The 47,837-nt window shown below is 70.4% G+C and carries 45 protein-coding genes and 1 pseudogene; 31 read left to right on the top strand and 15 right to left on the bottom strand.

Going from position 1 to position 47,837, the window contains the following annotated elements:
• The first annotated feature begins 122 nt into the window (after positions 1 to 122).
• The 7 genes from PV679_RS31730 (at position 123) to PV679_RS31700 (ending at position 8,196) form a co-directional block, all read left to right on the top strand.
• Entirely contained in the window at positions 123 to 1,871 is a 1,749-nt protein-coding gene (locus tag PV679_RS31730; protein ID WP_319684172.1) for a discoidin domain-containing protein, read from the top strand.
• Between the two features lie 177 nt (positions 1,872 to 2,048).
• Complete coding sequence (locus PV679_RS31725) at positions 2,049 to 2,810, top strand: DeoR/GlpR family DNA-binding transcription regulator (RefSeq protein ID WP_319684171.1); 762 nt, start codon at positions 2,049 to 2,051, stop codon at positions 2,808 to 2,810.
• A 212-nt stretch (positions 2,811 to 3,022) separates the two neighbouring features.
• Positions 3,023 to 4,384 (top strand): sugar ABC transporter substrate-binding protein, encoded by a 1,362-nt coding sequence (locus PV679_RS31720; protein ID WP_319684169.1) that lies wholly within the window; start codon positions 3,023 to 3,025, stop codon positions 4,382 to 4,384.
• A 23-nt stretch (positions 4,385 to 4,407) separates the two neighbouring features.
• Positions 4,408 to 5,364 carry a sugar ABC transporter permease gene (locus tag PV679_RS31715; RefSeq protein WP_319684182.1) on the top strand — a complete coding sequence of 319 codons (957 nt, stop codon included), beginning with the start codon at positions 4,408 to 4,410 and terminating at the stop codon, positions 5,362 to 5,364.
• A complete protein-coding gene (locus PV679_RS31710) occupies positions 5,361 to 6,272 on the top strand; it encodes a carbohydrate ABC transporter permease (protein WP_319684168.1) in 912 nt (303 codons plus the stop codon). The genes PV679_RS31715 and PV679_RS31710 overlap by 4 nt, the downstream gene beginning before the upstream one ends.
• Positions 6,272 to 7,261, top strand: coding sequence for a zinc-dependent alcohol dehydrogenase family protein (locus tag PV679_RS31705; RefSeq protein WP_319684166.1), 990 nt, complete (start codon positions 6,272 to 6,274; stop codon positions 7,259 to 7,261). Before PV679_RS31710 ends, PV679_RS31705 begins: the two co-directional genes overlap by 1 nt.
• A 38-nt stretch (positions 7,262 to 7,299) precedes the next feature.
• Positions 7,300 to 8,196, top strand: a complete 897-nt coding sequence (locus PV679_RS31700; protein ID WP_319684181.1) for a PfkB family carbohydrate kinase — start codon at positions 7,300 to 7,302, stop codon at positions 8,194 to 8,196.
• Positions 8,197 to 8,328: 132 nt separating this feature from the next.
• On the opposite strand, the gene PV679_RS31695 is transcribed toward PV679_RS31700, so the two are convergent.
• Genes PV679_RS31695 through PV679_RS31680 form a run of 4 tightly spaced genes read right to left on the bottom strand, consistent with a single transcriptional unit; the run spans position 8,329 to position 12,880 of the window.
• Positions 8,329 to 9,675, bottom strand: coding sequence for a GH1 family beta-glucosidase (locus tag PV679_RS31695; protein ID WP_319684164.1), 1,347 nt, complete (start codon positions 9,673 to 9,675; stop codon positions 8,329 to 8,331).
• A gap of 20 nt (positions 9,676 to 9,695) precedes the next feature.
• Positions 9,696 to 10,556, bottom strand: a complete 861-nt coding sequence (locus tag PV679_RS31690; protein ID WP_319684162.1) for a carbohydrate ABC transporter permease — start codon at positions 10,554 to 10,556, stop codon at positions 9,696 to 9,698.
• Positions 10,549 to 11,556 (bottom strand): sugar ABC transporter permease, encoded by a 1,008-nt coding sequence (locus PV679_RS31685; RefSeq protein ID WP_319684161.1) that lies wholly within the window; start codon positions 11,554 to 11,556, stop codon positions 10,549 to 10,551. Before PV679_RS31685 ends, PV679_RS31690 begins: the two co-directional genes overlap by 8 nt.
• Before the next feature lie 10 nt (positions 11,557 to 11,566).
• Entirely contained in the window at positions 11,567 to 12,880 is a 1,314-nt protein-coding gene (locus tag PV679_RS31680) for an extracellular solute-binding protein (RefSeq protein WP_319684160.1), read from the bottom strand.
• A 142-nt stretch (positions 12,881 to 13,022) separates the two neighbouring features.
• Between PV679_RS31680 and PV679_RS31675 the strand changes: the two genes are divergently transcribed.
• Complete coding sequence (locus PV679_RS31675) at positions 13,023 to 14,363, top strand: ROK family transcriptional regulator (RefSeq protein ID WP_319684158.1); 1,341 nt, start codon at positions 13,023 to 13,025, stop codon at positions 14,361 to 14,363.
• A gap of 30 nt (positions 14,364 to 14,393) precedes the next feature.
• Here the strand turns inward: PV679_RS31675 and PV679_RS31670 are convergent, their stop codons facing one another.
• Positions 14,394 to 15,542 (bottom strand): LacI family DNA-binding transcriptional regulator, encoded by a 1,149-nt coding sequence (locus PV679_RS31670; RefSeq protein ID WP_319684157.1) that lies wholly within the window; start codon positions 15,540 to 15,542, stop codon positions 14,394 to 14,396.
• Positions 15,543 to 15,925: 383 nt separating this feature from the next.
• Here PV679_RS31670 and PV679_RS31665 point away from each other — a divergent pair, with 383 nt between their 5' ends.
• Complete coding sequence (locus tag PV679_RS31665) at positions 15,926 to 17,200, top strand: transglycosylase family protein (protein ID WP_319684156.1); 1,275 nt, start codon at positions 15,926 to 15,928, stop codon at positions 17,198 to 17,200.
• On the opposite strand, the gene PV679_RS31660 is transcribed toward PV679_RS31665, so the two are convergent.
• On the bottom strand, positions 17,081 to 18,115 hold the full coding sequence (locus PV679_RS31660; RefSeq protein ID WP_319684155.1) for a DMT family transporter: 1,035 nt from the start codon (positions 18,113 to 18,115) through the stop codon (positions 17,081 to 17,083). The two genes, PV679_RS31665 and PV679_RS31660, sit on opposite strands and share 120 nt — an antisense overlap.
• A gap of 340 nt (positions 18,116 to 18,455) precedes the next feature.
• Here PV679_RS31660 and PV679_RS31655 point away from each other — a divergent pair, with 340 nt between their 5' ends.
• The 13 genes from PV679_RS31655 to PV679_RS31595 all read left to right on the top strand — a co-directional run bounded on the left by PV679_RS31655 (position 18,456) and on the right by PV679_RS31595 (position 33,072).
• Positions 18,456 to 19,166, top strand: a complete 711-nt coding sequence (locus PV679_RS31655; protein WP_319684180.1) for a (2Fe-2S)-binding protein — start codon at positions 18,456 to 18,458, stop codon at positions 19,164 to 19,166.
• Between the two features lie 43 nt (positions 19,167 to 19,209).
• Positions 19,210 to 20,388 (top strand): glycogen synthase, encoded by a 1,179-nt coding sequence (gene glgA / locus PV679_RS31650; RefSeq protein ID WP_319684153.1) that lies wholly within the window; start codon positions 19,210 to 19,212, stop codon positions 20,386 to 20,388.
• A gap of 11 nt (positions 20,389 to 20,399) precedes the next feature.
• Complete coding sequence (gene glgC / locus PV679_RS31645) at positions 20,400 to 21,617, top strand: glucose-1-phosphate adenylyltransferase (RefSeq protein WP_319684151.1); 1,218 nt, start codon at positions 20,400 to 20,402, stop codon at positions 21,615 to 21,617.
• Positions 21,618 to 21,744: 127 nt separating this feature from the next.
• Positions 21,745 to 22,665: an NADP-dependent oxidoreductase gene (locus PV679_RS31640; protein ID WP_319684149.1), complete on the top strand. Its 921-nt coding sequence runs from the start codon at positions 21,745 to 21,747 to the stop codon at positions 22,663 to 22,665.
• Complete coding sequence (locus PV679_RS31635) at positions 22,662 to 23,387, top strand: GNAT family N-acetyltransferase (RefSeq protein WP_319684147.1); 726 nt, start codon at positions 22,662 to 22,664, stop codon at positions 23,385 to 23,387. The genes PV679_RS31640 and PV679_RS31635 overlap by 4 nt, the downstream gene beginning before the upstream one ends.
• 259 nt (positions 23,388 to 23,646) lie before the next feature.
• On the top strand, positions 23,647 to 25,143 hold the full coding sequence (locus tag PV679_RS31630; RefSeq protein ID WP_319684146.1) for an SDR family NAD(P)-dependent oxidoreductase: 1,497 nt from the start codon (positions 23,647 to 23,649) through the stop codon (positions 25,141 to 25,143).
• 222 nt (positions 25,144 to 25,365) lie between these two features.
• Entirely contained in the window at positions 25,366 to 25,536 is a 171-nt protein-coding gene (locus tag PV679_RS31625) for a hypothetical protein (protein ID WP_319684145.1), read from the top strand.
• A 429-nt stretch (positions 25,537 to 25,965) separates the two neighbouring features.
• Positions 25,966 to 27,117: a DUF6777 domain-containing protein gene (locus PV679_RS31620; RefSeq protein WP_319684144.1), complete on the top strand. Its 1,152-nt coding sequence runs from the start codon at positions 25,966 to 25,968 to the stop codon at positions 27,115 to 27,117.
• A 63-nt stretch (positions 27,118 to 27,180) separates the two neighbouring features.
• Positions 27,181 to 29,250, top strand: coding sequence for a SpoIIE family protein phosphatase (locus PV679_RS31615; RefSeq protein ID WP_319684143.1), 2,070 nt, complete (start codon positions 27,181 to 27,183; stop codon positions 29,248 to 29,250).
• 102 nt (positions 29,251 to 29,352) lie between these two features.
• A complete protein-coding gene (locus PV679_RS31610; protein WP_319684142.1) occupies positions 29,353 to 30,717 on the top strand; it encodes a wax ester/triacylglycerol synthase family O-acyltransferase in 1,365 nt (454 codons plus the stop codon).
• A 196-nt stretch (positions 30,718 to 30,913) separates the two neighbouring features.
• Positions 30,914 to 31,906: an aldo/keto reductase gene (locus PV679_RS31605; protein WP_319684178.1), complete on the top strand. Its 993-nt coding sequence runs from the start codon at positions 30,914 to 30,916 to the stop codon at positions 31,904 to 31,906.
• Positions 31,903 to 32,214, top strand: coding sequence for an L-rhamnose mutarotase (locus PV679_RS31600; RefSeq protein WP_319684140.1), 312 nt, complete (start codon positions 31,903 to 31,905; stop codon positions 32,212 to 32,214). Before PV679_RS31605 ends, PV679_RS31600 begins: the two co-directional genes overlap by 4 nt.
• Before the next feature lie 6 nt (positions 32,215 to 32,220).
• Complete coding sequence (locus tag PV679_RS31595) at positions 32,221 to 33,072, top strand: amidohydrolase family protein (RefSeq protein WP_319684139.1); 852 nt, start codon at positions 32,221 to 32,223, stop codon at positions 33,070 to 33,072.
• Between the two features lie 12 nt (positions 33,073 to 33,084).
• Here PV679_RS31595 and PV679_RS31590 read toward each other — a convergent pair whose 3' ends face one another.
• Complete coding sequence (locus PV679_RS31590; protein ID WP_416069843.1) at positions 33,085 to 33,798, bottom strand: alpha/beta hydrolase; 714 nt, start codon at positions 33,796 to 33,798, stop codon at positions 33,085 to 33,087.
• 190 nt (positions 33,799 to 33,988) lie between these two features.
• Between PV679_RS31590 and PV679_RS31585 the strand changes: the two genes are divergently transcribed.
• Positions 33,989 to 34,855, top strand: coding sequence for an Fpg/Nei family DNA glycosylase (locus PV679_RS31585; RefSeq protein WP_319684138.1), 867 nt, complete (start codon positions 33,989 to 33,991; stop codon positions 34,853 to 34,855).
• 112 nt (positions 34,856 to 34,967) lie between these two features.
• Here the strand turns inward: PV679_RS31585 and PV679_RS31580 are convergent, their stop codons facing one another.
• Entirely contained in the window at positions 34,968 to 35,612 is a 645-nt protein-coding gene (locus PV679_RS31580) for a zf-HC2 domain-containing protein (RefSeq protein ID WP_319684137.1), read from the bottom strand.
• A 181-nt stretch (positions 35,613 to 35,793) separates the two neighbouring features.
• Here PV679_RS31580 and PV679_RS31575 point away from each other — a divergent pair, with 181 nt between their 5' ends.
• The 4 genes from PV679_RS31575 (at position 35,794) to PV679_RS31560 (ending at position 39,733) form a co-directional block, all read left to right on the top strand.
• Positions 35,794 to 36,540, top strand: coding sequence for a LytTR family DNA-binding domain-containing protein (locus tag PV679_RS31575; protein ID WP_319684136.1), 747 nt, complete (start codon positions 35,794 to 35,796; stop codon positions 36,538 to 36,540).
• A 123-nt stretch (positions 36,541 to 36,663) separates the two neighbouring features.
• Positions 36,664 to 37,041: a hypothetical protein gene (locus PV679_RS31570; RefSeq protein ID WP_319684134.1), complete on the top strand. Its 378-nt coding sequence runs from the start codon at positions 36,664 to 36,666 to the stop codon at positions 37,039 to 37,041.
• Positions 37,038 to 38,546 carry a cation acetate symporter gene (locus tag PV679_RS31565; RefSeq protein WP_319684132.1) on the top strand — a complete coding sequence of 503 codons (1,509 nt, stop codon included), beginning with the start codon at positions 37,038 to 37,040 and terminating at the stop codon, positions 38,544 to 38,546. Before PV679_RS31570 ends, PV679_RS31565 begins: the two co-directional genes overlap by 4 nt.
• Positions 38,543 to 39,733: a sensor histidine kinase gene (locus PV679_RS31560; RefSeq protein ID WP_319684130.1), complete on the top strand. Its 1,191-nt coding sequence runs from the start codon at positions 38,543 to 38,545 to the stop codon at positions 39,731 to 39,733. Before PV679_RS31565 ends, PV679_RS31560 begins: the two co-directional genes overlap by 4 nt.
• A gap of 54 nt (positions 39,734 to 39,787) precedes the next feature.
• Here the strand turns inward: PV679_RS31560 and PV679_RS31555 are convergent, their stop codons facing one another.
• A complete protein-coding gene (locus PV679_RS31555; protein ID WP_319684129.1) occupies positions 39,788 to 40,303 on the bottom strand; it encodes a hypothetical protein in 516 nt (171 codons plus the stop codon).
• A 112-nt stretch (positions 40,304 to 40,415) separates the two neighbouring features.
• On the opposite strand from PV679_RS31555, the gene PV679_RS31550 reads away from it, so the two are divergent.
• Entirely contained in the window at positions 40,416 to 40,640 is a 225-nt protein-coding gene (locus tag PV679_RS31550) for a zf-HC2 domain-containing protein (RefSeq protein WP_416069842.1), read from the top strand.
• Here PV679_RS31550 and PV679_RS31545 read toward each other — a convergent pair.
• The gene (locus tag PV679_RS31545; RefSeq protein ID WP_319684127.1) at positions 40,577 to 41,155 is read right to left on the bottom strand and encodes a sigma-70 family RNA polymerase sigma factor; all 579 of its coding nucleotides are present in this window, start codon (positions 41,153 to 41,155) and stop codon (positions 40,577 to 40,579) included. The two genes, PV679_RS31550 and PV679_RS31545, sit on opposite strands and share 64 nt — an antisense overlap.
• Positions 41,156 to 41,421: 266 nt before the next feature.
• Here PV679_RS31545 and PV679_RS31540 point away from each other — a divergent pair, with 266 nt between their 5' ends.
• Positions 41,422 to 42,600, top strand: coding sequence for a CapA family protein (locus PV679_RS31540; RefSeq protein ID WP_319684125.1), 1,179 nt, complete (start codon positions 41,422 to 41,424; stop codon positions 42,598 to 42,600).
• A gap of 62 nt (positions 42,601 to 42,662) precedes the next feature.
• On the opposite strand, the gene PV679_RS31535 is transcribed toward PV679_RS31540, so the two are convergent.
• Positions 42,663 to 43,121, bottom strand: a complete 459-nt coding sequence (locus PV679_RS31535; RefSeq protein WP_319684123.1) for a universal stress protein — start codon at positions 43,119 to 43,121, stop codon at positions 42,663 to 42,665.
• A gap of 356 nt (positions 43,122 to 43,477) precedes the next feature.
• Here PV679_RS31535 and PV679_RS31530 point away from each other — a divergent pair, with 356 nt between their 5' ends.
• Positions 43,478 to 44,326 (top strand): polysaccharide deacetylase family protein, encoded by an 849-nt coding sequence (locus PV679_RS31530; RefSeq protein ID WP_319684122.1) that lies wholly within the window; start codon positions 43,478 to 43,480, stop codon positions 44,324 to 44,326.
• Positions 44,327 to 44,351: 25 nt separating this feature from the next.
• Here PV679_RS31530 and PV679_RS31525 read toward each other — a convergent pair whose 3' ends face one another.
• Positions 44,352 to 45,011, bottom strand: coding sequence for a class F sortase (locus PV679_RS31525; protein WP_319684120.1), 660 nt, complete (start codon positions 45,009 to 45,011; stop codon positions 44,352 to 44,354).
• Positions 45,012 to 45,323: 312 nt separating this feature from the next.
• Here PV679_RS31525 and PV679_RS31520 point away from each other — a divergent pair, with 312 nt between their 5' ends.
• Entirely contained in the window at positions 45,324 to 45,809 is a 486-nt protein-coding gene (locus PV679_RS31520) for a hypothetical protein (RefSeq protein WP_319684118.1), read from the top strand.
• 151 nt (positions 45,810 to 45,960) lie between these two features.
• Here PV679_RS31520 and PV679_RS31515 read toward each other — a convergent pair whose 3' ends face one another.
• The 3 genes and pseudogenes from PV679_RS31515 to PV679_RS31505 form a co-directional block, all read right to left on the bottom strand.
• Entirely contained in the window at positions 45,961 to 46,569 is a 609-nt protein-coding gene (locus PV679_RS31515; RefSeq protein ID WP_319684117.1) for a hypothetical protein, read from the bottom strand.
• Positions 46,570 to 46,801: 232 nt separating this feature from the next.
• Positions 46,802 to 47,566, bottom strand: a complete 765-nt coding sequence (locus PV679_RS31510) for a hypothetical protein (RefSeq protein WP_319684115.1) — start codon at positions 47,564 to 47,566, stop codon at positions 46,802 to 46,804.
• 14 nt (positions 47,567 to 47,580) lie between these two features.
• Positions 47,581 to 47,837: pseudogene (locus PV679_RS31505) on the bottom strand (hypothetical protein); the annotation flags it as partial.

The following is a 47,837-nucleotide window of genomic DNA, read 5'->3' as shown; positions in this document are numbered from 1 at the left end:
GCGCTCCAGTGCGACGCCCGTGGCTACGACCAGACCCATCCCGAGGCAGGCGCCGCGCTCAACGCGGACTACGAACTGCCCTGACCGGCGCGCTCTCCCATCGTCGGAGGAGACAGCACCTCATGTACCGACCAGCCATCAGAAAGCGGCGCGCGGCGGCCCCGCTCGCCGTCGCCGCTCTGCTCGCGGCGGGCGCCGTGGTCCTGCCGGCCCCGGCCGCCCACGCGGCGGGCAGCGTAGTCAAGGTCACCGGGTCGCAGGGAAACTGGCAGCTCACCGTCGACGGAGCGCCCTATCAGGTCAAGGGCCTGACCTGGGGCCCCGCCGTGGCGGACGCCGCGCGCTATATGCCCGATGTCAAGTCGATGGGCGCCAACACCGTACGGACCTGGGGCACCGACGCCACCACCGCGCCGCTACTGGACGCGGCCGCCGCCAACGGCGTCAAGGTCATCGCGGGCTTCTGGCTCCAGCCGGGCGGCGGGCCCGGCAGCGGTGGCTGTGTCAACTACCTCACGGACACCACGTACAAGAACGACATGCTCGCCGAGTTTCCCAGGTGGGTGGACACCTACAAGGACCACCCCGGTGTACTGATGTGGAACGTCGGCAACGAGTCCGTCCTCGGACTGCAGAACTGCTACAGCGGGACCGCGCTGGAGCAGCAGCGCGACGCGTACACCTCCTTTGTCAACGAGATCACGAAGAAGATCCACGCCGTCGATCCCAACCACCCGGTGACCTCGACCGACGCGTGGACCGGCGCGTGGCCGTACTACAAGCGCAACGCGCCCGATCTCGATCTGTACGCGGTGAACTCCTACGGCGACGTGTGCAACATCAAGCAGACCTGGGAGTCCGGCGGCTACACCAAGCCGTACATCGTCACCGAGGGCGGTCCGGCCGGTGAGTGGGAGGTGCCGAACGACGTCAATGGCGTGCCCGACGAGCCGGCCGACACCGCGAAGGCGGCCGGCTACACCAACGCCTGGGGCTGTATCACCGGACACCGGGGCGTGGCGCTCGGAGCGACGCTCTTCCACTACGGCACCGAGTACGACTTCGGCGGCGTCTGGTTCAATCTGCTGCCCGCCGGTCAGAAGCGGCTCTCGTACTACGCGGTCAAGAGGGCGTACGGCGGTGACACCTCGCACGACAACACACCGCCGGTGATCTCCTCGATGACCGTCGACGGAGCCGCGTCGGTGCCGGCGGGCCGGGAGCTCACCGTCCGCGCCGCCGTCGCGGATCCGGACGGCGACCCGCTCTCCTACCAGGTGCTGTTCGGCAGCAAGTACCTGGACAACTCCGGCCAGTTGACCGACGCGCCCTTCACCGCGCAGGGCGGCGGGACCTTCAAGGTGACCGCACCCGACCGGCTCGGCGTGTGGAAGGTCTATATCAAGGCCATGGACGGAAAGGGCAATGTCGGCATCGAGACCACGTCGTTCAAGGTGGTGCCGCCGCCGGTCGGCGGGACCAATGTCGCCAGAGGCAAGCCGGCCACGGCCTCCACCTCGCAGCCCACCGGTACGGGCTGTCCCTGCACCGCAGGTAACGCGGTGGACGGCTCGCTCGACACCCGGTGGGCCAGCGACTGGAGCGACCCGCAGTGGGTCCAGGTCGACCTCGGCGGTACGACCGCGTTCCGCCATGTCCAGCTCGCCTGGGAGACGGCGTACGCCAAGAACTACACCGTCCAGACCTCCGACAACGGCGTGGACTGGACCACTCTGCGTACCGTCACCGATGGCAACGGCGGGATCGACGACCTCGACCTCGCCGGAAACGCCCGCTATGTAAGGGTCAACGCGACCGTGCGCGGCACTCCCTGGGGTTATTCGCTCTACGAGTTCGGTGTCTATAGCTGAGCGCGTAGGCCGCGCCGTCTCCTCCCCGCCGTCGGCGCGGCACAGCGGTCCGCGAAACGGGCCGGAACGGGCACAGTCGATGCTGCGAAGAGCCTGGTCGAGGCCGGTCCCTTGCTTGTACAAACGACGCATGAGCCCGAACGGGTGCTGAGCCGCAGCAAAGCAGGGAAGTGTGTCGTGGACACCGACGAACGCCGACGAGAAATCCTTGAGATCGCCCGACGGGACGGGGCGGTGGAAGTCACCGCGCTGGCCGGAAGACTCCGCGTGGCCAAGGAGACCGTCCGGCGGGACCTGCACGCCCTGGAGGAGCACGGGCTGGTGCGGCGCACCCACGGCGGCGCCTATCCGGTGGAGAGCGCCGGCTTCGAGACGACCCTCGCGGTACGGACGACCCGGCTCGTACCGCAGAAGTCCCGGATCGCGGCGGCCGCCGCCGATCTTCTCGGTGACGCGGAAACGGTCTTCGTCGACGAGGGCTTCACGCCGCAGCTCGTCGCCGAGGCCCTGCCCAGGGACCGGCCGCTGACCGTGGTCACCGCGTCCCTCGCCGTGGCGACCGCGCTCGCCGACGCGGAGAAGATCGCGGTGCTGCTGCTCGGCGGCCGGGTGCGCGGCTCCACGATGGCCACGGTCGACCACTGGACCACCCGGATGCTCTCCGAGTTCGTCATCGACCTGGCGTATGTCGGAGCGAACGGCATCTCCCGTGAATACGGCCTGACCACCCCTGATCCGGCCGTCAGCGAAGTGAAGGCACAGGCGATGCGCAGCGCCCGCCGCCGGGTCTTCGCGGGAATCCACACGAAGTTCGGCGCGGTCAGTTTCTGCCGCTTCGCCGAGGTCGCGGATTTCGAATCCATCGTCACGGACGCGGGGCTGCCCTCGGCCGAGGCCCAGCGCTACTCGCTCCTCGGACCGCAGGTCATCCGCGTCTGAGTCCGCCCCATGCCCTCCCGTACGCCCATGGGCCCACTCGGGCGCCCGTCGGCCGCCGCCTTACCGGCCGGGAGGCGGGGCAGAGACGTCCCAGAACCTCGCACGCTCCACATGAACCCGTACGAACACCACCAGCCTCATCAACGTCGCAGAACCCGGAAAACCCGGCGAACCTCTCAGTTTTCAGGCAAACGAATGATCAGGAGAATCTCATGCCACTCCAGCAACGACGACGCGGAATCCGTGTACGCCTGGGCGCGACCGCGGGACTGGCGGCCCTTCTCGCCGGCTGCAGCGGCGCGGGCGGCGGCGCCTCCTCAGGAGGAGACGAAACCCTCAATGTGCTCATGGTGAACAACCCGCAGATGATCGAGTTGCAGAAGCTGACCGCGGACAACTTCACGAAGGAGACCGGCATCAAGGTCAACTTCACGGTCCTGCCGGAGAACGACGTCCGCGACAAGATCACGCAGGACTTCTCCAACCAGGCCGGCCAGTACGACGTCGCCACCATCAGCAACTTCGAGGTGCCGTTCTACGCGAAGAACGGCTGGCTGCACCCGCTCGACGAGTACACCGCCAAGGACACGGCCTTCGACCAGGGCGACATCCTCAAGCCGCTGCAGGAGTCCCTCACCGCGGAGGACGGCAAGCTCTACGCCGAACCCTTCTACGGCGAGTCGTCCTTCCTCATGTACCGCAAGGACGTCTTCGACGCCAAGGACCTGAAGATGCCCGCGAAACCCACCTGGCAGCAGGTCGCCGATCTCGCCGCCGAGGCGGACGGCGCGCAGAGCGGGATGAAGGGCATCTGTCTGCGCGGACTGCCCGGCTGGGGCGAGGTCATCGCGCCGCTGACCACCGTCGTCAACACCATGGGCGGCACCTGGTTCACCAAGGACTGGCAGGCGCGGCTCACCTCACCCGAATTCACCAAGGCCACGCAGTTCTATGTCGACCTGGTCCGTAAGCACGGCGAGTCCGGCGCGCCGCAGTCCGGCTACGCCGAGTGCCTCAACAACATGACGCAGGGCAAGACGGCCATGTGGTACGACGCCACCGCAGGCGCCGGATCGCTGGAAGCCGCCGGATCCCCGGTCAAGGGCAAGATCGGCTATGTGCCGGCGCCCGTGGACAAGACGGACAGCTCCGGCTGGCTGTACACCTGGGCCTGGGGCATGCAGAAGGCGTCAGGCAAGACGGAGAGCGCGTGGAAGTTCATCTCCTGGGCGTCCGGCAAGGACTACGAGAACCTCGTCGGCGAGAAGATCGGCTGGGCCAATGTGCCCGCCGGCAAGCGCGCCTCGACCTACGCCAACCCCGACTACCTCAAGGACGCGAGCGCGTTCGCCGAGGTCACCAAGGAAGCCATCGCCAACGCCAATCCGCGCGACCCGGGCACCCAGCCGCGCCCGACCGTCGGCATCCAGTTCGTCGACATCCCGGAGTTCACGGACCTGGGCACCAAGGTCTCCCAGGAGATCAGCGCGGCCATAGCGGGCAAGAAGTCCGTCGCCGAGGCGCTGAAGGTCTCGCAGGCGCTCGCGGAGAAGGTCGCCGAGGAGCAGCGGTGAGCACCTCCGTCCATACCCCCTCGCTGTCCCCGGCCGGCGCGTCGCGCCCCTCCCCGCCGCGGCGGGGAGGCCGGGGGACTCCGGGACGGGCACGCGCCTGGGCCACCAGGGCGCCACTGCTGCCCGCCCTGGTCTTCCTGGTCGCGGTCACCCAGCTTCCCTTCGTGGCGACGCTGGTGATCTCGCTCTTCGACTGGAACTCGCTCGCTCCCGACGAGCGCTCCTTCGCCGGGCTCGGCAACTACGGATCGGTCTTCACCGACGCCTCGCTGCGCGACTCGGTGTTCACCACGGTCCTGCTCACCGCGACCGTCGTCATCGTCAGCGTGGTGCTGGGGCTGCTGCTGGCCCTGCTGCTCGACCGTGAATTCAGAGGTCGCGGATTTGTCCGCACCCTGCTCATCACGCCGTTCCTGCTGGTCCCGGTCTCGGCGGCGCTGCTGTGGAAGCACGCGCTCTACAATCCCGAGTACGGCCTGCTGAACGGAGCGTGGGCCTGGTTCACCGGACTGTTCGGCGACTCCGCCGCCGCCCAGCCCGACTGGATCTCGGACATGCCGCTGATGGCGGTCGAGGCCGCTCTCGTCTGGCAGTGGACACCATTCATGATGCTCATCCTGCTCGCCGGACTCCAGAGCCGGCCCGCCGAGATGATGGAGGCCGCGCGGCTGGACGGCGCGACCGCCTGGCAGATGTTCCGCTATCTGACGCTGCCGCATCTGCGCCGCTATCTGGAGCTCGGCCTCCTGCTCGGCTCGATCTACATCGTGCAGAACTTCGACGCGGTGTTCACCCTCACCTCCGGCGGACTGGGCACCGCGAACCTTCCGTACACCATCTACCAGACCTTCTACCAGGCTCACGAATACGGACTGGCCTCCGCGGCCGGAGTGGTCGTCGTGATCGGCACGATCGTGATCGCGACCTTCGCCCTGCGGGTTGTCTCGTCCCTCTTCAGTGAGGAGGCGGGCCGCGCATGAGCACTCACTCCGTCACGCGAACCCCGGTGACCGCCGCCTCGGCCGCGCGCCGCCGCCTCGATCCGTACGCACCCGCCGCCCGGCGGGCCAGGCGGCGCTCCGCCGGGCTGGGCCTGCTGGCCTGGATCGTCGGCATCGTCTTCTGTCTGCCGGCGCTGTGGATGCTGCTCACGTCCTTCCACTCCGAGGCGGACGCGGCGACCAATCCGCCGTCGCTCGCCGCGGGCCTCACGCTCGACAGCTATCGGGTGTTCTTCGGCGCCGGAGGCGGAGCGAGCCCCTGGCCACCGCTGATCAACTCGCTGACCGCGTCGCTCTTCTCCACGCTGTTCGTGCTCGTACTGGCCCTGCCGGCCGCGTACGCGCTCTCCATCAAACGCGTGGAGAAGTGGACGGACGCGATGTTCTTCTTCCTCTCCACCAAGATGCTGCCCGTCGTCGCCGGACTGCTGCCCGTGTATCTCTTCGCGAAGAACATCGGCATGCTGGACAACATCTGGCTGCTCGTCATCCTCTACACCTCGATGAATCTGCCGATCGCGGTCTGGATGATGCAGTCCTTCCTCGCGGACGTGCCGGTCTCCATCATCGAGGCCGCGCAGGTGGACGGAGCCCGGCTGCCGACCGTCCTGGCCAGAGTGGTGGCCCCGGTGGCCGCGCCGGGAATCGCGGCCACCGCGCTGATCTGCTTCATCTTCAGCTGGAACGAACTGCTCTTCGCCCGGGTGCTCACCGGGGTGACGGCCCAGACCGCTCCAGTCTTCCTGACGGGTTTCGTCACCAGCCAGGGGCTCTTCCTCGCCCAACTGTGCGCCGCGTCCGTCGTCGTGTCCCTGCCGGTGCTCGCCGCCGGCTTCGCAGCCCAGGACAAGCTTGTCCAGGGCCTTTCCCTTGGAGCTGTTAAATAATGAGGGCAGCGATCGTCGAAGCCCCCGGCAAGGTCTCCGTCACAACGGTTCCCGACCCCACTCCGGGCCCCCGGGACGTGGTCGTCTCCGTCGCCGCGTGCGGACTCTGCGGTACCGATCTGCACATTCTGCAGGGCGAGTTCGCGCCCACTCTGCCGATCGTGCCCGGCCATGAGTTCGCCGGCGAGATCGTGGGCATCGGCTCGGAGGTCACCGAACTGTCCGTGGGTGACCGGGTCGCCGTCGATCCCTCACTGCACTGTCACGAATGCCGCTACTGCCGGGCCGGACGGGGAAACCTCTGCGACCGGTGGGCGGCCATCGGTGTGACCGAGCCGGGCGGAGCGGCCGAGTTCGCCGTCGCTCCCGTGGCCAACTGCGTACGCCTGCCCGATCACATCGATGTGAAGGACGCGGCGCTGATCGAGCCACTGTCCTGCGCGGTCCGCGGTTACGACGTCCTCAGCTCCACTCTCGGCGCCGAGGTACTGATCTACGGCTCCGGCACAATGGGCCTGATGATGCTGGAACTCGCCAAGCGCACCGGAGCGGCCGCCGTCGACATCCTGGACATCAATCCGGACCGGCTGGCGACCGCCGCCAAGCTCGGCTGCTCGCGCTCCGCGGCCTCGGCGGAGGAGTTCGACCGGCCCGGCGGCTGGGACGTCGTCATCGACGCCACCGGCAACGCCGGAGCCATCCAGGACGGCCTCGGCCGGGTCGCCAAGGGAGGCACCTTCCTCCAGTTCGGCGTCGCCGACTACGCGACGACCGCGGTCATCGAGCCGTACCGCATCTACAACCAGGAGATCACCATCACCGGCTCCATGGCGGTGCTGCACAGTTACGAGCGGGCCGCCGCGCTGTTCGCCACCGGCGTGCTCGATCCCGCGGTCTTCATCAGCGACCGGCTGCCGCTGGAGCAGTACCCGCAGGCGATCGACCGGTTCAAGGCGGGCCAGGGCCGCAAGATCGTGGTCGAGCCGTGACCGGTGTCTCGCGCGCGGGCCGGCGACCCGTCCTGGTGATGGGAGAGGCGCTGATCGATCTCGTCCCGTCGGCGGACGATCCGGAGACGCACCGCGCCCAGCCCGGCGGCGCTCCCGCCAATGTGGCCGCGGGGCTGGCCCGGCTCGCCACACCGAGCTGGTTCGCCGGGGCGCTCGGCGGCGACGGCTTCGCCCGTACCATCGAGCGGCGGCTGGTCTCCGCCGGCACGGAACTCGGTCTGTGCGCCCGCTCGCCGCTGACCACGGCGCTCGCGGTCGCCGACCCGGGCCCGGACAGCACGGGCTACCACTTCCACCTCCAGGACACGGCGACCTTCAGGATCCCGGACCGCGCCGCGGACGTGGACCGGTTCGGCGCGGTGTACGTGGGCGGGCTCGCGGCGGTCGTCGAGCCGGCCGCCGCGGCCGTCGCGGCCACCGCTCGCGCGGGCGCCGAACGCTCCCTGCTGGTGATGGATCCCAATGTGCGCGAGGACCGCACACTCGATCCGGAACTGAGCACGCGCAGACTGCGCGACCTCTGCTCGCTGGCGCATGTGATCAAGGCCAGCGACGAGGACATGGCCCGGCTCTGGCCGGACAGCGCGCCCGACGAGACCTGCCGGCGGCTGGCGGCGGAGGGCCGGCTCGTGGTGCTCACCCGCGGCGCCCGGGGCAGTACGGCCTACACCCGCGCCGGTGAACCGGTGTCCGTGCCGGCGGTGCCCGTCGACGTGGTCAACACGATCGGTGCGGGTGACGCCTTCATGGCCGGTGTCCTCAACTGGCTGACCACCACCGGCGCGCACCGCGACGGCGGCGCGGACCGGCTGCCGCGCGACCGGGTGGAGGCGATGCTGGGCTTCGCCTCCCAGGTGGCCGCCTCGGTGTGCGCCCAGACAGGTACGGAACCCTCGATGCCGGCCCGGATCTGATCGGGCCGGGACCACAGCGGTCAGGACCGGAGCAGGACGGAGGCGGCCGATACCGCCCCCCACAGGCCGGAGCCACCGCCCTTCCCCGAAAGGGCGGTGGCTCCGGCAGTCCTCCGGCGGACCGGACAGGAATCAGGCACGCCCGCCGGACGCCGCGCGGATGATCTCGGCGTAACGGTGGCCGCTGCTCTTGACGGTGCGGCGCTGCGTCTCGTAGTCCACGTGGACCAGACCGAACCGCTTGTCGTAGCCGTACGCCCACTCGAAGTTGTCCATCAGCGACCAGGCGAAGTACCCGGCCAGCGGAGCGCCCTTCTCCACGGCCCGCGCGCAGGCCGCCAGGTGCTCCTCCAGATACCGGACCCGCTCCGGGTCGTCCACGGTGCCGTCCGCCCGGACGACGTCCGGGAAGGCCGAGCCGTTCTCGGTGATGTAGATGCGCCGCGCGCCGTACTCCTCGGTCAGCCGGAGCAGAAGCTGCTCCAGACCGTCCGCGTGCACCTCCCAGCCCATGTGAGTGTGGCGGCCGCCGGCCACGTCGACCTGCTTGGCGAAGGGCGCGGGTCCTGTCGGGTCGTCCTGGACGATCTGGCGGAAGTAGTAGTTCAGTCCCAGCCAGTCCAGTGGCGCGGCGATGGTCTCCAGGTCGCCGGGGCGTACGGGCAGCTCCACGCCGTACAGGTCGACCATGTCCTGCGGGTAGCCGCGGCCGAGGATCGGGTCCATCCACCAGCGGTTGGTGTGGCCGTCCGCCCGGACGGCGGCGGCGCGGTCCGCGTCGCTGTCGCTGGCCGGCTCGATCGGGCTGAGGTTGTTGACGATGCCGACCCGGGCGTCCGAGGAGGCCGCGCGGATCGCCTGCACGGCCAGACCGTGGCCGAGGTGCAGGTGGTACGAGGTGCGCACGGCGGCCGTGAGGTCGGTCAGACCGGGCGCCATCTTGCCTTCGAGGTGACCGATCCACGACGAGCACAGCGGCTCGTTGAGGGTCGCCCAGTCCTTCACACGGTCGCCGAGACGCTCGGCGACGACGGAGGCGTACGCGGCGAAGTGCTCCGCGGTGTCACGGGACGGCCAGCCGCCCCGGTCCTGGAGCGCCTGCGGCAGATCCCAGTGGTAGAGCGTCGCGAAGGGCGTGATGCCGGCCTCCAGCAGACCGTCCACCAGCCGGTCGTAGAAGGCGAGTCCGGCCTTGTTCACCGGTCCGTCGCCGCCGGGCACGATCCGGGGCCAGGCCAGCGAGAAGCGATAGGCGTCGACGCCCAGCTTCTTCATCAGACCGATGTCCTCGGGGACACGGTGGTAGTGGTCGCAGGCCACATCGCCGTTGTCGTTGTTGTCGATGGTGCCGGGCGTGTGGGAGAACGTGTCCCAGATGGAGGGAGCGCGGCCGTCCTCGGCCACGGCTCCCTCGATCTGGTACGCGGCCGTGGCGACGCCCCAGGTGAAATCAGGTGGGAGGGCGCTCAGGTCGTTCACGGACTGCCTTTCTGGTGTGGTCACTTGACGGCGCCCGCGGTCAGGCCGGCGACAAGGTAGCGCTGGAGGAAGAGGAACCCGATGACGACGGGCACGCTGACGACCAGCGACGCGGCCATGATCTGGTTCCAGTAGACGTCGTTCTGTGTGGCGTAGCCCTGCAGACCGACGGCGAGGGTGCGGGTGTCGTCGTTCGTCATGACGGAGGCGAAGAGGACTTCGCCCCAGGCCGTCATGAACGCGTAGACGGCGACGGCGACGATGCCGGGAACCGCGGCCGGCACCACCACTCTGAAGAGCGCGCCGAGCGGTCCGTTGCCGTCCACCAGAGCGGCTTCGTCCAGTTCCTTCGGGATGGAGTCGAAGTAGCCGATCAGCATCCAGATGGAGAAGGGCAGCGAGAACGTCAGATAGGTGAGGATCAGTCCGCCGCGTGAGCCGTACAGCTCGATGCCCGTGGTGTTCCCGATGTTGACGAAGATGAGGAACAGCGGGAGCAGGAAGAGGATGCCCGGGAACATCTGGGTGGAGAGCACCGTCACGGTGAAGACCCGCTTGCCGCGGAACCGGTAGCGGCTCACGGCGTACGCGGCGAACACCGCGATCACCACGGAGAGCACCGTCGCGGAACCCGCCACGATCAGTGAGTTCACGAAGTACTTGCCGAGCGGAACCGTCTTCCAGATGTCGAAGTACGGACGGACGGTGAAGTTCGTCGGGAACCACTGGAACTTGCCGGAGACGTCCTGGAGCGGCTTCAGCGAGCTGCTGATCATCACATAGACCGGCAGCAGGGCGAAGGCCGCCAGCAGCGTCAGGACAACACGGCGCGTCCACACGAAGGACTGCGGCGGTGCGATGGGAGACCTGGCACTAGACATCGGAGCCCTTCCTTCCGCGGGAGGTGACCAGCAGATAGACGGCCGTGACCAGCAGCAGGAAGAGCAGCAGCAGTACGGACATCGCGGAGCCGGAACCGAAGTTCCAGGTCACGAACGACGATTGGTAGATATGGATGGAGATCAGGTCCGCCGCCTCCGGCGCCGACTTCCCGAACAGCACATAAGGCGTGTTGAAGTCGTTGAACGTCCAGAGGAACAGGACGAGCACCAGCACCTGGTTGACCGGGCGCAGCGACGGCAGCGTGATCTTGCGGATCTGCTGCCAGATGCCCGCTCCGTCGATCGAGGCGGCCTCGTACAGCTCACGCGGGATGTTCTGCAGCGCGGCCATGAGCATCAGGAACGCGAACGGCCAGGACTTCCAGAGTGAGACGACGACCAGCGCGATGAAGCTGTTGTCGCCGATCAGCCAGAACGACGCCTTGTCGGTGAGCCCGAGCTGGTCGTGCAGGACGTGATTGATGATGCCGTTGTCGTGCTGGAACATGAATGCCCAGGTGATGACGGCCGCGTAGACAGGAAGGGCATACGGGACGAGGAAGATCGTCCGCAGGATGCTCCGGCCGCGGAAGTTCTCCTGCAGCATGATCGCCGCCGTGACACCGAACAGCCATGACAGCCCGACGGAGATCACGGTGAAGGCGCAGGTCACGAGGAACGAGTGAAGCAGCGCCTGACCGATCGGGGCGTCGAAGTCGATGGCGACCTTGTAGTTGTCGAACCCCGCGGACGGGGCGTTGCCCCAGTTCCGGATGAAGAACTGGGTGAGCTGACGGAAGCTCACCCAGATCCCGATGATCATCGGGATCAGGTGGACGAGCAGTTCGAGCACGACTGCGGGCAGCAGCAGGAGATAGGGCAGTCCGCCCTGGCGGATCCGGTCGGGGATGCGCGGAAACCTCTTCCGCGCACCCCCAGTGCCCCGGTTCTCTCCGCTGCCCGCCTTGTGCGCACGGCTCGGTGTCACGGTGGCGGTCATGGAGTGTGCCTCACTGCTGCATTTGCTGCTGGGCCTTGTTCAGGCGTTCCTTGACGGACTCGGTGGTCACCGGGCGTCCGGCTGCGGCGTCGGCCCACAGCTCCTTGACGGCCGTTCCGACCGTCGTCTCGAACTGCGACTCCGTGGGGACCTGCGGGAGCGGCGCGGCGCTGGTGGCCAGCGTGTCGCGGAGGACCTTCAGATCGGGCGCGGAGAACGCCGCGTCGGCCTGGGCCGACTTGACCGGCGGGATCGAACCGAACGTCTTGTTGAGCAGCTTCTGCTCTTCGTCGCTCGTCATGAACTTCACGAACTTCTTGGCGCCGTCGATGTTCTTGGTGTTCTTGAACACCGCCATGTTGATACCGGCGACCATCGAGTTGATGCTCTGGTCGGCACCCGGCGCGCCCGACTGGACCGGAACAGGCGCGACGCCCCAGTCCTCGGGCTTCATGCCCTGGGAGGCGAAGGTCGAGGCCGCGGCCTGCCACAGGACCATGGCCGTCTTGCCCTTGGCGAAGTCCGTGAGGGACTGGTTCTGGGCGTACTCCGCGTTACCCGGAGCGATGATCTTGTCCTTGGCCATGAAGTCGACGTACTGCTTCACAGCGGCGACGGCACCATCGGAAGTAAAGGTCGGTTTGCCCGATTTGTCGAAGAAGTCCACTCCGTGCTGCTTGCCGAGGACAAACACCTGGTGGATGTTGTTCGACAGGTTTCCGCCCTCGGCACCGAGGGCCCACTTGTCGTCCTTGGAGATCTTCTTGCCGTCGGCGACCAGTTCGTCCCAGGTGGCCGGCGGCTTCGAGATACCCGCGTCGGAGAACATCTGCTTGTTGTAGTAAAGCGCGTAGGCCAGCGAGTACAGCGGCACGGCTGCGGGGTCCTGACCCTCCGCACCGGACGCGGCGACCGCTGAATCGACGAAGCGGTCCCGGCCGCCGATCGCGTCGAAGTTCTTCTGGTCCCACGGCAGCAGGGCGCCGGTGGCCTGGAGAGAGGCCGACCAGGTGTTGCCGATGTTCAGGACGTCGGGGCCCTGGCCGGAGGTGGTGGCGGCGAGGATCCGGTTGAGCAGATCCGACCACGGGATGACCTCAAGCTTGACCTTGATGCCGGTCTGCTCCTCGAACTTCTTGAGTTCGGGGGTGAGTATCTTCTTGTCCGCCTCGACGCTGGGGCCCTGGTTGGACGCCCAGTAGGTGAGGGTCTTCGGCGATTCGTTGCTTCCACTGTCGGACGACGAACCGCCACCGCATCCGGCGGTGACGGCTGCGAGGGCACTGACGATGGTGACTGCTGCTGCGGCTCTGGTTCTGCGCATGTGAGGTGGCCCCTTTCCGGGGGTGGCAGCGTTCGAGAGTCGAACGGCCTCCATGACTTAATTTATGACGTGATTTAAGAGGTGAGAGAAGGTCGCGTCAAGGTCTGAGGCCGGGGTATGTTGCGTCCACGGAAGGAGCATCATGGCAGAACGCAACAGACGGACGGTGCGTGACCTGCGACGGGGCAACCGGGCAAGGGTTGTGCAACGGTTGTATTTCGACGGTCCGCTGAGCCGCCAGGAGCTCGGAGCGGCGACCGGTCTGAGTTCAGGTTCCATCAGTAACGTCGTTGCCGAGCTTGCCGCGGAGGGCCTCCTCGAAGAGGCCGGAGTCGTCGATTCCGACGGTGGCCGCCCCCGTACCCTGCTGCGTGTCGCCCCGGACGGCGGCCTGCTCATCGGCATCGACATCGGGGAAACCCGGGTCCGTGTCGAGCTGTTCGATCTGTCACTCACCGAGCTGGCCCGCACCGAACGACTGCTGGCCCAGCACGGCTACGATGTGGAACGCATCGTGTCCCACGTCCGTACTGGTGTCGCCGATGTGCTCCGTGACGCCGGCGCCGACCCGGAGCAACTTCTCGGCATCGGTATCGGCGTGCCCGGCATCATCGAGAACAGTGGTCCGCACGGAGCCGTCGTCCATGGCCAGACCATCGGCTGGAGCGCCGTACCGTTCGAGAGGCTCCTCCGCGATGCCGTGGAAGTGCCCGCCGGTGTACCACTGTTCATCGACAACGGTGCCAAGACCCTGGGACAGGCCGAGATGTGGTTCGGCGGTGGCCGGGGATCCGGGGCCGCGGCCATCGCGCTCATCGGCTCCGGTGTCGGCGCGAGCGTCATCCACGGCGGCGCCCTGGTCGAGGAGAGCGGTCGCGGCAGCGCGCTCGAATGGGGCCACACCACCGTGCATATGCGTGGACGCCGCTGCCGCTGCGGCGCCATCGGCTGTCTGGAGGCGTACGCCGGAGCGGAGGCGATGCGCGAGCGCTGGTACGAGGCCGGCGGGCCGCTCCCGGACGACGCGGACGACGAGACCGCGCTGGCCGCGCTGCTGGAGGCCGCCTTCCCTTCGGACGAGGGAGTCAGGCCCGACCCGGTGGCCGTCTCCCTCCTCGACGACACGGCCGAATGCCTGGGCGCGGCCGTCGCCGACCTGATCAACCTCTTCCTGCCCGAGCGCATCCTGCTCGGCGGCTGGGCCGGTCTGCTGATCGGCCCGCATCTGCTGCCGGCGATCCGGCGTCACGCGGAGGCGTACGCTCTCAGCCACGCGGCCGGACGTACCACCATCGAGCTGGGACAGCTCGGCCCCGACGCGGTCACCGTCGGTGCGGCCACGCTGCCTCTCGCCGCGTTTCTGGCGCGCGGCGGAAGCCGGCCGCGCGTTCCCGGACCCGCCGGTCCGGCGGAGCCCGGCGGAGTGGCCGTGACCGGGCGGTGGCGGCGCCCCGCGGCGACGGCGGGAGAGTCGTCGGGCTGAGCCGGCGGGCTCCGCCGGACCGGCGGGATCTCAGGCCGAGTCGCGCACCACCAGCACGGGTTCGAAGATCACGGACGTGACCGCCCGGTCCGCGTCGGAGAGCCGGTCCAGCAGCAGCCGGACCATCTCCGCCGCCATGTCCTCCACCGGCTGTCTGATCGTCGTCAGCGGCGGCCGACAGGTCGCGGCCGCGCTGCTGTCGTCGAATCCGATCACAGCGACATCCTCGGGCACCCGCTTGCCGTGCTCCCGCAGCACATGACAGGCACCGACCGCCATCAGGTCGTTGGCCGCGAAGACGCCGTCCAGATCCGGGTGTTCGGCCAGCAGCAGCTCCATGGCCGCCTCCCCGCTCTCCTGGGTGAACCGTCCTTCCGCGACAGGGACATACGGGTGACCACGGCGCGCCATCGTGTCGCGGAAGCCCGTCAGCCGGTCCTGGCCGGCCGGGACATCCAGCGGGCCGGTGATCGTGGCGATCCGCCGGCAGCCGCGCGCCAGCAGATGATCGGCGGCCAGCCGGGCGCCGTCCTGGTGCGCGAGGTCCACATAACTGATCCGCACCGGCCGGGCCGGACGCGCGTACAGAACCGCCGGCAGCCCCGCCTCCGTGATGAGCGCCGGCAGCGGATCCTCGGCATGAGTGGACACGACCAGCGCGCCGTCGACGTTTCCCTGGCGGAGATAGGAGACGACCTCCTCGCGGGCGCGAGAGGTCTCGGCGAACATCAGCACGGGATACATACCGCGCGGCCTGAGGTGGTTGACGACTCCTGTCACCACACGTCCGAAGAACGGGTCGGCGAAGACCTGCGCGGTGAAGGAGCCGCTCCCGCTGCCGTGTTCACCACTATTGTCGCCGTTGTCTTGATTGCCGGAATTATCCCCGCGGTTCGTCTCGGTGGAGTCCCGGCCGGCGTGGTCCTCCGGAGACGGATCGTCTCCGGCGCCCGAGACCACCAGGGCGATCGCGTCGGTGCGGCGGGTGACCAGCGAGCGGGCCGCGCGATTGGGCGTGTAGCCGGTGTCGGCCACCGCCTTCCGTACGGACTCCTGTATCGCGGCGTCGACATTGCGGACGCCGTTGATCACTCGCGAGACCGTGGCACGCGAGACACCGGCCGCCCGCGCCACATCCTCCAGGGTGGGTGCGCCGGCCGGTCGCAGATCTTCCGTCATGTCCTCAATTTACAGCATGAGGGAGAGCGCTCTCCGATGGCCGGTTCGGCGTGGTACGCCAGTTGCTCGCTCCGGTCGGCAGCCGCGCCTTCGGCCGGAGATCCAGCTTCTCCAGCGGATGGTCAATCTCCTCCCCGGTCATGCCGGCCGCCCTTCGCTCACTTTGGGAGAGCGCTCTCCCGCAGCTCGCGCAGACTCTCCAGAGGGTGCGGGCCCTGTCAATGGCGGCCAATGTGCCGTTCCGGCGGCGCGCCGCCGCCAGGGATGGCACGCTGAGTTGCGAGAAGCGGCCGGAGGGTGGTCGAGGCCTTGTCATCTGCCTTGCCCAGCCCCTAAGTTGTCCGCTTGCGACGTGTCCTACCTGCCAGTGGGGGAGCCACATCATGGCCGCATCCGGACGGCACCGCAGATACCAGCCGAGTCGTATCAACCGCGCCTCGCTGACCGTCACGGCGGGCGGCGCGGGAATGGCACTGCCGCTCATCGCCGCCGGGTCCGCGCACGGGGCGTCGGTGGATGTCTGGGAGAAGGTCGCGGCCTGCGAGTCGACCGGCAACTGGCACATCAACACCGGTAACGGCTACTACGGCGGCGTGCAGTTCACCCAGTCCACCTGGGAGGCGTACGGCGGCGGGAAGTACGCGGCGCGCGCCGATCTGGCCGACAGGGACCAGCAGATCGCGGTCGCGGAGAAGGTCCTGGAGGGACAGGGCCCCGGAGCCTGGCCCACCTGCTCGGTCCGGGCCGGACTGACGCGGGGCGCGGACGCGCCGGACATCGCGCCGGAGAAGGCCCGCGAGGGCGCCGGCGCGCCACAGGCCCAGGGCGGTGTCCAGGGCGGTGTGCAGGCCAAGGCGCGGCAGAGCGAGCAGACCCGGCCGAAGAAGACCGCCTCGCCCACCAGCGTGCCGACCCAGCGTGAGGGCTACACCGTGGCCCGTGGAGACTCGCTCTCCGAGATCGCCGTCGACGAGTCGGTCCGGGGCGGCTGGCAGCGGCTGTACGAGGAGAACCGCCGGCTCATCGGCAGCGATCCCGATCTGATCTTCCCGGGCCAGAAGCTCGTCCTGCGGGTCCAGGCGCCGCCGAAGGGCAGCGCCGCCGCTCCTGTGGCACCGCCCAAGGAGCAGGCGAAGCCCGCACCGGCCGAGAAGCCGAAGCCGGCCGCCAAGCCGAAACAGGCGGCGAAAGCGAAGCCGGCGGCGAAGCCGAAGCAGCAGGCCAAGGCGCCGGACCGCGCCGAACACCCGAAGTCGCGCGGATTCACCGCACCGGTCTCCGCCTCCACCGGCACGCCGTACCACAAGCCCGGATCCTGGGCCAGCGGCTATCACACCGGCGTCGACTTCCCGGTCCCGACCGGCACTTCCGTGAAGGCCGTCGCCGCCGGACATGTGGTCTCGGCCGGCTGGGCGGGCTCGTACGGCTACCAGGTCGTCATCCGGCATCCGGACGGCAAGTACAGCCAGTACGCGCATCTCTCCGCGCTCAATGTGCGCGAGGGCCAGCAGGTCAGCGGCGGCCAGCGGATCGCCCGGTCAGGCTCCACCGGCAACAGCACGGGACCGCATCTCCACTTCGAGGTGCGTACGGGGCCGGGTTACGGAACCGACATCGACCCCCTCGACTACCTCCGAGCGGGTGGCGTCCCGGTCTGAGGGCATGCCGGAGCGCGGACCGGCGCCACGAGGTGACCGGTCCGACTCCGTCCTGGCCGAGGAGGATGACTCCGACTCGGTCTCACGCGGGTCGCCGGGACGTCCCAGGGTGAGCAGGATCAGTCCGCCCGCGGCGACGGCTCCGGCGCACAGCGCGAGCGCCGTCCCGGGCACGCCGTACCGGAACTGCTCGCCGAAGAGAGTGAGACCCACGGCCGCGGCCACCACCGGATTGACGACCGTCACGGTGGCCAGCGGGGCCGCGAGTCCGGCGCCCCGGTAGGACGCCTGGGAGAGCAGCAGCCCGACCAACGCGAGGACCGCGATCACCAGCAGATTCGGCACCTGCACGGTCGGACTGTCGGAGGTCCAGTCCACGGCGACGGTCTTGGTGAAGACCGAGGCGATACCGAACGCGGCGCCGGCCGCACCGGCCAGAAGCACGCTCCGTACGGCGGGCCGGCCCACGAGCTGAGCGGCCAGGAAGAGCAGTCCGACCCCGCCGAAGGTCGCACCGGCCAGGATCAGCCGCTCCGCTCCGTCCAGCGAGCGGGGATCGGTGCCACCGGTCAGCGCGAGCAGACCGGCCAGTCCGACGGCCGCCATGATCGCGCCGCGCCAGGCGGTGCGGCCGGCCCTGCGGCCCACGAAGAGCGCCGCCATGGGCAGCGCGAAGACGATGGTGAGAGCACCGAGCGGCTGGACGAGGCTGAGCGGTCCGTAGGCGAGCGCGGCGACATGGAGGATCGCGCCCACACCGTTCAGCGCCACGGCGGCCCACCACATCCCGTGGCGCAGCGGAGCGTAAGGGCGGTCAGGTGTGTTCGCCGCGACGCGTTCCTGCAGGATCGCTCCGGACGCGTAGGCGACCGCGGAGACCAGCGAAAGCAGTACGGACAGCGCGAGTGCACTCATGTCTTCCACGATCTCTCGTCCGCGCGCTTCAGTCGTCGTCCTGAAGAGGTCAATCCGGCGTACTGCTGTTGTAGTACGGGGCTGGACCGGAGGTCCTCCCACGGATGGTCGCCCAGGTCGGTGAGCGATGGACCGGCGGCAGCGGAAGGCCCTTATGGTGCCCGTGACGTGGTTGCGGCGGGTGATCCGTCACGACGGCACGCGAAGCGGCGTACGGCGTACCACGCACAAGACGGCGACGTACCACGCACAAGACGGCGACGTACCACGCACAAGGGGGAAAAGAGTGGACCAGGCGGACCAGGGCGCTCGGTCGGCGCACGCCGACCGGGTCGGTCCGATCGATCTCGAAGAGGTCGGGTCGGTGGGCGGCTTCTTCGCGCTGCGGACCGGAACGCCCGCCGGCGGGCAGGTCCCGCTGGCGGCGGTGTACGCGGGCGACATCGCTCCGCTGACGGCCCGCGTCGACACGGTCGGCGCCCGGCTGCGCGCGCCCGAGCGCCGGATCGCCGCCTCCGTGGCGCAGCTCGGGTTCGCCGCCCGGCTCTGGTCGATCGCGCTCGGCTGCGCCGTACTGCGCGGCGCCGTCCCGGATCTGGACCCGGAGCGGCTGTACTGGTACCCGGACGCGGCCTCTCCGCACGACTTTCTGCTGACCGGTCTCCGGCCGCTTCCCGCCACCGCGGAGACCGTGCGCGCGGTGGTGCAGTACGGGCATCTCGTCCCGCTCGCCGAGGCCCTGCGACGAGACGGCCGTGTCTCGTCCCGGCTGCTGTGGGGAAACGCGGGCTCCGCGCTCGCCGGAGCCGTACGCGAACTGAGCGGCTGGGCGGCCCGGCACGGGAGGCCGGAGGCGGCGGAGCGTGCGGGCGCACTCGCCGCCGAGCTCTTCGGCCACCCGGACCTGTCCGCCACGGGCGCTACGGTGGCCGGAGCGTTCCGGCGCCGCAGTTGCTGTCTCTACTACCGCTGCCCGGCGGGCGGGCTCTGCGGGGACTGTGTCTTCGACCGGGCGCCGCAGCGGTCTTCCGCACAGGGGGTTTCCGGGTGACCATGTCAGGGCTGCGATCGCCGGACGAGGGCGGGGGTATGGCGTGAAGGTGGGGCTGCTGACCCGGGAGTATCCGCCGGATGTCTACGGCGGAGCGGGCGTCCATGTGGAGTTTCTGGCACGGGAGCTGCGGCGGCTGGCCGACCTGGAGGTGCACTGCTGGGGTGAGAGCGACAGCGGCGCGCCCGGGGACGCGGGAGTGGTCCGCCACCGGGCCGCCGCCGGACTCGGCGGGGCCAATGACGCGCTGCGCACCTTCTCGGTGGACCTGTCGATGGCGGCCGCGCTCGACGGACGCGAGCTGGTCCACTCCCACACCTGGTACGCCAATCTGGCCGGCCATGTCGCCAAGCTGCTGTACGGCATTCCGCATGTGGTGACCGCGCACTCCCTGGAGCCGCTGCGCCCCTGGAAGGCCGAGCAGCTCGGCGGCGGATACGCGCTGTCGAGCTGGGCCGAGCGCACGGCCGTCGAGGCCGCGGACGCCGTCGTCGCCGTCTCCAGAGGGATGCGCGACGACATCCTCGCCTGCTATCCCGCACTGGATCCGGCCCGGGTGCACATCGTCCGCAACGGCATCGACACCCGCCTCTACCGGCCGGACCACGGCACCGCCGTACTGGAGCGGATCGGTCTCGATCCCGGCCGTCCCTTCGTGCTCTTCGTCGGCCGGATCACGCGCCAGAAGGGCGTCCCGCATCTGCTGCGCGCCGCGCGTGCGCTCGATCCCGGCGCCCAGCTCGTGCTGTGCGCGGGCGCGCCGGACACTCCGGAGATCGGCAGGGAGTTCCGCGAGCTGGTCGAGGAGCTGAGGCGGACCCGGGACGGCGTGCACTGGATTCCCGAGATGCTGCCCAGGCCCGATGTGGTCCAGCTCCTCACCCACGCCGCGGTGTTCGTCTGTCCCTCGGTCTACGAGCCGCTGGGCATCGTCAATCTGGAGGCGATGGCCTGCGGGACCGCCGTCGTCGCCTCGGCGGTCGGCGGTATCCCGGAGGTCGTGGACGACGGGAGTACGGGACTGCTGGTGCCGTACGACGAGCACGCCCCGGACGCCTTCGAGTCGGGACTCACCGAGACCCTCAACCGGGTGCTCGACGATCCGGAGTCGGCGGCCCGGATGGGGGCAGCGGGACGGGAGCGTGCCGTACGGGAGTTCGGCTGGGATCAGGTGGCCCGCCGTACGTACGAGGTGTACCAGGAGCTTCTCAAGTCCGAATAGAGGGAGCGGCGATGCGTGGTGGACCTTCGGTGCTCGGAATCGTGCTGGCGGGCGGAGAAGGCAAACGCCTGCTGCCGCTCACCGCGGACCGGGCCAAACCGGCGGTGACGTTCGGCGGCACATACCGCCTTGTCGACTTCGTCCTGTCGAATCTGGTGAACGCCGACATCCTGCGCGTCTGCGTGCTGACGCAGTACAAGTCGCACTCCCTGGACCGTCATGTGAGCACCACCTGGCGGATGTCCAGCCTGCTCGGGAACTACGTCACGCCCGTCCCGGCCCAGCAGCGGCTGGGACCGCGCTGGTATCTCGGCAGCGCGGACGCGATCCTCCAGTCGCTCAACCTCGTCCATGACGAACAGCCCGACTACATCGCGGTGTTCGGCGCCGACCATGTGTACCGGATGGACCCGCGCCAGATGCTCCAGCAGCACATCGGCAATGGCGCGGGCGTCACGGTCGCGGGCATCAGAGTGCCGCGTGCCGAGGCATCCTCGTTCGGGATCATCACTCCGGCTCCGGACGGTGTCCAGGTGGCGGGATTCCTGGAGAAACCGGCCGATCCGCCGGGCCTGCCGGGCGATCCCGGACACGTCTACGCCTCGATGGGGAACTATCTCTTCACCACGAAGGTCCTGGTCGACGCGTTGCACCGGGACGCCGAGGACGCGAACTCGGTGCACGACATGGGAGGTTCCATCCTGCCGATGCTCACCGAGCGTGGCATGGCCCAGGTCTATGACTTCCAGGACAACCATGTGCCGGGCGAGACGCCTCGCGAGCACGGCTACTGGCGCGATGTGGGCACGCTCGACTCGTACTACGACGCGCACATGGATCTGATCTCGCATCAGCCGGTGTTCAACCTCGACAACCGCCGCTGGCCCATCTACACCCACTCCGGCCAGCTCCCTCCCGCGCGCTTCGTGGCGGGCGGGATCGCGAGCGAGTCGGTCGTCAGCCCCGGCTGTGTCATCCGTGGCCAGGTCACCCGCTCCGTCCTCTCGCCGGGGGTGGTGGTGGCGGAGGGCGCGGTGGTGCAGGGTTCCGTGCTGCACGACAACGTACGCGTGGGCCGGGGAGCGGTGGTGCGCGGTTCGATTCTCGACAAGAACGTGGACGTGCCGCCGGGCGCGACGATCGGCGTCAACCCGGGCCGGGACGAGGAGCTGTACACCGTGTCCAAGAACGGGATCATCGCGCTCGGCAAGGGCCAGCGAGTGGCCTGAGGCGCGGCGCGGGGCCGCGCTGTCCGGTGAACAACGGCGACGCCGGGAATAGCGGGCCGGGTGATCCGACTTGCACTTGCTGTTGTCCGGCCGGCAGCCGCGGTCACCGGCGAGAGCGAGGAGTCACATGCCCAAGGCGTACGTCTTCACCCGGCACGGCGGTCCGGAGACGGAGTCCCTCGTCGACCGGCCGCCACCGACGCCAGGCCCGGGCCAGTTGCTGGTGGCCGTGCGCGCGGCCGGCGTCAACCCCGTCGACTGGAAGCTGCGCGACGGCTATCGCAGGCCGGGTTCCGCGCCGGCGGAACTGCCGGCCGTGTTCGGCAGTGAGGCCGCGGGCGTGGTCGAGGCGGTCGGCGCCGGTGTCGAGGGTTTCGCCGTCGGAGACGCGGTGTTCGGCTCCACCCTCACCGGCGGATACGCGCGGTACACGCTGCTGCCGGTCGAGGTCACCGCGCACAAGCCGGACGCGCTGTCGTTCACGGACGCGGCGGCGCTGCCGGTCGCGGCGGCGACCGCGTACGACGCCGTGCGCCAGGCGGATCTGCCGCCCGGCGCCACCCTGCTCATCACCGGCGCCGGCGGCGGTGTCGGAGTCGCCGCGGCGCAGATCGCGCGCGCCTTCGGCCTCCGTGTCGTCGGCACGGCGAGCGAGGGCAAGAAGAAGTTCGTCGAGTCCCTCGGCGTGGTCCATGTACCACCGGGCCCGCGGCTCGCGGAGCGGGTACGGACCGCCGCGCCCGACGGTGTCGACGCCGTCCTCGACCTGGTCGGCGGCGCCGACCTGAAGGCCGTGGCCGAGCTGCTCACCGACCGTACGAAACTGATCAGCGCGGCGGACAAGGGAACGGTCCCGGGCCTCGGCGGCGCCGCGGTCGTACGGCAGCGGACGGCCGCGGTCCTCGACGAGGTCGCGAAGCTCGCCGTCAGCGGCGAGCTGGACCCGTATGTGACGCGGACCTTCCCGCTGGAGCGGGCGGACGAGGCGCTGCGCGCGGTGGAAGACGGACATACGCAAGGCAAGATCGTGATCGAGGTCGACGCATGACAACCCGACAGTCCGAGGAGCGGTCGCCGGAGGTGCGCCTCCAGGAGGCACATCCGCTGGACAGCCCCGCGCGCGCCGCGCTGACCGGCCCGCACGCCCACTTCGCCGAGCGGCGCGGCCGGCTGCTGCGCTATCCGCCCGATGTGTCGCCGTGGCTGGCCCTGCCCGACGAACCGGACGACGACGACTGGGCCGACGCCGCCGCGCTCGCCGGACCCGGCGGCTCCATCGCCCTGGCCGGATTCCGCGTCCCGCCTCCCGACGACTGGGAGATCACCTTCCGCGCCGACGGTGTGCAGTACGTCGACGCCGGACTGGTCACGGCCCCGGACGAGGAGGCCGTACGCCTCGGCCCCGCCGATGTGCCCGAGATCCTCGACCTGGTCGAACGCACCAGGCCGGGCCCGTTCATGGCGCGCACCATCGAGATGGGCACGTATCTGGGCATCCGCCGCGAAGGCCGGCTGGTGGCGATGGCCGGCGAACGGATGCGTCCGCCCGGCTGGACCGAGATCAGCGCCGTCTGCACCGACCAGGAATTCCGCGGCCAGGGCCTGGCGGCCCGGCTCATCCTGGCCGTGGCCCATGGCATCCGGACCCGAGGCGAGACGCCTTTCCTGCATGCCGCCGCGGACAACACGGGCGCCATCCGGCTCTACGAGGCGCTGGGCTTCCGGCTGCGCCGGCCGACAGCGTTCCTCGGCGCGCGCCTCCCTGGCTGAGCTCGCCGCGGGGTCACGGGACAGCCCTCGCGGTGTGCCCGGGCCCGGACCCACTGGGCCGGCCGGTCTTCGGGCGCCCGCGAAGACCGGCCGGCCGGAACCAAGGAGCCCCGGTGCGCCGGGACCGGATAAGATGTCGGGATTTTGGAGAGCCCTCGGCGTGTCGGTATGCTCCTGACCTCCGGGGATCACCCCAATAGCCCATAAACGCCCCCATGTGGGACTCCGGCGTACGAGTGATCGAGGAACGGCAGCAGCGATGACGGTGACAGAGGACAGCCCGGCGTACGGCGAGAGCGCTCCGTACGGCGAGAGCCGGGTGTACGGTCCCGGCATCGATCCCGAGCGCATGGCCGTCTGCCTGAGCGTGCTCGACGAGCTCGACAAGCTGGAGGTCGACCACCCCGACGCGATCACGGTCCGGCAGGCCACCGCCGGGATCTACCGGACCGTGAAGCAGCGCCGCCGCCAGGAGCGCAGGGCCGCCAAGACGGCCCATGACAAGTCCGTCACCGAGGCCACCGCCACCGGCTCCGCCGAGCGCATCGACGACGAGACGCAGGGGCTGCTGCCCACCTCCTCGGCCGGCGGCGAGATCGCGGGCATACTCCAGCGTCCGCGCTCCTGCTACATCTGCAAGTCCCGCTACACCCAGGTCGACGCCTTCTACCACCAGCTCTGCCAGGAGTGCGCGGCCGAGAACCGCGCTCGCCGTGACGCGCGTACGGACCTCACCGGACGCCGGGCGCTGCTCACCGGCGGCCGGGCCAAGATCGGTATGTATATCGCGCTGCGGCTGCTGCGCGACGGCGCGCACACCACCATCACCACCCGCTTCCCGGGCGACGCCATTCGCCGCTTCAAGGCGATGCCGGACAGCGACGAGTGGATCCACCGACTCAAGATCGTCGGAATCGATCTGCGGGACCCGGCGCAGGTGGTCGCGCTCGCCGACTCCGTCGCCGCCGAGGGCCCGCTGGACATTCTGATCAACAATGCCGCGCAGACGGTGCGCCGCTCTCCGCAGGCGTACAGCGAACTCCTCGCCGCCGAATCCGCTCCGCTGCCCGCGGGCGAACTGCCGGCCTCCCAGGTCATCGGAGCCTTCGGCAGCGGCGCCCAGGCGGTCCTGCCGGCGGCCGGCGCCGGTCAGGACGGCCTGAGCGCCTCGGACGTCACCGGTCTCGCGCTGGTGGGCGGCTCTGCCACGCTTGCCAGGATCGAGGCGGGTACGGCGATCGACGCCGGTGGTCTGGTGCCCGATCTGCATCACACCAATAGCTGGGTGCAGACGGTCTCCGAGGTGGACCCGGTCGAGCTGCTCGAAGTACAGCTCTGCAACTCCACCGCGCCGTTCATCCTGATCAGCCGGCTGCGCCCGGCGATGGCGGCGGCCGGAGCCAAGCGCGCCTATGTGGTGAACGTCTCCGCGATGGAAGGCGTTTTCAGCCGCGGCTACAAGGGCGCGGGGCACCCGCACACGAATATGGCGAAGGCCGCGCTGAACATGCTCACCCGCACCAGCGCCCAGGAGATGTTCGAGTCCGACGGAATTCTGATGACCGCCGTGGACACGGGCTGGATCACCGATGAGCGCCCGCATCCGGACAAGATGCGCCTCGCCGACGAGGGCTTCCACGCTCCGCTCGATCTGATCGACGGCGCGGCCCGCGTGTACGACCCGATCGTGCGCGGTGAGAGCGGCGAGGACCTCTACGGCTGCTTCCTCAAGGACTACGCACCCGCCAACTGGTAGTCGGCCGGCCGGCCGGAGTGTCACCCGGACGGCGGCCCCACAGAGCGCGGAAGCGCTCATCTGGTTACCCTTGTGTGCACGGACGGCCAAGCCGGGGACACACCATTTCCACGGTCGTGCGGGGACAGGTCCATTACCACGGCCGCGGTCCCGTTCGAGTGACGGCGCCACCGCGACGTAACCACCCCTGTTCCAGTGTTGCGCGACACAGAGGAGTGCGCGGTGAGACCAGACCTGACCAAACATGAGCAGAGACCCAAGGAAACCGGCGATCGGAACCGGAGGCCCAAGCAGTTGGGCAACCTGGAAGTGTGGGCCAGATCGGCCCCGATCAGACTGGCCGGCTACGAGGACGACCTCGCCGAGCCGCACATCCTGCCCGGTATCGACTGAGCCGGAGCCACTCCGCCGACACGCCCCAAAGGCGCGCCGCGTCCCGTACCCCGCGAAACCCGGGGTGCGGGACGCGGCGCGTGCGGCGTCATACGCGTCCGCCGCCGCGGACCGCGGCCCGGTGTACCGGGGCCGGCCACCGGCGGCGTAGTGCGAGGAGACCTGGAGTGACGGCGCCGTCCGGCGGCTCCGGAGGACGCGGCCGCCGCCGCCGGCCGGCGGCTCGCCGGCCGGCACGATCCGGCTGACCAGCGCGGACATCCCGCGCGGCTGCCCGGCCGGGACGCGTCCACCGCCACCGGAGATGTTCCACCGCACCTTGAACGCGTTCAGGTCCAGGGCTCCTCGGCTTCGGTCCCGCTTGCGGGGCCGCCGCGGATCCGGCAGACATGGAAAGAACATCTCAGGAGGAACAGGCGGGAGACTCTGGTGCGCTCACCCATCCGTCGTCGGTATGCGGCGTTCGCCGTGCTGTCCGCAGGCGTTCTGATCACGGCCGGCTGCGGCAGGGGCGACGGTGCCGGGGGCGCGTCGGGCATCAAGGAACTCTTCCTCCAGTCGGCCGGGGCCCGGGGCCCCGATCCGTTCACACCGTCGACCGTGGCCGCGGCGGCCGGCGACAAGCCGTCGCCCCGGCCCTCGGTGCCCGGCGCGCGGTCCGACAATGCCATTCCGCGGACTCCGCGCGCTCTTCCCGGCTCCACGCCGGGCCTCTACGGAGGCGTGCCGTCCCTGGCGAGCTGTGATGTGGAGCGACAGGTCCGCTTTCTCACCGAGGACCGAGCGAAGGCACGGGCCTTCGCCCAGGGAGCGGGCATCGGCCGGGGCTCCGTACCGAGCTTCCTGCGCGACCTCACTCCGGTGTTCCTGCGGGCCGACACCAGGGTGACGGCCCATGGCTTCCGCGACGGATCCGCCATCGCCTTCCAGTCCGTGCTCCAGGCCGGCACCGCCGTCATGGTGGACGACCACGGACTGCCGAGGGTGCGGTGCGCCGCCGGAAATCCGCTGCGCCCGCCGGTCGCCGCCCAGGGCTCCGTGGCGCACCGGGGTGAGCCATGGCCGGACTACAAGCCCGACCGTGTCATCGTCATCAACCGCACGGCGCAGGCCGTCGACAGCCTGACCATCGTCAACTCGCTCGACCACACATGGATCGAGCGGAGCATCGGCGCCGACGGTGACGAGGACAGCCCTCCCGACATCCCGCCGCCGTACGACGCGGACGCCGACATCACCGATCCGGACGCGGTGACACCGCCCACGGAGGCCACCGCCTCCGGCGCTCCTTCCATCAGCTCGGTGCCGACGTCGCCGACCCGGTCGGCCCCGGACTCGGTCACGGGTACGGGCCCCGGAAAGGGCACCGGTCCCGGCCAGGGCGCGCGGGCGGACTGCCCGACTCCGACCGTCCTGCCGCCGGGTGAGATCTCGAATGAGACCCTGACGATCCCGCCGGGCTGTCCCATGCCGTCGGATTCACCGTTCGACTCGGACGCCGCGGCGCTCCCGCTCGTCGTCGACTCGGGACCCCAGGCCAAGGACCGGCCCCTGGCCGGTCCCACACCGTCTCAGCGCTGACAGGACGCGTCCGTGCTGACAGGACCGCGCGAAGAATCCGGCAGACGATGACAGAGCTTCCCCATGACTGAGCGGGCAGCGGGGTCCCTGTCGCTCCCCGACGACTGGCCCGCCGATACGCGCACCAGCCTCACGCTCAACCGGATGGGCACCTTCGACTGGCACCTCGACAGCGGATTGATGCATGTGGACGAGTCGGCCCTCAGCGTGTTCGACCTGCGCCCCGACGAGTACGACGGCCGGCCGCGGAGTCTCGCCGCCCGGCTCCCGCACACGGAAGGCGTCCGGCTGAACCGGGTGGTGGCGCGGGCGCTCAGGGACGGCAGCGTCGACTACGGCGCCTATCTCCGGATCCTGCGGCGGGACGGATCGCCGCACTGGATCCATGTGCAGGGCTTCATCCGGCGTGATGCCGTCGGCCGGCCCCAGCGCGTCATCGGCATCGTCCGCGACGCCACCCAGGAGCTCGCCGAATCCACCGCACGCCTCGAACTGGACACGGTGCGCCGGGTCCAGACCAGCGTCGTCGAGTCCACCACCGCCGCGCTCGCCCACGCCAGGACCGTCCAGGACGTCATCGACGCGCTGAAGGAGTCCCACGGTCTGGAGCGTCTCGGTGCGACCAGCCTGGTCATGGGTCTGCTGAAGGCGAGGCGCATCCATCTCGTCGCCGACGGGCCCGAGGGCTCCCATGTGCCGGGGACGCGCGTCACGCGTACCGACGAGGGATATCCGATGAGTGAGGTGTTACGGACGCTCACACCGCGCTTCATCGAGTCCGCGCGGGAGTTCGCCGCCTCGTATCCGCTGCTCTGGCCGCACATCAGCGAGCTCGGCATCACCGCGGCCGCCTATCTTCCGCTGATCGCGCAGGCGCGTCCCATCGGCGCGCTCGGGCTGCTCTACCGCGACAAGAACGGATTCACCGCGGAGGACCGCAATCTGCTGGTCGTCCTCGGCAGCAGCATCGCCCAGAGCCTCCAGCGCGCCATGCTCTTCGAACAGGACCACGATCTGGCGCAGGGGCTTCAGCAGGCGATGCTGCCGCGCCGGATCCCCGCCGTGCCCGGCGCCGAGATCGCTGTCCGCTACCGCTCCGCCCGGCTCGGCCGGGACATCGGCGGAGACTGGTACGACATCATCCCGCTGCCCGGCGGCCGGGTCGGGGCGGTCATCGGAGATGTACAGGGCCATGACACCCATGCCGCCGCCGTGATGGGACAACTGCGCATCGTGCTACGGGCGTACGCCACCGAGGGGCACGCGCCGGCCACCGTGATGGCACGTGCCTCGGTCTTTCTGCGTGAGCTGGACACCGACCGCTTCGCCACCTGCACCTATGTGGAGGCGGATCTGGCGACGGGTGTGGCCCGGTTCGTCCGGGCCGGCCATGTCGACCCGCTGATCAGGGACACCGACGGAAGCTGCCGCCGGCTGCCGGTGCCGGGCGGGATGCCGCTGGGCCTCTCGGCGGTCTTCGGACGGCTCGACTATCCCGTGAAGACCGTCGAACTGGACGCGGGACAGACCCTGGTGCTCTACACCGACGGACTGGTGGAGCAGCCGGGCACCGATCTGGACGACGGGATGCGGGTGCTGGCCGCGCTGGTGCGCGACGGTCCACGCGACCTCCAGCTTCTGGCCGACCGGCTGTCCGAAGTGGTGGACGAGCGAGGAGGTGAGGACGATGTCGCCTTACTGCTGTTACGCCGCGGCGGCGCGCGTGCGCCCGCCGGCGGCAGGCTCCGGCAGCATGTCGCACAGGGCGACCCCGAGGCGCTGCGCACCGCACGGCACATGATCCGGGCGGCGGTGGGCGCCTGGGGAGCCAGGGACCGTTCCGACGACATCGAGCTGGTGGCGGACGAGCTGATCACCAACGCGCTGCTGCACACGGACAGCGGAGCGGTCGTGACCGTACGGGTGCTGCCCGGGACGGAACGGCGGCTGCTGGTCGAGGTCGAGGACCGGTCCAGCACGCTGCCGCGGCGTCGCGAGGCCGGGGCCGCCGGGGTCTCGGGGCGCGGGCTGCTGCTCGTGGACGAACTGGCGGACGAATGGGGCGTGGAGTCGCGCGGCAGTGGCAAATGCGTGTGGTCCGAGTTCATCGTCCGGCACCGGCCGTCACGTTGAACGCAATCCATCGTTAACTGTACGTGGTCTGATCGTACTTGACCGTAATTGACCGCAGTCGAGGGACCGCGGTCCCTCGCCTTCTAGGATCTGGTGATCCCCTTGACCATCGAGTTGCTGGCACCCATCGATCTGGCTTTCTGGCACCTCGAATCCGCGGACCATCCCATGCACCTCGGCGCGCTCGCCTTCTTCACCGCGGTGCGCGGGACGGCGGGTGGCGCGGGCGTACTGGAACTGCTCGCGGCGCGCGCCGCGGCCATTCCGCGGCTCCGGATGCGGGTACGGGACGTCCTGCTGCCGGTCGGCGGTTCGGCCTGGGCGGTGGACAAGGGGTTCGACGTGCTCCGGCACGTACGGTGGCTGCCGCTGCCCGACGGGGACTTCGCGGCGGAGGCCACACGCGCGGCCGGAGAGCTGATGGAGCGTCCGCTGGAACGGGGCATTCCGCCGTGGGAGATGTACGTCCTGACTCCGGAGGGCGAGACCGCCGAGGACGCCGACGAGGACGGCCGCCCCTTCGCCGTCCTGGTGAAACTGCACCACGCCCTGGCGGACGGGATGCGTGCCGTCACCATCGGCGCGGGCATCTTCGACCAGATCGCCGACGCGCGGGCGGCCGGGGTCCACCGGGTGCGCCCGGTGCCGCCCAGGTCCTGGCTGCCGGGCCCCTGGCAGGTGGCCGACCTGGCCATGGCCCGGATCGTGGAGCTGGGCCGGGCCGTCGGTATCGGTGCCTCGGTCGTCCGGGCCAGCCGGCTCGACCCGCGCGGCACTCCCGCGCTCACCGCCGGGTCCAGCGGGACCCGGCGGCTCGCCACCGCCGTGCTCGATCTGGAGGATGTCCAGCGGATCCGCAGAGCGGTGGGCGGCACCGCCAACGACGTCCTGCTGGCGACGGTGGCCGGAGCCCTGCGGCGCTGGATGCTGGCCCGCGGAGAGCGGCTGCCCGTCACCGCGCCACGCGCCCTGGTGCCGGTCTCCCGGCGCAGTCCCGGCAGTCCGCCGGGATCGGGCAACAAACTCTCCGCCTATCTGCTGGCGCTGCCGGTCACCGAGCCCGATCCCCGGGCCCGCCTCGCCGCCGTCCACGGGAACATGGCGCGCAACAAGTCCGGCGGGCCGTCGCGCGGAGCCGGCGCGGTCGCCGTACTCGCCGACCAGTTGCCGGCGTTCGCCCACCGGCTCGCCGCGCCGCTGGCCGGCAGCGCGGCCAGAATGCTCTTCGACATCCTCGTCACGAGCGTGCCGCTGCCGCGCTCGACGCTCTCACTCGGCGGCTGCCCGCTGCGCGAGGTGTATCCGATGGCGCCGCTCGCGCGCGGACAGTCCCTGGCGGTGGCGCTGTCCACGTACGGCGGGCGGGTGCATGTGGGTCTGGTCGCCGACGGCAAGGCCGTCCCTGACCTCGAACGGCTCGCGCGCGCGATGACCGACGAGCTGGAAGAGTTGCTTCGGGTCATCTGATAGATCGGACAGCTTCTGGAGCGGGAACCGCAGAGAGCTGCTCCAGAGGTGTTGACGGCACCCAGTCATCCGATGAATATTCGTCGTGATCGGCGACGGTCGACCGACGGACCGGCCGGCCGGCGCTCAGACGATCCGCGACGCGGCGACCGGCGACAGGGCGGTCGGCGTCGGCACATCGGGAGGCGGCAGCGGTATGCGGCACACCACGCTCGGACGCAGTGCGGTCAGCGTGACCGGACTGTCCTTCGGGGCGGCCGGGATCGGCAATCTCTACACTCCGGTCGGACCCGACCAGGCGGCGGCCGCGGTCGAGGCCGCCTGGGACGCGGGCATCCGCTACTTCGACACCGCGCCGCACTATGGTCTCGGGCTCTCCGAATGGCGGCTCGGCGAGGCGCTGCGCACCAGGAGGCGGAGCGACTACACCCTCTCCACCAAGGCGGGCCGGCTGCTCGAACCCGTACCGGGAGCGGAGACCGCGCCGGTCGGTGACGACCTCGCCAACGGATTCGCCGTACCGGCCACTCACCGCCGCGTATGGGACTTCAGCGCCGACGGAGTACGCCGCAGTATCGACGAGAGTCTCGGCCGGCTCGGCCTCGACCATATCGACATCGTCTATCTGCACGACCCCGACGGCCATGAGGAAGAAGCCTTCGAACAGGCGTATCCGGCCCTGGAGCGGCTGCGCTCCGAAGGGGTCGTCGGCGCCATCGGCGCCGGCATGAACCAGACCACGATGCTCACCCGCTTCCTCCGCGACACCGACGTCGATGTCGTCCTGTGCGCGGGCCGCTACACCCTTCTCGACCAGTCGGCCCTCACCGAGCTGCTGCCCGAGGCCGCCGCGCGCGGCAAGAGCGTCGTCGTCGGCGGCGTCTTCAACTCCGGGCTGCTCGCCGACCCGCGTCCCGGCGCGACCTACGACTACGCCACGGCCTCGCCGATCCTGCTCGACCGGGCCCTGCGCATGGACGCCGTCACCCGGCGGTACGACATCCCTCTGCGCGCCGCGGCCCTGCACTACCCGCTGCGCCATCCGGCGGTCGCCAGTGTCCTCGTCGGCACCAGATCGGCCGCGGAGGTGACGGACGCGGCCGCACAGGCCGGCCGTACCATCCCCGAGGACCTCTGGGCCGAGCTGCGCGACGAAGGACTGCTGACCGAGGACGGAGCCCTGTCATGAGGGTCGCTCTGCACACCAGGGTCCGCGCCGACCGCGTCGAGGAGTACGAGGCCGCGCACCGCGAGGTGCCCGCCGCGCTCACCGCCGCGATCCGCGCGGCGGGAGCCACCTCCTGGACGATCTGGCGCAGCGGCACGGATCTCTTCCATCTGCTGGAGTGCGAGGACTACGGGCGCCTCCTGGCCGAACTGGACCAGCTCCCGGTCAATGTCGCCTGGCAGGCCAGGATGGCGGAGCTGCTCGATGTCGTGCACGACTACTCCACGGGCGGCGCCGACGCCGGACTGCCCGTCGTCTGGGAGCTCTGACGCCTGATGAAACAGCCGGCCGTCGTCGACGCCCACCACCACATCTGGGATCTGTCCGTGCGCGACCAGGACTGGATCACCGGTCCCGCGATGGCGCCCATCCGCCGCGACTTCACCCTGGACGACCTGGAAACCGAGGCGCGCGCCGCCGGAGTGACGGCCACCGTGCTCGTCCAGACCGTCGACGTGCCCGAGGAGACCCCGGAGTTCCTCGCCGCCGCCGACGGCAGCGAACTGGTCGCCGGCGTCGTCGGCTGGACCGATCTCACCGCGCCCGGCGTCGCGGACACCCTCGCCGAGCTGCGCGGGCTGCCCGGCGGTGACAAGCTCGTGGGCATCCGCCACCAGGTGCAGGGCGAGCCCGACCCGGAGTGGCTGCTCCGCCCCGAGGTGCGCCGCGGCCTGGCGGCGGTCGCCGCCGCCGGCCTGGTGTACGACCTGATCGTCCGGGATCATCAGTTGCCGGCCGCGGCCGAGGCGGCGAAGCTGCTGCCGGAACTGACCTTCGTCCTCGACCATCTCGGCAAGCCTCCGATCGCCGCGGGCGGCATGGAGCCCTGGGCCACCGACATCAGGACCCTGGCCGCCCGGCCCAACACCGTCTGCAAACTCTCCGGGATGGTCACGGAGGCGGCCTGGGACTCCTGGACGGCCAATGGGCTGCGTCCGTACGCCGGCACCGTGCTCGAAGCCTTCGGACCCGACCGGCTGATGTTCGGTTCCGACTGGCCCGTGTGCCGGCTGGCCGCCACCTACGGCGAGGTGCTCGACGCGGCCCGTACCGTGACCGACGGACTGAGCGAGGACGAGCGGGACGCGGTCTTCGCGAGCACCGCGCGGCGCGTCTACGGCCTCTGAACCACGCGCGTCCTACGCCTGATGCGCCGGGTCCTCTCCGTCGCCCCGGAGAAACGCCAGCCGCACCTTGTCGGGAAACGGGTCCATGCCCAGCAGCGCGGTGACCGAGCCGGTCGCCAGCGAGTGCCAGGTGCCGGCCCGGCGCAGCATCGCGTGGTCGCCGCCGGCGAGCAGTACGGCGCAGGCCTCGGCGCCCGCCTCCCGGGCGCGCGCGGCCAGTTCGACACTGCCGCGCGGATCGGTCACCCGGTCACCGGTGCCGTGCAGGAGCACCGCGCGGCGGCCCGCGAGCTGCTCCACCGGCTCGCCTCTGGGACACCAGGGCGCGAGGCCCACCACGCCGCTGATCAAATCGTGTCCGGCGACCGCCAGCGCGGCGCGGCCACCCATCGAGTGCCCCACGAGGACCACCGGGACCGGCCCGGCCAGCTCCTCCAGCTCGTCGAGCGCCCGGCGCGCGTCGCGGGCCGCGTCGGCGCGGCTGCCGTTCCAGCCCCGGTGCCGGTAGCGCACCCGGCCCACCACCACGTCGTACCCGTCGGTGGCCCGCAGCACCGAGCGGATGAACGGCCGCATCCGCGCGCCCGGCAGATTCAGCGAACTCGGCGGCTCCTCGCTCTCCGAGCACCCGCCGTGCAGCAGCAGAACGGCCGCGCGGGGCCGTGCGGCTGTCCGGTCGAGGATCAGAGCGGGCTGGACGACGGCTCGGCGATCGCGTACGGGCACCTGGGGCCCCTTCCTTCCGACGGTGCGAGGCGATGGCCCTGCACACCTCTGGCGGATGATTCGCCGCCGCGGCCGCGGCGGCTCACCCGACTCAGCGACTCACCGTATGCGCAGGACCGCCGTCTGCGCCGGATCACCCGCCGCACCGGCCCACCGGGCAGTTGTACGGGGCCTGCGGCACGCTGGACCCATGCCGGAAGTACCCGAAGTCGAAGCGCTGCGAGAGTTCCTCGACGGCCAACTGGTGGGCAAGGAGATCGTCCGGGTCCTGCCTCTCACGATCAATGCCCTCAAGACCTATGATCCGCCGCTTTCCGCACTGGAGGGCGCCACGGTCACCGCCATCGCCCGGCACGGCAAATATCTGGACATCGTCGCCGGTGACGCGGGACTCCATCTCGCCGTCCATCTCGCCCGTGCGGGCTGGCTCCGCTGGAAGGACTCGTTTCCGCCGGAGCCCCCGCGACCGGGCAAAGGACCGCTCGCCCTCAGGGTCGTCCTCGGCGAGGGAGACGGCTTCGATCTCACCGAGGCGGGCACCACCAAGCGGCTCGCCGTCCATCTCGTACGCGACCCGGCGGACGTCCCGGGCATCGCCCGGCTCGGCCCCGATCCGCTCGACGACTCCTTCGACCGGGACGCGTTCGCACGGCTGCTCGCCGGTGAGCGACGGCAGATCAAGGGCGCGCTGCGGGACCAGAGTCTGATCGCGGGAATCGGCAACGCCTACAGCGACGAGATCCTGCACGCCGCGAAGATGTCGCCGTTCAAGCCGGTGAAGAACCTCTCCGAGGACGAGATCACCGTCCTGTACGAGGTGATGCGCTCCACGCTGCGCGAGGCTGTCGAGCGCTCGCGCGGAGTGGCCGCCGGGCGGCTCAAGGCGGAGAAGAAGAGCGGGCTGCGGGTGCACGGTCGCGCCGGTGAGCCCTGCCCGGTCTGCGGCGACACCATCAGAGAGGTCTCCTTCAGCGACTCGTCGCTCCAGTACTGCCCCACCTGTCAGACGGGCGGGAAACCGCTCGCCGACCGCAGGATGTCCCGGCTTCTCAAGTAGCGGGCCGCCACGGGCGCGCCAACCGGCACGATCCACAGGAGAGGCCCCGGGGCCGCCGTCCGCCCGCACGGCTCCGGCGGTCCGGCCCGCGCCGGTCGTCATGAGCAGGCGGTCATGAGCCGATGGTCATCAGCCGGTGGCCGTCGGCGGTCCGTACCTCGAAGTGGTCGATCTCGTCCGGCCGCAGCGCCGCGCCGCCGCCGGTGATCAGCGGGCCCTGTCCCGCCCGCGCCGCCCAGGTCGTCACGGTCTCCCGCGAGCCGTCCAGCCCCACCGCGATCAGAGCGCACACCCCGGAAGCGGCCGGCCGGACCAGCTCCAGCCCGACATCCGTCCCCCATGCCCTCTCCGCGGCCGTCACCACGGCCGCGCCGTCCGTCGCCGTCCAGCGGGTGGCCTCGGAAACCGGACCCGGCCGCGGGACCGCGGCCAGGACGGCGAGCGGACCGCCCGCCACGAGCACCGCCGCCGCGGCCACCAGCGCGAACCGTCTTCTGCGGCCGGTCCGCCGCCCGGCGGACGTACGGTCGAGCATCCCGGCCAGCAGCTCCGGGCTCGCCGCCGCGAACGGCGCCACCTCCGCGGGAGTTCGCCGCGCGTACTCGTCGAGCTGGCTCCTCACCCGTCCGAAGTCCGCGAGCAGCAGCGTGCACCGCGCGCAGTCCATGAGGTGATCCTCGAAGCGGAACGCGTCCGCGGCGTCGAGCACGCCCAGCGCGTAGGCGCCGGCACTGCGATGGAGGTCCAAGGTCCGCATGGTGTCTGGTACGCGGCGGAGCGCCGAATCACTCAAGCCCGCCGTGTCCGAGCGCAAGGCGGAGGAGCGGTCTCGTACGGGACGTACGTGGCCGACTCCGACAACGCCGCGAGTGTGCGTGCGGGGCGTCGCGGGCCAGGCGGGATTGTCAGCCGGGGCCAAGCGCCTACACTCCGGCGTCATGCTGCGTGTACTGGCCGTGGACGACGAGGAACCGGCCCTCGAAGAGCTTCTGTATCTGCTCAGGGCCGACCCGCGGATCCGCGCCGCCGAGGGTGCCACCGGCGCCACGGAGGCGCTGCGCCGCATCGGCGCCGCGCTCGACGCGGGCGCCGACGACCCGGCCGGCGTCGACGTGGTCTTCCTCGACATCCATATGGCCGGGCTGACCGGACTCGATGTCGCCAGGCTGCTCGCCGGCTTCGCCGAGCCGCCGCTGATCGTCTTCGTCACCGCACACGAGGACTTCGCCGTGCGGGCCTTCGACCTGAAGGCCGTCGACTATGTCCTCAAACCGGTCCGCAGGGAGCGGCTCGCCGAGGCCGTCCGCCGGGTCGCCGAACTGGTGGGCCGGGGGCCCGTACCGGCCCCCGCCGCCGATCAGATACCCGTCGAACTGGGCGGTGTGATCCGCTTCGTCGCCGTCGACGACATCGCCTACGCCGAGGCGCAGGGCGACTACGCGAGGCTGCACACCGGCACCGGCAGCCATCTCGTACGGATTCCCCTCACGACCCTGGAGGAGCGCTGGCGGACACGCGGCTTCGTGCGTATCCACCGCCGCCATCTTGTCGCTCTGGCCCGGATCGACGAACTGCGGCTGGACGCGGGCGCGATGAGCGTGCGCGTCGGCGCGGCCGAGCTGGCCGTCAGCCGTCGCCATGCCCGTGCGCTGCGGGATCTGCTGATGCGACAGGCCGGGCGCTGACCAGGCCCTTCCCGATGGATCGCCGGGCTGCGTACACTCCGGGCCCTGGGGCGTGTCGCGTGAGCGGCGCCGTCCGCCCGTAGGACAGGAGCGCGCGCGCCGGCCCGGCGGGGAGGAGACATCATGACGGGGGAGCCCGCATCCCGGGGGCCCGCGCCGCGGCGCGAGATCGTCGTCGGCGAGCCCCGCCGCGTACGCCCGCTGCCCCGCTACCGGGCCCAGGCCGAGATCGACGAACAGACCGCACTCGGCGACGCGTATGTGCGCTCTCTGATGCGCAGTCAACTGCGAGCGGGACTCTCGGCGTTCGGGATACTCACGCTGGTCGTCGGCACGCTGCCGCTCGCCTTCGCCACGCTGCGCGACGCCACCGCTGCCTGGGTCGTGCTCGGCTTCGCCGCCTATCCGCTGCTGACGCTCCTCGCCTGGTGGTACGTACGGCGCGCGGAACGCAACGAGCGCGATTTCGCCCGGCTCGTGAAGGGCCGGCCCCTTCCGTGAGCCAGAGCTTCACGGTGACGGCCGTCACCGTCGTCGTGGTCGCCACCATTCTCGTCGGCGGCTTCGGCCTGCGGATATCCCGTACCACTTCCGACTTCTACGTCGCCTCCCGCACGGTGCGGCCCGCCCTCAACGCCGCCGCGATCAGCGGCGAATATCTCTCCGCCGCGTCCTTCCTCGGCATCGCGGGACTGGTGCTGCTGCACGGCCCCGACATGCTCTGGTACCCGGTCGGCTACACCGCCGGCTATCTGGTGCTGCTGGTCTTCGTCGCCGCCCCGCTGCGCCGTTCCGGCGCCTACACGCTGCCCGACTTCGCCGAGGGCCGGCTCGAATCCCGCGCGGTGCGCCGACTGGTGAGCGTGTTCGTGGTCGGCGCCGGCTGGCTCTATCTGGTGCCCCAACTCCAAGGTGCCGGGCTGACGTTGAAGATCCTGACCGGAGCTCCGGACTGGTTCGGCGGAGTGCTCGTCGCGCTGGTCGTGGTGGTCGCGGTCGCGGCGGGCGGGATGCGCAGCATCACCTTCGTCCAGGCCTTCCAGTACTGGCTCAAGCTCACCGCGCTGCTCGTGCCCGCCGTGTTCCTGCTGTTCGCCTGGCAGAGCGACGGCCGGCCGCCGGTCGATCTCGATCTGACGGCCGCCGTCGTGGGCCGCGCCGATCATCCGCTGTACGCGACCTACGGGCTCATCGTGGCCACCTTCCTCGGCACGATGGGCCTGCCGCATGTCGTCGTGCGCTTCTACACCAGCCCGAACGGCGGGGCCGCCCGCCGCACCACGGTCATCGTGCTGGCGCTGATCGGCGCGTTCTATCTGCTGCCGCCCGTCTACGGCGCTCTGGGCGGTCTGTACGTACCGGAACTCCCGCACGGCACGGAAGCCGACGCGGCCGTCCTGCTGCTGCCGGAGCGGGCGGTCGGAGGAGTGGCCGGAGAACTGCTCGGCGCGCTGGTGGCCGGCGGGGCCTTCGCCGCGTTCCTCTCCACCGCCTCCGGACTGACCATGGCGGTCGCGGGCGTGCTCACCCAGGATGTCCTCCCGTCGCGCGGCGTACGGCACTTCCGGCTGGCCACTCCGCTCGCCATGGCCGTGCCGCTCGGCGGCTCACTGCTGATCAGCGGGATGCCCGTGGCCGACTCCGTGGGAATGGCCTTCGCGGTCTCCGCTTCGTCGTTCTGTCCGCTGCTGGTACTCGGGATCTGGTGGCGGCGGCTCACTCCGCCGGGCGCGATCGCCGGGCTGCTGCTCGGCGGCGGTCTCGCCTTCGTGGCCACGGTGGTCACGGTGAGCGGAGCCGTACGGTCCGGCTGGCCGCACGCGCTGCTCGCCTGGCCCGCCGTCTGGTCCGTCCCTGTCGGCTTTCTCGCCATGATCCTGGTGTCCCTGGCCACCCGGAGCCGGATACCGCCCGGCACCAACGCCGCCATGACCCGGTTCCATCTGCCGGAGGCCCTGATGTCCGGCACACGCGGCGGCGCGGGCGGTACGGGAGGCACGCGATGAGCGGAGCGGCCCTCGCCGCGCTGATCGCGCTCGGCCCGCTGCTGCTCGCCGGCGGCTTTCTGCTCGGCCGCCGTACGGCGCGCCCCGAGCGGACCAGCGATGTCGGAACGCCCGTGGAACACGCCACCTTCGAGACCCTGCACACCGCCTCACTCGCCACACCGCCGCTGCGGGCCGGCCTCACCGAGGAGAGCGCGCGCAAGGCGGCCCGCCGGCTGCGCTCCCTGCTCGGCACGGACGCGCTCTGCCTCACCGACCGGGAGCGGGTGCTCGCCTGGGACGGCCCCGGCGAGCACCACGGCAAACAGGTGATGGACCAGGTCGACGGTGTGCTGAGCAGCGGTCGCGGCACGGCGTTCGCCGGCGGCTGCGACGATCTCGACTGTCCGCTGCGCTGGGGCGTCGCGGCACCGCTGACCGTCGACAACCGGGTCCTCGGCACGCTGGTCGCCTACGCGCCGCGCGAGTCGGCGGTGCTGGCGAGAGCGGCCGGCGAGGTCGCCCGCTGGGTCTCCGTACAGCTTGAGCTGGCCGAGCTCGACCGGTCCCGCACGCGGCTGATCGAGGCGGAGATCAAGGCGCTGCGCGCTCAGATCTCTCCGCACTTCATCTTCAACTCGCTCGCGGCCATCGCCTCGTTCGTCCGCACCGATCCCGTCCGAGCCCGGGAACTCCTGCTGGAATTCGCCGACTTCACCCGCTACTCGTTCCGCAGCCACGGCGACTTCACCACGCTCGCCGACGAACTGCACTCCATCGACCAGTATCTGGCGCTGGTACGGGCGCGCTTCGGCGAGCGGCTGTCGGTCACTCTTCAGGTCGCTCCGGAGGTCCTGCCGGTCGCCATGCCGTTCCTGTGTCTGCAACCGCTCGTGGAGAACGCGGTCAAGCACGGTCTCGAAGGAGCCGCCGCCACCAGCCGTATCACCATCAGCGCGCTGGACGCCGGCTCCGAGGCCGAGGTGGTGATCGAGGACGACGGGGTCGGTATGGACCCGGATCTGCTGCGGCGGATCCTGCGCGGCGAGGGCGGCGCGTCCACCGGAATCGGACTGCTGAACGTGGACGAACGGCTGCGGCAGGTCTACGGCGACGAGTACGGCCTGGTCATCGAGACGGGCGTCGGCGCCGGGATGAAGGTCACGGTCCGCATCCCCAAGTACCGCGCGGGCGTGCACGGCACCTGAGTCACGGCCCGGAGCGCGACGTCTACGCGCGTCGGAGCGCGCGCCGCGAGCGCGTCAGAACAGATGGATCGCGAGATGGCCCAGAGGCAGGCCGAGTTGCCAGGCCGGGGTCCACACCTGCGGGCCCTCTTCCTCGGCGACGGTGTGCGCGTCGTCGCTTCCCGGGCCCATGGCATTGAGATCGGGTGCCAGCAGCTCCGTCTCCTCCAGCCATCTCCAGGCGGCGCCGGCCAGCGCCAGATCAGGATCGCGGGTCCCGGAGCGGGACTCGAAGGCGGTCGCCTCCAATCGGTCGAGCCGCCCGCAGACCCAGTCCCGCCAACACGGCCCGTACGCGGTGAGCGAGCGCCACTCCTCCATCCGGGTCACCACTCTTGTGCCGTCCTCCGATCCGTCGGAAAGGAAGATCGTCAAGGCCAGCGCGTCCCGGCCGGCCCGGTATTCGAGCGTCGTCGGCGGCATCAGATCGCCGGTGCGCAGCAGTTCGTCGGCGATGTACTCGGCGTACATCCAAGCCATCGGCACCATGAGGCCGCCACCACCGGCCCCTTCGGTACATTCCGGACGCATCTCTTTCCGCCTTCCTTCCCGTCCCCGAAGCCTGCTTCAGGGAGCATTGAACCGGCGGCGGCCGCCTCGCGTGGCCAGAAGAGCAGGATCGGGCGGCGGAGAGGAGTGGATTGTGACGGGTGTGGCCGAGGGTGACGCGGCCGGCGGCGGAGCGGCTGATTCCGGCTCGCATGTGCGCTCGTTCCTCGGCGCCTATGTGCTGGGAGCGCTCGCGCCGGAGGAGGACCGGCGGGTGGCGGAGCATCTCGGCCGGTGCGACGCGTGCGGCGCCGCCTATCTGGAGGTGGCAGACGCACCGTCACTGCTCGCGCTCTTCGACGAGGACGACCTGCTGTAGCCGGGCAGTGATCGGGCCAGCGCGCGCAGGGCGTAGTACGAACGGGACTTGACGGTGCCGGGCGGAATCCCCAGCACTCGCGCCGTCTCGCGCACGCTCAGCCCGCGGAAGTAGATCTGGACGAGGACCGCGCGGTGTTCGCGGCTCAGGGCCTTCACCGCCGCTCGTACGTCGAGTGCCGCGACCGTGTTCTCCGTGTGGTCCTCCGGGTCGGGCGTGGCGGCGAGGATGACGTCGCTGACCTCCGGAGGCCGTGCCAGCCGGGACCGGCGGGCGTCGATCGCCAGCCGGCGGCCGACCGTGAAGAGCCAGGGCCGCATGGATTCGAAGGGCCCCTCGAACGCCTCCGGGTGCTGCCAGGCCCGTACGAGGGTCTCCTGGAGCAGATCCTCGGCGCGCTGCCGGTCGCCGTAGGTCAGGCCCAGCAGAAAGTTCAGCAGTGCGGGGCCGTGGTCGCGCTGAAGCTCCGTCAGCGCCCGCTCGTCGGCGGTCTCCGTGGCCGTGGCGGTGGTCATCGTGAACGCCCTTTCTCGGCGTGGTCGCTGTCGTGCGGAGGTCGTCGCCGCCTGGCGTATACGAACGCATCACGCCGCCCGGGGACAGGCGGCGCACAGAGGTGTGCGACGAGCGGTCGCTCACTGCGGCGAGCGGTGCGGTGAACGGTCCGGGCGGCGGCGTTCGGGTTGATTCGGGCGTTGAGTCCGCCAAGTTCCTTGACATCCGCTTATCGGACTATATGGATTCATTGCGTTGATATCCCCGGGAAAACGGAGCCTGGCCGATGACGAAGCGCATGCGACAGGGAGCGGTGGCCGCTGCGGCGCTGCTCCTCGGAACCGCGGCAGCCTGCGGCGGGCCGGACACCTCCGGCCGGCCGTCGCACCATGGCTCCGCCGGAGCGGGCGGGCCGGCGGCGCAGCGCGGCTTCACGCTCGTCGCCTCGGGCGATGTCCTGCCGCACGACTCGGTCATCAGCCAGGCGAACGAGGACGCGGACGGCGACGGCCACGACTTCGGGCCGATGCTCGCCGATGTGAAGCCGGTGGTGTCCGGCGCCGATGTGGCGATCTGTCACATGGAGACCGTCTACGCCGCCGACGGCGAGCCCTACACGGGCTATCCGGCCTTCACCTCTCCGCCCGAGATCGCCCGGGGGCTGCGGGTTACCGGCTACGACTCGTGCTCCACCGCCTCGAATCACGCGCTCGACGACGGGGCCGACGGCGTACGCCGTACCCTCGACGCCTTCGACAAGGCGGGCGTCAAGCACGCGGGCTCGGCCCGCTCGGCCGCCGAGGCGGCCCGGCCGGCTCTGCTGACGGCGGGCGGCGCCAAGATCGCGCAGCTCGCCTACACCTATGGCACCAACGGATTCCCGATGCCCGACGGACAGCCCTGGGCGATCGGTCTCATCAATGAGCGGAAGATCGTCGCCGATGCCCGCGCCGCCCGGCGGGCCGGCGCGGACGTCGTGGTGGTGAGCCTCCACTGGGGCACCGAATGGGAGACCGATCCCGACGAGGACCAGATCGGCCTCGGCAAGAAGCTCACCGCGTCCCGTACCGGCGGCCGTCCCGACATCGATCTGATCCTGGGCACCCATGCCCATGTCCCGCAGCCGTACGAGAAGGTCAACGGGACCTGGATCATCTACGGCATGGGCGACCAGATCGCCGGCACGATGTTCAACGACTCAGGCGCTTTCGACCCGCGTGGCAACTACGGCTCGATCGGGCGGTTCACCTTCGCGCCGCCCGCCGCGAAGGGGCAGCGCTGGCCGGTGAAGAAGGCGGAGTTCATCCCGCAGCTGATGGATCTCGACGCCGGACGTGTGGTCAATCTGCCGCAGGCCGTCCGCGAGTCGCCCGACCGGGACGACTACCGCGAGGTCCAGTCGGAGATCAGTGAGGCGGTCCTGGACCGGGGCGCCGCCGCCGACGGCCTCACGATGGGCCGCTGACGGCGTTCCGCGGCGCCCGGGACCGCTGGATCCGCGCGGCGCCTCCGGCCGCTCCGAGCGGCTTACGGGACGACCGTCACCGGCCAGCGGCCGGCTTTCACCAGCCGGACCGCCACCGAGCCGATGATCCGGTGTCCCGCCGACTCCGAGGCGCCGACCACCACGGCGTCCGCCTTGAGCTCGTCGGCGGCGGTGACCAGTCCGTTGTACGGATCGCCGTGGAAGGTGTGGAACTCCCAGCGGACGCTCCAGGCTCCTCTGGTCCGCTCGGTGGCCGAGCGGATCTCCTCGATCAGTCCCTCCGCGATCGCCCCGGTCGTCTCCGCGACCGGGGCGCCGAGGACGGCGCCCGACGCCATTACGGGCTGTACATAGACGATGGCGAGCAGCGCGTTCTGCCGCCGGGCGAGACCGGCGGCGTACGCGGCCGCGCGGAACGAGGACTGCGATCCGTCCACGCCGACGACGATCACCTTCGGGCCATCGGTACCGCGTTCGAATTTGGTTGGCTGCTCAGTCACGGCAGGCAGGCTATCCGCTCCGCGTGAGCGCTCCGGCGGCGGTGCTCCCGCGCGGTGATCATGAATGTCGGAGTGGTGGGGGACCGGGCCGGTATGTCGCGGGACGCCGGTGACCTACGCGACAGCGCGGATGCGGCCGTCGCGCGGCGGAGCGCGGAGCGCGAGGGACGGCGCGTCCCGTTCGCCGGGCGCCGTGGCCCCGTCGGCCGGCGGCGTTCGGCTATCGGCCATTCGTGAGAGACTGCCGCCCGTGAACCGGGGCCGGGAGCCGCAACTGCTGGTCCCATCGGGTGCTTTCACCCGGATAACCAGTGTTGCTGAGCGGCACGGACCTTCCGCCGTGCGAGCCATTGGTCATGAAAAAGGATCAGATGATTCCGGGGCGCCGCGCCGTCTTGCGGATTGCCGCTTGTCTGGGCGTCGCCGTCACCACGCGGATGCTGACCGCGGGACACGCGGAGGCGCCCGGCCGGCCCGCGACCCCGCTCCCGACGGCGGGACCGAAGGCGGCGGGACCAAAGGCGAGCGCGCCGCTCAAACCCTCCTCGTACCGGCTGCAACCCATGATGGAGGGCGTCGCGCCCCGCTACAGCAGACCCGCGCTCCAGGTACGCAAGGAGCCGCTGCTGGAACTGCCCGAACTGGGCCGTTCCATGGTGCTCACCTTCGACGACGGGCCCGACCCCCGTTACACCCCGGACATCCTGCGCACACTGCGTCAGTACGACGTGCGCGCGATGTTCTTCGTCTGCGGCGAGATGGTCGAGGAATATCCGGACCTGACGCGCGAGATCGCCGACGACGGGCATCTCGTGTGCAATCACACCTGGTCGCATCCGCTGATGCCGAGCCTTCCGCCGTCCGGCATCCGCTCGCAGCTTGTGCGGACCAGCGAGGAGATCGAGAAGGCGGTCGGTACGCCACCGCTCTGGTACCGCGCGCCCTACGGCGCCTGGAACCAGCACTTGTTCGAGATCGGTGCCAAGCTCGGGATGGAGCCGCTGGCCTGGACCGTCGACAGCCTGGACTGGACGGCCCCCGGCACCGACAGGATCGTCAGCGGGATCCTGGACGGTGCGGGTCCGGGGGTCGTCGTCCTCTCGCACGACGCGGGCGGCAACCGCTCGCAGAGCGTGGCGGCCCTGCGCCGCTATCTGCCCTGGCTGCTGGACGAGGGTTACCGTATCGCCGTGCCGTACCGATGAGCCGTGACGCCGTCGGCCCGGATGGTCAGCGGGTGCTGACCATCCGGGCGAAGACGACGACATTGCCGTCGTAGCCGTTCGCCTTCGAGTAACCGCCACCGCAGGTGATCACCCGCAGCTCGGCATGGCCGGTGTCGCCGTAGACGCGGGCGCCGGGGAAGTCGTTCTTGGCGAAGACCTCGACCCCGTAGATCTCGAACACCGCGACCCGGTTGTCGTAGCGGGTCACTTCGACGTGCTGGCCCTTCTGCAGCGAACCGAGCCCGTAGAAGACGGCCGGGCCCGCGTGGTTGTCGACATGGCCGACGACCACCGACGTGCCCCGCTGGCCGGGCGCGACGCCGTTCTGGTACCAGCCGGCCAGATTGGGGTCCTGCGGCGGCGGAGCCGCGATCCAGCCGTCCTGGTCCAGCCCCACGTCCACGACCGGGGCGTCGACCTTGATCGCGGGAATCCGCAAGCGGGCCATCGGAGCGTAGGGCAGCGGCTTGACGATCGCGACGTCCGTGGCGACCGCCGCCGGATCGGGCCGGCCGTCCAGCGCCGCGGCCGAAGCGGGCTGTGGCGGTCCCAGCGGTACGTCCACCCCGTTCCGCATCATCGCGAGGCCGGTGAGCATGACGAGAGCCAGAATGCCCCAGGGTGAGCGTTTCCTCGACTCCGGGCCGCCGTGGTACGGGCCCATGGTTCTCCCTTCGTGGGCGCCTGCTGGCACGCTAAGCGCACCATGCCCCGGCGGCGATCACTGGAGTGCGAATGGGTGGTGGCGCCCGGTGGCGATGACCCATCCGAGTAATCGGCATATAAAAACTTCTGACGGTCCGTGACCTGCGGCTCCATCGGACGTGACCGCCTCCGTACGGCGTGTCGCCTCACCGGGGTGGACCAGTGCCGAAATGCGGCGAATGATCATCCCGGTGAGGGTTCGTTATGGAGGGCGTACTCGTCGAATCTCCCGGAGCACCGCTTTGGGGCGCCTTCCTCTGGAGGTTCAACGATGCGTGCTTCACGCGCTCTCGCGGTGTCCGCGACCGCCTGCGCGGCCCTGGCGCTCGCCGCTCCGTCGGCCGGCGCCAACAGTGGCCCGACCAACGTCACCGTCAACCCGTTCTCGGTCCACCAGGGCGGCACGATCGAGATCACGGCCCAGGGCTGCGGCCGCGGGGGCACCGTCACGTCCAACGCCTTTCCGAGGGCGGATCTGTCGGTGAATTCGACGGGGCGCTCCAGGGCCACGGCCCGGATCCGCGACAACGCCACACCCGGTCGTTACAACCTGGCCGTCCGGTGCAACGACAACAACCGAGTGGTGACCCACCAGTTCGAGGTGCTCGCCGGACTGGGCGCGCTGGGCGGTCTCGGTGGATCTGTCGGTCCCAGTTCCACGGAGATGGCGATCGGCTCGGCGCTGGTCGCCTCGGCGGCCGTCGGCGGTTCGTTGTTCGTCGCTCGCCGTCGTCGGCTGAGTGGTGCGAGGGTCTGACCGGCCGAACCTCCTGGTCGGCCCTCCGGGGGCGCGGAAGCGCCCCGCCCGCCCGTCACCCCGAGTCCTCCTGGCGCAGGACTTGGGGCGATGGGCGTGTCGTGTGTCGCACGGCCGGCTGGGTGGCGGCTGTCCGGCCGTGCGACGGGGATCAGTGCCGGCGGCCGTACACACGACGGCGTACGAAGAAGACGGTGCCGGCGGCGGCCATCAGCACCAGGGAGGTGCCGGCGGCGATCTCGGTCGTGTTCATCACTCCGGTGCTGCCGCCGAGCCCGCCCTGGACGCCTCCCGGCGCGACGGTGGCGGCGCCGACCGCGGGCACGGCCGCGGCGGGGTCGGCGGCCGTGGTCGTCCCGGCCGGGGCGGGGACGGCGGTCCCGTTGGCCGTCCTGCTGGGCGAGGCGACCGGAGCACGGGTGGTCCTCGCGATGCTGAGGTTGGTCGTGGCGGACACGCCGTTGCAGAGGAACGTCACCTGGTACTTCGCACCGGGTTTGGCGTCCCAGTCGACGGTGGCGGCGGCTGTCCTGCCGGAAGGGATGATGACGGTGTCGAAGACACCGGAGGTGGCGATGGCGGGCGTACTGCACTTGGTGACGGCCAGAGTCACCTTGCCCCCGGCCATGACCGTGGTAGGGGTGACGGTGTAGCCGTACGGGGTGGTGCTGGCGTTGACCGTGGCCGCGGCGTAGGGGGCGGTCGGTGCGAGTGCGGCCACTCCCAGCAGAGCGGCGGATGCGACACGTATCGCGCGCATGGTCAGTCCTCCGGTCCCCGAGGAGCAGTTGCGGAGCCTTTGTCCGCACATGGCAGGGAATGCACCTCGTGCCGGAAACATTAGAAGCGCTTTACCACATCCGCGATCGGTGGCGGGCGAATGGGGCAGGGGTGTCCCTCGACTGGCCGACACCCGCACGCTCCACACCGTGGTGGTTCCCGGGACCTGCCGTGGCGCCGTGACCGGCGAACGTCGCCGGTCACGGCACGCCTCAGGAGCCGATCTGCGGGAACAGATCGAGGAAGGGGCCGGCGGTCGCGGAGATACCGCGGCCGTACGGCGCGTCGAAGTCCCAGATGAGGAAGAGGAGGAAGGCGATCAGCACGCTGAAGAGCCCCGCCAGCAGCAGTTCGCGGAACGTACGGCGGATCTGCAGGACGAAGATCAGGCCCACCGTGACCACCGCACCGGTGATGAGGCCGAACCAGACGACTCCGGGCATGGTCGCTCCCGCGTTCTCTCCCCGGGCGCCCCTGGCGTCGTCGGCGGCCGCCACCTGGTCGAGCAGCGGCTGATATGCCTGGCCCTCCAGATCGGTCCGCGGCGCGTACTGGGTCACATCACGGCGGAGTTCGTCGAACAGCTCGGTGCCCTTGGCGCTGAGGGCCTCGTGCTCGGACATGTGCGGCCACTCGGTGTTGACGACATACGACACATAGGCGTCGACATCGCCGCGGATCCGCTCACGGACATCGGCGGGATACACCTGGACCCGCTGCTGGATCTCGTGCAGGGCCTGGGCTTCCTGGCGTACGGATTCCTGGGCCGAGCCGCGGGCCTCCCAGACGCCGGCGATCGCCAGACCCAGCACGATCGCGTAGATCACGCCGATCATCATCGTCATGTAGTCCATGACATCGGGGGTCTCGGTGGGGTCGTCATCCTCTCCGACACGGCGGTTGTTGATGACGACGATGGTCAGGACGACCACGCAGGCGGCGGCCATCGCGATGCTCAGAACGAGCCATTCCGACATGGAGTCTCCGTGGATCAGCGGGAGCGGGGACGCAGCACGGCTACGGCGAGCACGGCCGGAGCCGTGATCAGCAGCATCAGCAGGACGGGGGACGGGCCGCCCTGGGGCCGCTTACGGGGCGCCTTGTGATAGGCGGGCAGGGCGACCGCGGACGGCGTGGGCCGGACGGTCGGGGTCGGTGACGGCCGGGTCGGCGTCGGGGCCGGCTTGAAGACCGGTGCGGGCGGTGGCGGCGGTGCCGGGCGGGGCGCCGGTGGCGGTGGCTCGGGTG

It is taken from the genome of Streptomyces sp. AK02-01A (assembly GCF_033795305.1).
In the GTDB taxonomy this organism is placed as follows: domain Bacteria; phylum Actinomycetota; class Actinomycetes; order Streptomycetales; family Streptomycetaceae; genus Streptomyces.
This window is presented reverse-complemented; position numbering and strand designations above follow the sequence as displayed.

What these genes read in the sequence shown, in the direction of transcription:
- PV679_RS31730 (WP_319684172.1), top strand. Translation starts at nt 123, where the DNA reads ATGTACCGACCAGCCATCAGAAAGCGGCGCGCGGCGGCCCCGCTCGCC.
- PV679_RS31720 (WP_319684169.1), top strand. Translation starts at nt 3,023, where the DNA reads ATGCCACTCCAGCAACGACGACGCGGAATCCGTGTACGCCTGGGCGCG.
- PV679_RS31710 (WP_319684168.1), top strand. Translation starts at nt 5,361, where the DNA reads ATGAGCACTCACTCCGTCACGCGAACCCCGGTGACCGCCGCCTCGGCC.
- PV679_RS31705 (WP_319684166.1), top strand. Translation starts at nt 6,272, where the DNA reads ATGAGGGCAGCGATCGTCGAAGCCCCCGGCAAGGTCTCCGTCACAACG.
- PV679_RS31700 (WP_319684181.1), top strand. Translation starts at nt 7,300, where the DNA reads ATGGGAGAGGCGCTGATCGATCTCGTCCCGTCGGCGGACGATCCGGAG.
- PV679_RS31690 (WP_319684162.1), bottom strand. Translation starts at nt 10,556, where the DNA reads ATGTCTAGTGCCAGGTCTCCCATCGCACCGCCGCAGTCCTTCGTGTGG.
- PV679_RS31685 (WP_319684161.1), bottom strand. Translation starts at nt 11,556, where the DNA reads ATGACCGCCACCGTGACACCGAGCCGTGCGCACAAGGCGGGCAGCGGA.
- PV679_RS31680 (WP_319684160.1), bottom strand. Translation starts at nt 12,880, where the DNA reads ATGCGCAGAACCAGAGCCGCAGCAGCAGTCACCATCGTCAGTGCCCTC.
- PV679_RS31675 (WP_319684158.1), top strand. Translation starts at nt 13,023, where the DNA reads ATGGCAGAACGCAACAGACGGACGGTGCGTGACCTGCGACGGGGCAAC.
- PV679_RS31670 (WP_319684157.1), bottom strand. Translation starts at nt 15,542, where the DNA reads ATGACGGAAGATCTGCGACCGGCCGGCGCACCCACCCTGGAGGATGTG.
- PV679_RS31665 (WP_319684156.1), top strand. Translation starts at nt 15,926, where the DNA reads ATGGCCGCATCCGGACGGCACCGCAGATACCAGCCGAGTCGTATCAAC.
- PV679_RS31660 (WP_319684155.1), bottom strand. Translation starts at nt 18,115, where the DNA reads ATGAGTGCACTCGCGCTGTCCGTACTGCTTTCGCTGGTCTCCGCGGTC.
- glgC (WP_319684151.1), top strand. Translation starts at nt 20,400, where the DNA reads ATGCGTGGTGGACCTTCGGTGCTCGGAATCGTGCTGGCGGGCGGAGAA.
- PV679_RS31640 (WP_319684149.1), top strand. Translation starts at nt 21,745, where the DNA reads ATGCCCAAGGCGTACGTCTTCACCCGGCACGGCGGTCCGGAGACGGAG.
- PV679_RS31635 (WP_319684147.1), top strand. Translation starts at nt 22,662, where the DNA reads ATGACAACCCGACAGTCCGAGGAGCGGTCGCCGGAGGTGCGCCTCCAG.
- PV679_RS31630 (WP_319684146.1), top strand. Translation starts at nt 23,647, where the DNA reads ATGACGGTGACAGAGGACAGCCCGGCGTACGGCGAGAGCGCTCCGTAC.
- PV679_RS31615 (WP_319684143.1), top strand. Translation starts at nt 27,181, where the DNA reads ATGACTGAGCGGGCAGCGGGGTCCCTGTCGCTCCCCGACGACTGGCCC.
- PV679_RS31605 (WP_319684178.1), top strand. Translation starts at nt 30,914, where the DNA reads ATGCGGCACACCACGCTCGGACGCAGTGCGGTCAGCGTGACCGGACTG.
- PV679_RS31600 (WP_319684140.1), top strand. Translation starts at nt 31,903, where the DNA reads ATGAGGGTCGCTCTGCACACCAGGGTCCGCGCCGACCGCGTCGAGGAG.
- PV679_RS31595 (WP_319684139.1), top strand. Translation starts at nt 32,221, where the DNA reads ATGAAACAGCCGGCCGTCGTCGACGCCCACCACCACATCTGGGATCTG.
- PV679_RS31585 (WP_319684138.1), top strand. Translation starts at nt 33,989, where the DNA reads ATGCCGGAAGTACCCGAAGTCGAAGCGCTGCGAGAGTTCCTCGACGGC.
- PV679_RS31580 (WP_319684137.1), bottom strand. Translation starts at nt 35,612, where the DNA reads ATGCGGACCTTGGACCTCCATCGCAGTGCCGGCGCCTACGCGCTGGGC.
- PV679_RS31575 (WP_319684136.1), top strand. Translation starts at nt 35,794, where the DNA reads ATGCTGCGTGTACTGGCCGTGGACGACGAGGAACCGGCCCTCGAAGAG.
- PV679_RS31570 (WP_319684134.1), top strand. Translation starts at nt 36,664, where the DNA reads ATGACGGGGGAGCCCGCATCCCGGGGGCCCGCGCCGCGGCGCGAGATC.
- PV679_RS31560 (WP_319684130.1), top strand. Translation starts at nt 38,543, where the DNA reads ATGAGCGGAGCGGCCCTCGCCGCGCTGATCGCGCTCGGCCCGCTGCTG.
- PV679_RS31555 (WP_319684129.1), bottom strand. Translation starts at nt 40,303, where the DNA reads ATGCGTCCGGAATGTACCGAAGGGGCCGGTGGTGGCGGCCTCATGGTG.
- PV679_RS31545 (WP_319684127.1), bottom strand. Translation starts at nt 41,155, where the DNA reads ATGACCACCGCCACGGCCACGGAGACCGCCGACGAGCGGGCGCTGACG.
- PV679_RS31540 (WP_319684125.1), top strand. Translation starts at nt 41,422, where the DNA reads ATGACGAAGCGCATGCGACAGGGAGCGGTGGCCGCTGCGGCGCTGCTC.
- PV679_RS31530 (WP_319684122.1), top strand. Translation starts at nt 43,478, where the DNA reads ATGAAAAAGGATCAGATGATTCCGGGGCGCCGCGCCGTCTTGCGGATT.
- PV679_RS31525 (WP_319684120.1), bottom strand. Translation starts at nt 45,011, where the DNA reads ATGGGCCCGTACCACGGCGGCCCGGAGTCGAGGAAACGCTCACCCTGG.
- PV679_RS31520 (WP_319684118.1), top strand. Translation starts at nt 45,324, where the DNA reads ATGCGTGCTTCACGCGCTCTCGCGGTGTCCGCGACCGCCTGCGCGGCC.
- PV679_RS31515 (WP_319684117.1), bottom strand. Translation starts at nt 46,569, where the DNA reads ATGCGCGCGATACGTGTCGCATCCGCCGCTCTGCTGGGAGTGGCCGCA.
- PV679_RS31510 (WP_319684115.1), bottom strand. Translation starts at nt 47,566, where the DNA reads ATGTCGGAATGGCTCGTTCTGAGCATCGCGATGGCCGCCGCCTGCGTG.